Consider the following 57,671-nt stretch of genomic DNA (forward strand, 5'->3'; position numbering starts at 1 on the left):
ACAAGTCGAATCGGGCGATGTCGAAAAATGTGAGGTTCGCGACATCGAACGAGATGACTGGTCGGGATGGGAAGTCATCGCCGGCGATGGCACCGTGCTGCGACGCTTCGCCGACACCAACGGCGACAAAAAGGTCGATCTGTGGTGCTATTTCCAGTTCGGCGTCGAGGTCTATCGCGATGTCGATGCGAATTTCAACGGCAAGGCGGACCAATACCGCTGGATGGGAACCGGAGGGACTCGCTGGGGCATCGACGAAAACGAAGATGGCCAAATCGATCGCTGGAAGATGATCTCAGCCGAGGAAACCACCCGAGAGTTGGTGGAATCATTGGCCAATTCCGATGGCAACCGCTTTGTCACACTGCTGGCGTCCCCCAAAGAACTGCAATCCGCCGGCCTGACCGGCGAACGCCTGGAAAGCTTGGTCAAAAAGGCCTCGCGAGCCGCTTCCAACTTCAAAAAGTTCGCTGCCACCCAACGTGCCATTGGCCCAAAATCGCAATGGATCCAGTTCGCCGCGGCGACTCCCGGGATCGTTCCCGCAGATGACATCGGGGTCAAAAAAGACGTGATGGCATACGAAAACGCCGTGGCCATGTACGAGTCCAATGGCCAATCGGGCCAAATGCTGGTCGGCACCGTGATCCGCATCGATGACACATGGAAATTGGTCGACCTGCCCGTCCTGGCCGAAACAGGCGAGCCAATTGCCCAGTCCAACGGCAATTTCTTCACCCCCGGTGGCATGGCCAACACAGGCGCTGGCATCTCATCGGCCGGGAACTCGAAGACACAAGAATTGGTCGGTGCGCTCGAAGCGGTTGACTCGCAAATGGTTGGCGAAGGCGATCCCAAAGCCCTCGCAACGCTGAACGAACGCCGTGCCGACATCGTTGAAAAACTGATCGCTGCCGCGGAAACTCCCGCCGAACGCGAAACCTGGACGCGACAATTGGTCGACACCGTCAGCGTGGCGACCCAGAGCGGAACCTACCCAGGTGGCCTGAAACGACTGAAAACGTTGGCCGCTTCGTTCCGCGATTCCAAGGGCGCCCAGTCCGACGCCATGCGGGCGTACACCGAGTATCAATTGATCGGAACCGAGTACATCGCTCGCCAAACCGGGGACGCCGACTTCGCGGAAAACCAGGTTTGGTGGTTGGAACAACTGACCGAATTTGCCGATCAGTACCCCCAAGCACCGGAAACGGCCGCCGCGAAACTGCAATTGGCACTCAGCAAAGAATTTGAGGACAAAGAAGCCGAAGCCCTTCGGTTTTACAAAGAGGTCGCCAAAGATTTCCGCGGCACCGAAGCCGCCGAGCGCGCCGCTGGTGCGGTTCGTCGACTGGAATCCGAAGGCAAAGAAGTCGACCTCGAAGGCCGCACGGTCCAAGGCAAAGCCTTTCGCTTGAGTGCTCTTCGCGGCCGCCCGGTCGTGCTTCATTACTGGGCGACTTGGTGCGAACCCTGCAAGAACGACATGAAATTGCTGCGTGGCCTGCAAGCTCGCTATCAACGCGCCGGCCTGCAAATCGTGGGCGTCAACATCGACAACCAACTGGGACAAGCGTCCGAATTCCTGAAGACCAACGCCTTGCCGTGGGTTCACCTGCACGAAGATGGTGGACTGGAAAGCAGCCCCTTGGCCAAGCAATTTGGAGTGCAAACGCTACCAACCACGATGCTGATCGATTCCAAAGGACGCGTGGTCGACCACAACATCGGTGCCGCCGAACTGGATGACGCCATCGAGAAATTGCTGAAGTAGACGTCGCTGTCACAGTCGAATTTCAATCGGTGAGCAACCTTGGTTGCTCGCCGATTTTTTTTGCGCAGGCAGGCATTTCCAACCCAAGAAACCCTCGGTTCAGGCCGCCAACGACGCTCAGGCGGCGTCGCCAACCACCAAACCGGCTTCGGTGATTCGGTACGGAACGATCGATTCCTCGCAGAAACTGCCACGATGTTTCGCGACACAGAGCGCCCGCCCCATCTTGTTTCCGTCGCGCGTTTTGCCCATCAGGATGATCGTGTTGGCATTGGACAACACATCCCCGCTCTGGATCGGCCGAGAGATCAAATCATCCAACATCACCTCGTGCGAGGTCGCTAGCAGCAGACTGCCAAGCTCCTGATGGTCGTATCCATGAGCCTGGATCGACTCCGCGTTCTCTCGAAAATGAACGCGAAACAGATCTCGGGCCAGCCAATCGTGCTCTTTGCGAAGGATCTGATTCTGAATGTATTCGATCAACTCGAACTGAATCGATTCAGCTGCCCGATCGACCGGCTCCACCCCATCGATCACCACTCGCCGGACCCCATGGGCAAAGTTGCCATAGAAAAACGCGATCGCGCGGTCCAGTTTTTTGGCCCGCTCGGACGACCAGCGACGCCAATCGTCGGCGTCCATGTCCGTGGAAGTCACTCGGCGGCCGGAATCGCGAAACAGATGCATGCTGTCGCGACGCATTTTTTCGCGGTTCCACACTTCACTCAACGCAACCGGTTCGTCTGCCGAAGCCTCGGACAATTGCCACTCGACCAAACGCTTGGCGTACTCGGAGTGGTTTTGCGAATCCCCTCTTGAGGTCAAGTCAAACACGATGCCGCGTTCGCCTTCCTGGGTTTGCCCTTGCTTGGCGAACTGAATCCCGAGCTGCGTTTTACCGATTCCAGTTGCTCCCAGCACGACCGTCATCGTTCCGGGCAACAGGCCTCCTCCCAGCATCTCATCCAAAGCGGGAATACCTGTATGCAATCTCTGACTCATGGTGCGTCCATTCTCGCGGGGTTTTACGGATTCAAAAGCAGATGCTCGGCAGCGATTCGTCCGCTGTCCATGGCCCCCTGAATGCTGGGCGTCTGACAGTGATCGCCCGCGATCCACACCCCTGCCCTACCCTGCCCTGCCCCGCTGTCGTCTGCGGAAGGAGCTGCACCCGATGACATTTCGGGTAGAGACACATTGCCGTCTCCTAAGTTCGCCCGCCGCCAATCTTCCCACGCAGGTGATTTCACCACCGTGTCCAGTGACATTTTCGGTAGCGAATAGGGAACTCGAAAAACACGCAGCAGTCTCCACCGCATCGCCTCTTCCCCGAACCAATCCTTCAATTGCGATCTCACTCGAGCATCCAGGGCCTCGTCGTCCAGACCGTCCGCTGGCTCATGATCGCTGTCGACGCTGATCGAAACCAACGCCTTGCCAGGCGGCGCGTACGACGGCGCCACATCGCTCAACACCACGGCACTCTGAATCGGCCCCGACTCATCGCCTCGCAACATCAGCAACCGATGCGAATCCGGTGATTGTTCGGCCGAGTAATACAAATTGGTCGTTCCGAACCAGGGCGTCGCGATGGACTCCATCCCCAACAATCTCGCCGCCGCACTCGCAGGCGTCGCGATCACCAGGTGCCGGCACATCACCGCCGTCCCATCGGACAACACCACTCGGTGCCTGGCATGACCTGGCAACTCACTCCCAACCGCGGCCCGCTCCGATTCCGAAAGCGACTCGATGGATTTCACGGTCGTACGAAATTGCACCGATCCTCGCGGCAACGATTCTGCCAACTGCCGGGGAATCGCCGCCATTCCATCCGCGGGAACGGCAATCTCGCCACGGGCAAACATCCGAAACACAAACTCCAACATCCGGCTGGACACCGAAAGCGACTCATCCAAGAACACCCCGCCCAAAAACGGACGGAAGAACTGGTCAATGATTCGTTCACTGAAACCCTCCGCTTGCAAGCGATCCATGGTCGATGACGCTGGTCGCTCGTACAAATCCGACAAGGAACCACGCAAGCTGTCCCGACGCAATTTCGCGATCCGCAGCTTGTCCGCCAAGGAACCAACGGGATTCATCGCCGACGGGATCGCTTGCCCCGGTCTTCGCCAGGGATCTCCCAAAACCCGAAACTGACCGTTTTGGCGGATCAAGGCCCCAGGTTCGAAGGGACGCAACCGCAGCCCGTCATAATCCAGAAAACGCCGGCAGGCGGGATACGCCGTGAGCAGAACTTGAAAGCCATGGTCCAGCGTGAACCCGTCGACCACGTCACTGCGAACGCGACCACCCACCCGATCGGTCGCTTCCAAAATCCGAAATTCGCGGCCCGCCTCTGCCAACACGCGACCGCACGTCAGCCCAGCCAATCCTCCACCGATGATCAACGTTTCCGTGAATGATTTGTCGGTGAATGATTCCGAATCACTCATATCAGGTGGTAACCCTTGGCGGTCAGTTTTTGAGTCAACGCTCGCTTGGCGGCGTAGTCGCCGTGCACCAATCGAATCTCCTTGGGTGCATCGGCCATCCCGTCGACCAACGCGATCAAATCTTGCTGATCGCCGTGCGCTGAATAACCGGTCAACTGATGCGTTTTGGCTCGCACATCGTATCGGCGACCATCCAAACGCACCCAGTCGCTCCCGCGAGAGATGTGATTTCCCGGCGTGCCTCCCGCTTGATAGCCCGCAAACACGATGTCGGTCTCTTCTTGGCCAATGAACTCTTTGAGGTAATTGACCACCCGCCCTCCCGTGCACATGCCACTTCCGGCAATCACCACCGCGGGCAGTTTGTGCTGGGACAAGTACCGAACTGTTTCTTTGTGTTCGGTGTGGCTGCCGACCGTCGTCAGGTTTTCGAACACCAGCGGTTGATCGTCGGTTTCCAGTGTCACCTGAGCCTCTTCGCCCCAGTGCGATTTCATTTCCTTGTACAGCGCGGTGAAACGCGAGGCGAGTGGCGAATCGACGATCACATCGACTCGTTTCATCAGCGTTCGATGTTCCGTCTCTTGAATGCGTTCAAAGATGGCGTTGAGCTCATACAACAACGCCTGGGTACGCCCCAGCGAAAAGGCCGGCACGATGGTCACGCCCGAATCATCCAGTGTTCGCCGAATGACTGCCTCCAGTTCCGCTTGCCGATCGGCCTTGGGTGGATGCAACCGATCCCCGTAAGTGCTTTCGAGCACCAACAAATCCGCTCGCTCTGGACTGACCGGCGGATTCAAAAGCGGGTTGGTTCCCGCTCCCACATCACCACTGAAAACAGCCCGCCGACCGTCCGCCAATTCGATCTCGAACATGGTCGACCCCAGCACGTGACCGGCCGGCAACAACCGGACCTTCACCCCGCCGGGACAGTCATGCCACTGATGGTAAGGGAGCGGCACCAACAGCTTTCGAATTTTCCCCAGAAACTGCTTGATCAGCCGCTTGGAACGCGTGAACCCAATCTTCAAGGCGTCTTCCATCACCAGCGGCAACAACTTCGCCGTCGGAACACTGCACAGGATGGGATGGCTGAATCCCGCCGCCAACAAATAGGGAATCCGGCCCGCGTGATCGATGTGCACGTGAGTCAGCAACAGTGCCTGGATCCCTCGGAGCGAAAACTCGATCTCAGGGTTGGGCCTCTTCCGAGCGTCCTCGCCTTGGAACAAGCCACAGTCAACCAACAAACTCTTGGAATCATCGACCCAAAGTTGGTGACAAGAACCAGTGACACCGTCGTGTGCACCGTGGTGAACCAATTTCATAAGCGACATCAGAAGCAAGACAAGGAGAAACAACGCGAGCGGTCCGTCACATCACCGCAGCAGTTTACCACGCGGGGAATGGGTCGAGGGCCCGCAGCGAGATCCCGCCCGATGACCAAACGTGTCACGCCTCCGTCCGATGTCTTGGGTGTCGCCGCTTCTCCCCCCTTCGAAACACCCCAGGACACCTCCCATGGCCAAGTTTTACGTGCAATCAGGTACTTTCCGCAGTGTTGTCGCCGCTGACTCGGCTCGCAAAGCCGCTTTGTGGGCGGTCCACCAAGTCATGCAGCAAGTCCTGCCGACGGACGAAGACAACGACTCACTGCCCGCATCCGGGACCAACAACAACCCCGCCAGCCAGTCGCCAGACTGCCAGTCCCCCGCCAGCCAGCCCGCTGGATCCACGCCGGTCGCGGTCCTGGACGGCCGAGTCCGAATCAGTGAACGCGGTTACGATCGCAACGACTGCGCCGAGATGCCGACCATGGAAGTCGTCGCGGAGTGGAACCAGATGGTGCTCACCCTCGATCGACTGCAACAAATGATGCGGCGTGCGTGATTTCCTCGAATTCCGCCGTGCGCGTTTTCGAAACAGATTTACGCAGCGGCGCAAGACTCGATCCAAGTCGGTTGCTAGCCTATTTCGAATCCCACACGGCTTCGACGATTGCCTTGGGTTGGGACAGTCTCTCTCAACAGACCTCCCCACCCCAAGACGGTTGTGGATCCGATCCCCCTTTTCACGAACTCGTGATCGATGGAGATCCAGTTGTTAACCCAGCATCGACGAATCGCTCTGCTCACCGATGGTGCCTCCACGCCGTTCCTGGCCAAGACCGCCATCAGCCTGTTGCGTTATCGCAGCCCTGACATGGTTGCGGTGATCGACCAAGAGCATGCGGGCAAAACCTCAGCGGAACTGTTCGGTGCAGGCGACGCCCCCATCGTCACTCAGTGGTCGCCCGAATTGGACTGCGATGCGATCTACATCGGCATCGCCCCTCCCGGAGGCAAACTCCCCCACGCCTGGCGTCCTCAACTGGAAGCCGCCATTCGTGCGGGCGTCGATGTGGTTTCAGGACTTCACGACTTCCTTTCCGAAGACAGCGAATGGTGTCACCTCGCGAAGCAGTCGGGGTCTCAAATCATCGATGTCCGCAAGAACCACTGGAAAGAAACTGCCACCGGGAAACCCTTCCGTGAAGAGTGCGTTCGCATCCATGCAGTCGGGCACGATTGCAGCATCGGCAAGATGGTCACGACAATCGAAATCGATCGAGGCCTTCAAGCCGCAGGCAAATCGTCCCGCTTCCTCGCAACTGGCCAAACCGGAATCATGATTTCCGGCCGCGGCGTTCCCGCGGACTGTGTCGTCTCCGACTTCGTCAACGGTGCCGTCGAATACCTGGTGCGTGACAACGACGACGCGGATTTCCTGATCGTGGAGGGACAAGGCAGCATTTCCCACCCGGCCTATTCCGCGGTCACCCTGGGCTTGCTGCATGGCTGTGCCCCACAGGGATTGGTGTTCTGCTACGAAGCCGGTCGCAGCGAAGTCAAAGGATTCGATGGTTGTGCCATCCCACCGCTCGAGCAACAGATGCAGGCAATCGAACAACTCGCGAATTTGCGTGGACCTTCCAAGTTCATCGGTGTTTCAATCAACACTCGAAACCTGTCGCTTGAAGATGCCAAACGCGAAGTGGAACGAGCCGAACATCGATTCGGTTTGCCGGCCTGCGACGTTTACCGCGACGGTGCTGACAAACTGGTTCAAGCCGCGTTGGAACTGCAAACCGCATGCGTTCCCAGCGCCCTGCAGGAGACCGACGCGTGACACTGACCATGTATCCAATTCGCTTGCCCCTGCGAGACCCGTTCACAATCTCGCGAGGAACCATCACGCACCAAGACAGCCTGGTCGTCGCGTTGGAACATGGCGGGATCACGGGCTACGGCGAAGTCACCGCCAACGACTACTACGGGCACACGCTTTCCGCGATGAGCGATGCTCTAAAAAGCCTGAGCGAGGACGATCTGGCGATGTGTTGTGAGCACCCGCCGGAGAACCATTGGCAGCGTCTATCAGAGCAACTCGGCGGTGACATGTTCTCGCTGTCAGCACTGGACATGGCCAGCCACGACTGGCACGCACGAAGTTCCGGATCGACGCTTTGGCATTACTGGGGACTGACATGGAACCCCGATCTGCAATCCAGCTTCACGATTGGCATCGATTCGATGGAAGAGATGCGGCGAAAGCTGGACGCCGACTCCGGCTGGGACCTCTACAAGATCAAACTGGGCACCGAATACGACCTGGAAATCATCCGCCAACTTCGTCAATGCACCACGGCGACTTTTCGCGTCGATGCGAATTGCGCCTGGTCGGCTCAACAGACAATCGACTACTCAAAAGAACTTCGGCACTTGGGCGTTCAATTCATCGAACAACCCCTGCCCCGCTCCGCCGATCCCGCTGACAAGCAACGCGTGTTCGAAGAATCATCGCTTCCAATCATCGCGGATGAAGACTGCCAAACCGAAGCCGACTTGAAAACTTGCTTCGAATTCTTCCACGGAATCAACGTCAAACTTTGCAAGTGCGGCGGGCTGACCCCGGCTCGCAAGATGCTGACCGAAGCCAAACGGCACGGCAAACTCACGATGGTGGGCTGCATGGTGGAATCGCCCATCGGCATCAGCGGAGCCGCCCAGCTCGCGCCGCTGCTCGATTTCGCCGATTTGGATGGGGCGAATCTGATCTCAGACAGCCCCGCCCATGGCGTTGAAGTCATGCGTGGGCACCTGAAGCTGCCAGTCCAATTGGGAACCGGTGCGGAATTGGTCCCCACCGCCCTGCCCCACTTCCTGATCCAGTGAACCACTCAGCAATCCTCTGCTTCCTGTGTTTCGTTTCACCCAGCCACAACGCACGATCATGAACCACGAACAGCTCTCCGGTCACATCGTTCCGAAACGATCCCCCGTCCCACCGACGCCCTTCGTTGGACGGAACAGCCGAGCAGCTTCAGCGAGCTGGCTGGCAGGAATTGCGTTGGTGTTCATGACTTCGACCTCCCTGCATGCCGACGAATCACCCGCGGCAAACGCCACGGAGCATGACTACCGCCAACTCATCGAGCAGCTGAACCAGTCGATTCGTTCCGAGATGGGACAGAAACAAATCCCAAGCTTCTCGATCGCCTTGGTGGCGGATGGGAAGGTTGTCTCCTCCGCAGGATTTGGATTCCAAGACACCAGCAAAACGGTCCCAGCATCCGGGCAAACGGTTTATCGAGTCGGCTCGATCTCCAAGCTGCTGACCGACGTCGCCTTGATGCAACTGGTCGAGAAAGGTGAACTTGATTTGGATCAACCCATCCAAAAGGTGTTGCCTGAATTCAAGATTGCCGATGCCGAACACACTTCGAAAATCACGCTTCGGCAACTGACGCAGCACCGCGCCGGCATCGTCCGTGAATCACCGGTGGGGAACTACTTCGACCCCACTGAACCAAGCCTCGAAGCAACTGTCGCCAGCCTTGCAAGCACGCCATCCGTTTATGCTCCGGGCAGTCGAACGAAGTACTCCAACGCGGGCGTGTCCGTCATCGGACAGGCGGTCGAGCGAGCCGCCGGGATGCCGCATCCCGACTACGTCCGAGAACAGGTGCTCAAACCACTTGGGATGAAACACACCAGCTTCGAAAAAGACAAAGCCCTGGCAAAGCACACCGCCGATGGTTGGATGTGGGGCTATGACCGCCCAGCGTTTGCCGCCCCTGAATTCCTGCTGGGCACCGGTCCCGCAGGGAACCTGTATTCCAGCGTCGAAGACCTGGCCCAGTTCAGCTTGTTCGTGATGGGGCAGCATCCCAAGAAAATTCTCGAGGACGCTTCGCTCACCGAAATGCTGCAACCCGGTGAGACCCCCGATGGGAAGCCATTGCCCTACGGAATCGGTTTTCGAATCAGCGACTTTCACGGCCATCGTCGTGTCGGTCATGGAGGGGCCGTGTATGGATTTTCAACTCAGCTCGAAATCTTGCCCGCTGAACAGATCGCTGTCATCGCTGCCAGCTCACTCGACGGAACGAACAACTGGATCACTCGCATTTGCGATCAAGCACTTGCGGGCATGCTCGCCGTCCGAAGCGGCAAAGAAATCCCACCCTCCGTCTCCACCGAGCCAGTGCCCCGCTCACGGGCTCGTAGCTTGGCCGGCGTCTACTCCTCCAGGCCCGGCGACGCCTCTCGAACGGTGACGGTGGACTGGATCGGCGACCGCCTGCTGCTGTGGAAGGGAACGTTCCAACGAGAAATCCGCAGCCGCTCGGACACGGGCGAACTGGTCCTGGACGATCGCTTTGGGTTCGGCACAACGATCCGACAAGACAAGTCATACCTGGTCATCGACGATGCGACCTACACGCGACTTTCCGATGCTCCCCCGCCAGAAATTCGCGACGAATGGCGAGACCTCATCGGGGAGCACGGCTGGGACCACAACACGCTTTACATCCTCGAACGCCACGGCCAACTCCACGCTTTGATCGAGTGGTTCTATTACTACCCGCTCACCCCGGTTGGTAAAGATCGCTTCGCATTCCCCGACCACGGCCTTTACCACGGCGAAGAGCTGGTTTTTCAACGTGACGAATCAGGCGAGATCACAGAAGTCATTGCCGCCCAGGTCGCCTTTCAAAAACGCGAGGTGGGAACCAAAGCTGGCGAGACCTTCAAAATCAAGCGGGAACTTCCGGTCGAAAAACTGCGTGAGCTCGCCGATGCCGCGAAACCTCCTCATGAAGAAGGCAACTTCCGCCCGTCGGATCTGACCGAACTGACTTCGCTTGACCCCAGCATCGAACTGGACATTCGGTACGCGACGACGAACAACTTCATGGACACGGTTTTCTACCAGCAACCGCGAGCGTTCGCTCAACGTCCCGCCGCCGAAGCCGCTGTGAAAGTGCACCAGGAACTCGCAAAGCAAAACTTGGGTCTGCTCATTTACGATGCCTACCGACCGTGGCGAGTCACCAAGATGTTCTGGGACGCAACTCCTAGCGAAATGAAGAACTTTGTCGCCAACCCGGCGCAGGGTTCACGGCACAATCGAGGCTGCGCGCTCGACCTAACCTTGTTCGACCGCTCCACTCGCGATCCCATCCCAATGGTTTCCGGGTACGACGAGTTCAGCAAACGTTCCTTCCCGCTGTATCCCGGTGGCACCCAGCGACAACGTTACTACCGCGGCCTGCTTCGACGAGCGATGGAGTCCGCCGGTTTTCAGGTGTATGAGTACGAATGGTGGCACTTCGATTTCGACGGCTGGCAGAAGTATCGAATCGGCAATCTTCCCTTCGAAGAAATTACCAACTGAAGCTCACTCTCACGTCATCTCGGTAGTGGGCGAGGACAGGAGTCCCTCGCTCAAGGATTCGTAGCCTCATCCACTACGTTACCCGTGTCCTTGTCCATTGCACCGACAACCTCTCATCGGTGAAGGTCACGTCCGACGGCCCATGGCAGAATCAAAACTCTCGCCAGCGGTATCACCAAAGCAATCACCATCGCGATCGGCAGCAACGTTGGTGTCCAAGTTCCCCACGATTCGCTTAAGACGATTTGTTGGGGCAACAAACCCAGCAAAACAGCGGAAAGCAACCCAACGGTGACACACCACACCGCGACTGATTTTGTGATCCAAGTTTTGGGTGTCCCCGGTTGCCGAATGGCCTGCACGAAAGCCACCAAGACCGTGGCCACCTTCGCCCATAGCAACCAAGTGACCCAAGTTGGAATTTGCAAAACGCCAAGTCGAAACTCCTGCAGCATGACCTCCCACTCACTTTGGCTGACGAACCAAGATCCCAAGCGATAAGATCCCCAAATCAACAGCCCACTGGCCAAGAACGTGACCGAGGCCGTGACTCGGCGATCGGCCATCAACGCCAACCACAACATGGCCACGCCTCGCCCAACCAAAATCACGGTTGAGAACATCGCAATCGCAAGTGAGACCCGAACTCCCATCGCAACAGAACTCACTCCGGTACCCGATGCCATCGACTCGGACCATTGATTCCACACCGGCTGATTGGCAGGAACCGAAAAGACCCCCAGCACGCCAAACGTGACCAACGACGCCAACAACACCAACCGTGTTGTTCGCCACACTTTGATTGCCGCTAAGACCTCTCGCGAAACCGGGCTGACCGCCAACAACAACGGCATCGCCCTGCCCTGCGGACCTCTTTTCACACCGCTGCTCTCTCCCCAACCGCCCGCCGTCGACACCGCGGTGTACGTCAACACGATCAAACCAGCGATCACAACGGAAGCAAAATTCAGCGGCAAACAAGCCAGCAAGACCAGTGTGGGCACACCGACCCACGCGATCATGGACCACCGCATGGCACGTGACTGACGACCGTCAAACCAGGCCAGCGTCGATGCTTGCCCACTCTTCCGAACCGACGCCCGCACACCGAGAATCCGCTCGCCAATCGAAGACGAAGACTCACGAATCCTCGCCGTGATCGAACCCGCATCATCCAATCCATACGAGTTGGCTCGGGCAAGCTCAAGTGATCGATACGTGCCCCAAAGAGTTCCACCCCAAAGCAAGAGCAACGGCCATGGCAAATACCCAAGCAGCATCCATTTCGGATGATCCGTATCCAAGGCGACGAACGGCCAACACATCACCATGTATCCGGTCGGAATCAGCACCAGCAAAGTGAGGACTCGATACCCGTTCCAAGAAAATGGTCGCCAACAAAACGCCAACACCGCCATGGATCCGGTGCCGAGTGAAATCCACAAGGCAGGATAGATCCAACGCTCATGTTCACTGCGGTCCACCATCGACAACTCAATCGCGGACGCGATCATCAACAACGAGATCGCAATCGCCGCATGCCGAGCCACAGCGGCGACCAACACCAATCGGCTCGATGGAACCGGACTGCGCAGCAGGAATGCGTCGAATCCAGAGGCTTTCCGCTCCACGTCCGGTCCCGACCAATCAATTGCGAAAATTGACCACAACAGCAACGGGGCTTGCGTCACCGCCATGACCCCCGCGATCGCATTGGACGCCAACAAAACATCCGTCCCAAACAATCGGTGTATCCACGCGGCCAGGGCGACACCAACCAAGGACAGCAACCAAAGCTTTCTCCACGTCCCGCCCCAGCGAGCCCAAAGCAACCGCGCGGCAGCAAGACAGTCCTTTTGCCAATCGTTCCGACGGTCGCTGTCGAACGTGTCATTCGCGGGCAAACTAGCCCCCGTCGATGGCTGAATGGTCGATGCGTTCATGACACGGACTCCATCGAGGCATCTTCGCGGCCTGACATTTTGTCCGAATGATCCCCAGCCGTCGCTGACTGCCGCGGGGCTCGCACATGAGCTTCGAACAATCGCTTCAGCGTCACATGACGACTTTCGATCCATTGCCACTCGGGCGGCAGTGTTGCGGGCGACAAATCGGATTGCCGGGGCACCAACAGCGACCATTCACCGTCTTCCTGATGCCAGCCCAAACCTGCTTCCACCGGACAATCTCTCCGAGCGTGCTGCGTCGTGATCGTCTCGTCACGTGATCGCAAGATCCATTCTTCGTAGCGTTCGTCGACCGCCATCATCGGCATGGATTCAATCAGTTTGCCCTGATGCATGATCGCGACTTGATCACACACTCGGCTGACTTCGTCGAGCAAGTGACTGCTGAAAATCACAGTCCGGCCTTCCAAGCTGACTGTCCGAATGATCGCTTGCAAAATGTCATCGCGAGCGATCGGGTCCAGCCCGCTGCCGGGTTCATCCAAAACCAACAAGTCCGGCTTGTGAGCGATCGCGGCAATCAAACCCGCTCTTGCTCGACCGCCCTTGGAGAGCGAACGAAGTTTGGTGTCCGGTGACAACTCGAACCATTCACATAGTTCCGACGCGTACGCTCGATCCCACCTCGGATAGATCGCTTCGCAAAATCCCGTCAGATCACGGACTCGCATCCAAGTCGGCAAGCTGTCTTCTTCAGAAAGGTACCCAATTCGCCGCATCACTTTTTCCCGATCGGTGATCGGGTTGCATCCCAGCACGCGGACCCTGCCGACTCGCGGTTGATGCAAACCCAACAAGTGACGCAGCAAAGTTGTCTTGCCGGCACCGTTGAGTCCCAGCAACCCAAACACGGTTCCCTGCGGGATCTTCAGCGAAACATCGTCCAGTGCTTCCGTCCGGCCGAATCGTTGACTTAGGTTTTCGACCACCACGGCGTCCGGCACCGACGACTCTTGAACATCGTTCATGACGATTCCCCCCGTTTGCGTTGCAACTCTTCATCGCGACGGAGAATCCATTGCGACAATTCTTTCGCATCCACGCCCAGCCCTTGCGAGAGCACGAGCAATTGATCGATCGCGGGCTCAATCGCTTCCCGCTTTCCTTTCGCGGACATCGACGTTGGCGATGATGAGACAAACGTGCCTCGGGTGCGACGTTTCTCGACCAAGCCCGCTTGTTCGAGTTCGCGATAGGCTCGCGCGATGGTGTTCGGATTGACCCGCAATCGCTCCGCCAACGTTCGGATGGCGGGCATCTCGTCTCCGCCGGAAAGCTGGCCCGACAGAATTCGATGTCGAATCTGCTGGACCACTTGCTGGTAGAGCGGCACGCCGTCGTCGGATAAATGAATCTGCACAACTGACCCCTTGTGTTAACTCATTAATACAACTGTCATGGCGGCGAGTCAACTGTTTTCTTGAATTTCAAATCGTGCTCCAGGTCGAAGACCTGGCACTCGCAACCAAACTCGTGCTCAGGTCGAAGACCGGTGCTCGTGCTCGTAATCGAAACCACGAGCAATCGAGCAATCGAGCAATCGAGCAATCGAGCAATCGAGCAATCGAGCAATCGAGCACGAGCACGAGGGCGAGGGCGAGGGCGAGGGCGAGGGCGAGGGCGAGGCAGCCAACATTTTTTCAAATTGTTTAGACAAATGACTCGCCGGGGCGCATCCTGTTGTTTGATGAGCCATTCCATCCCCTTTTCGAAACGCGTTTTTCAGAGCCTCGACCACATGGTGGTTCACGGCGGAGACGCGGTCGCTGGCCTGATCGACCTGACGTCGAGCCGGATGGTGCGGTTTGCCACGACGATCACGCGGAACCAGCACGACGCGGAAGACGCAGTGCAAACGGTGCTGGTGAAAGTCGCTGAGCGGCCACGGTTGGTCCGCGATGCCGACCAGCCCTGGAATTACTTGCTGCGAATGGTCCGCAACGAATCATTGCTGATCGCGCGACGAAAACCTCGTTGGAGCCTGATCGACAACCTGGCGGACCTGCTGACCGTCCGGCGAGTCGACGAACTGGAACAAGAAGAAACGATTCGAGAGGTTTGGCGAGCCCTTCGAAAACTTCCCACCGAACAAAGCGAAGTGATCGTGCTCAAGATCTGGGAACAAATGACGTTCCTTGAAATCGCCGACGTCCTGGAGATCACTCCTGGCACATCGGCCAGTCGCTATCGCTATGGGATGCAGAAGATGACCCAGCTTCTGCGCGGCGACGTCGACTCGGAGGTCCCCACGCATGGCTGATCGCAACTCGTTCCTCAACACTGCAAAGCACCTGGTAGCGAAACTCGTCAAGAGTTTCCGGGATTTGGTAGCGAAACTCGTCAAGAGTTTCGACGACGATCGCCGGAAACCGAAAGTCTTGACGACTTTCGCGACGCAAAGAACGCACGACGCCGACCGAAAGCGACGCTGCACGGCATTGCCCGACCCACCTCTCAGCAACCACGGCTACGAATTGGACAATTGGCAACTTCAAAACGGTGAATCCATCGAAGACTTGATCCGCGATGCGGGTCGCTACGTGCGACCATCATCCGAGCTTCGTCCACGGGTTCTCGAATCCGTTCGCCAACAAAAGCAAACGCGAAAACAAACCGGCGGCGCATTGGGAATGATTGGTCTGGGCATGGCCGCCATGCTTTCTTTCGTTTGGGTGGGACAGTCAATGCAATCCATCCCACCGCTGCCGCGGATGAGCAGCGAGGAAGTGGAGCAAAAAGCCGTGCTGCGATCATCGCTGACGAACCAATCGTTGGACTGGGCGTTGATGGAAGTGATGGATGACCAACGTCCAACGAAACAGGGCTCACACGACGTCCAATCCAATCAAGCAGCGGGACGCCGACCATGAGCGAACCTCGCTTCTCTTCAGGACCTGCGACCACCGCTGCTCAGGCCGATGCCTTTCACGATGGACTCGCGGCCGCGGTGATGGCTCGCGTCCCCATTCACTTGGGAACCGGCGGGTCCGTGAGTGGAAAGCTGACGCTGGAAAAAGTCGGCTTGTTGAAGCGGCAACCAGCGGCGGAATGGCCGACCCGATACCGGGCGGCACGAGAAGTGTTCGACCGCACTGGAAACATGCAGATCGTCTTGGATGGACTGACCCACAACACGCGTTCCGAACGAACGCTGTCTCGCTTGCTGTGGGGATCGTGCATCTACTTGCTGACCTTGGCGGTGGTTGGTTACTTGGGACTGGCATTCTTCACCCACTTCATTGGGCCCAGCATCAATGCCCTGCGTGCCGACATGGAACTGGTTCCTTCCACACCAATGGTCCCTCGCTCGGATCCGATCATTGATTTCCTGCCGACAGTGCTCGTCGTCGCGCCTTTCATCTTGGTCGGCACCTGTCTGTTGATTTGGATCACCGGCGGCGTCTCCCGATGGGCCACCCGACTCGGTGGCTCCGCGTACATCCGTGACAACGCCTCGGCCGTTGCCATGCGATCGATCGCCGCGATGGCCAAAACCGGTGTCCCGGCTGAAGAAGCGGTGAACTTGAGCTGCGATCTGCTCGGCAGCAGTCCGGCGGCACGCAACCAAGTGCAAACCACGCTTCGCGGCCGAACGCTCAACGCAGCGTCCGAGGTGACGCTGCTGAGACTGGGAACTCACTTCCGAACCAGCGCCAACAACCGGATGAGCGTGTTGAAAGTCGCGTTGCCGATCGCGCTGACGTGCTTGATCGGCGGAACCGGTGCGCTCGCATACAGCCTGGCGTTGTTCAACCCGCTGGTGTCGCTCATCCATGACCTGTCGAAACCCACTCGCGAGCTTCCCACTGGCAACCTGCCAACGAACTGGGCTCCGAAACCACCGATTGCTCCTCCACCCATCGCGGAAGGACGCGTTGATCCCACACCAACCCGAGGCGCAAACGAGGGATTCACGCCAGGAGTGACATCATGACAGCCACTCCTGACGACGAATTGATCCCAGAACTGGTTGCACCGGGAGCACCTGGATTGCAATGCGTTCAACAGCAGATCGAACAGTTGCTACTGCGACGATCCATGATCGCATTGCAATTGCACCAAGCCGCTCAGCAATCGGTCGGCCCCGTGGCCCAGCAAATGGAATGGATGAGCCGGTGGTTCGACCAACCAATCACCGCGGACGACGTGCTGCATCACCCTGACGCCCTGGCGATCTGCCAACCGTTGCTGGTGGCTTCGAAGGAGCACTCGTCCGCCGAAGTTGCCCATGAGAAAACCCGACTCGAAGACGCTGTCAGACATTGGGAAAGCACGCTATCGAGCCGACCGACTCGAAACCGCCTGTGGATCATTCTCGTCTACCCGTTGGTTCTCGCCTTCGCAAGCATCGCAATCTTGATGGTCATCTGCGTGCTGCTGGTGCCATCCTTTGAAGAGATGATGGATGAGTTTGGCCTAGCCCTGCCCTACTCCACTCAAACTGTGTTCGCCGTTTCCCATTTCACTCGCGACTATGGCTTGTGGCTCCTCGCCGCCTTGGTTGCCATCGTGCTGGTCTCGCAACTGGTTCGCTATCAGGCGCACCGCGTCGGCCAACATCCACCGTGGGTCCGCTTGGGCCGTCGACTGTTCATGCCCGCCAGATTGGTTTGGGCCTCCTGGGCCGAGCATGTCGCGATGATGCTGGACGTCGGCCTGACCCGAAGAGAGGCCTACCAAATCGCAGGTGAAAGCAGCCCATCTGGTTGGATGTCCACGCTCAGCAAGGGATGTGTTCAGTCAATCGACGACGGCAGGGTTCCACTTTCTGGCCCCACACACATCCATGGCAAACCATGCCACCTGATGATCCATGCCGTGCAAACCCAAACGGTTCCCCAGCAAGCGGATTGCATGCGAGATGTCGCCGCAATCTATCGTGATCGTGAACGGCACCAACGCCGTGACATTCTGACTTGGGTGTCGCCACTGATCGTTTGCATGCTGGGGATGACCATCGGCTGGGTCATGGTTGCGCTCTTCATGCCCCTCGTCCAACTCATCAGTGGTTTGACATGAGCACGCCATCCGCCCCAACGCACAACACACCCGATGGCTTGCTGGCTCTTTCGTCGATCCCGCAACGAGCCTTGATTCGGACTCTGTTGGTCGCTCATCAAGAACGCACGAACCCAGCCAAATGGGTGCATCTTCTCGCGGCCGAATTCGGCGGCCCGATTGGAATGCGAATGAATCACCTGGCCATGCTCTTGAAAGAGGGCACCCCCGTCGCGGATGCCTTGGAACAAACCCCAGGCATCCTGGCCCCTTCCGGCCTGATGGCGATTCGATTGGCAAGCGAAACCGGAACGCTGAATGAAACCTACGAAGCCCTGATCTCCGACCAAGGACTGGAATCCGAGTCCACTGATTCCAGTTGGCGGAATCCTCGCTCGGAATTCACACGGGTGACCCTCGGCTTTGTCTTCGCTTGGTTCATCCTTTCGTTCTTGATGATCTTCATCATGCCGACCTTTGAGAAAATGTTCGAGGAGTTTGGCCTGGAACTCCCTGCGATCACTCGTTCGCTGATCTCGGTCAGCCATCGCGGTGGCGAGTTTTTCTTTTTCGGGATCGCCATTTTCATGATGCTCCTCCTGGGGCGTCTGCTGTTCTTCGGCGAGAAACGCCCCCAGCGATTCAACCCGTTTCGTTGGCACGAACGCTTCGTTCCACCGTCCGTGAACCTGCTGTCACTCCTGGCAATTGTGGTCGGCTCCGGCCGTCCCATCGCCTCGGGACTGGAAACACTCTCCAAGTGTCACCACGTTCCCCAAACAAGACATCGACTCGCCGCATCCTGCGAACGAGTGGAACGAGGCGAAGATCCTTGGACCACGCTGGCCAACGAAAGGATCCTGACCAAACGAGAATCCCAGGCTTTGTCGGTAGCCGGCTCGAGCGACGTCCAAGCCTGGTTGCTGCAATGGCTGGCAGAATCGCGATTTGACAAGCGTTCGATTCACCGCCACTTGCTGACGCGAGCGGTCTCCTTGGCCAGTCTGCTTCTGCTAGCCGGGGTCGTGGCCTGGGTTTGCATCGCGGTCTTCCTTGTCCTCACAAGCCTGATCGGAGCCCTCGCGTGATGAACCATTGCTCCACAAGCCGAACGTCGCCATCTCGCAATGCCTTCACGATGATCGAATTGGTGGTCGCCGCCTCGATCATGATCGCGCTGATGTCCGTGGTCACCTCATTGACGTTTCGCATTCACGGGGTTTGGCAAGACACCAACCAACAACGCCTCGCAACCTGGGCGGTGTCCAGCGAACTGGAACGCATCACGTCGCTTCCAACTGATGAAATCGCGACCGCTCTCGACCAACTCCAAGCCTCCGCGGAACTCCAAAACATGTTGCCTGAACCCGAATGGTCAGGTGAGTTTCTCGATGACGAACTCGGCCCGCGTGTCGCCCTGCGTCTGAACTGGAAACGCCGCCATCCAGGCATCCCGCTCGAATTGGTCGGTTGGGTTTTGAGCACGGACACCGAGGAGGAAACATCGCCATGAATCGCTCCCCCAAACGCCACGCGCACTCCTTGGTGGAACTGATGATCGTGCTTTCAGTGCTTTCATCACTGATCACGGTTTCCGTCGGCTGGATCCACCAATCCATGAAACTCTCCAAACAAATGCACTCCCGGCAAGCTCACCAAACCAACTTGACCCGTCTAACACGGATGATTCGTGACGACGCTCGCGCCGCCAGCGAAGCCTCCGTCGATGGGTCAAAACTGACTCTGGCTTCTTTGAACGTCGTGTACCAAGTCAACGGCCCGATCATTCAGCGGACCGAACAAATCGACGCCAGCACCACGCGAACGGATGTCTTTGAATTGCAACCGGGTTCACGTGTCATTTGGAACGACACCGAACTGCCCCAAGCGATCACGCTGCAGATCAAACGTTCCAGCGGAACTCCCATCCCAAGTCGACTGCCGCAAACAAACGAATCCAATTCGCCCAACTCGGACACGACCAATCGCAACGACTTGCATCTGCGGATGGAACTGAATCGGTACGCACGATTTGGAGTGAAGCCATGAGACAAACACCCGCACTTCACGCTCCCTTCGAAAGGATCGAGCGAATCACCTCCGCTCTCCCCCCTCCCTCTGGGAGGGTCGAGCGAAGCGAGGGGAGGGCCAAGCAGAAACTCAGCACACAATCCCCCAGGCCGCCACATCAAGGAGCCGCCCTGATCTACGTGCTGGTGTGCCTGGGCATTTCGGTTTCGCTGGTCATGACCTCTCTGAAAAGCAGCCTGACTCACCGCCGACAAACCAGCCACCTCCTTCGCGTGGAACAAACCGATTGGTTGCTGGAAGCCGGATTGGTCCGAGCTCACCGACAACTCCGCGACGACAGCACCTACACGGGAGAAATCTGGTCGGTCAGCGATGCGATTCGCGGTGACGAACCCGCTGAAATCGAAATCGAAGTGACGCGAGACGATGCCTCGGAGGATTCCCTGATCGTTCGCGTGTCCGCTCGTTTGGGCCAGCAAGAACCCGAAAACCCCCGTCGCATCCAGCGTTCCCACACGTGGCAAATCGCCGCCGCGTTTTAACGTGCCCCCACATCGCCCCACCCTGCCCTTTCCAACCAGCCACACCTTGAAACCAGGAATTTACCATGGCCACGACATTCTCCTCCTCGCCACGGCGCGCGTTCACGCTGGTCGAACTCTTGGTGGTGATCGCCATCATCGGCGTCTTGGTCGGCCTGCTGTTGCCGGCGGTCCAAGCCGCACGGGAAGCGGCGCGGCGGATGAGTTGCGCCAACAACATCGCTCAGATCACCCTGGCCACTCACAACTACGAATTCGCGATGGAGCACTTGCCGCCAGGAACCACCAACCCGACCGGTCCCATCGTCAACACACCCAACGGCGAACACATCGGATTCCTGGTTCGCTTGCTGCCTTACATCGAACAACAAGGTGCTGCCGACGACTTTGATTTGACCGCCAGCGTCTACGCTCCGGTCAACGCCAAGGTCCGTTCCTACCAAATTCCCGCGTTCCTCTGCCCTTCGTTTCCATTTGGCATCAACGATGAGAAGACGGCTGGCCTGTCCAACTACGCCGGCTGCCATCATGACGTCGAAGCCCCAATCGAGGAAGACAACAACGGGCTGCTGTTTCTCAACAGTGAGGTTCGCTACAGCGACATTTACGACGGCAGCAGCCACACGATCCTGATTGGCGAAATGATCCCCACCGTCGAATCACTTGGCTGGGCGTCCGGGACACGAAGCTCGCTACGAAACACCGGTTCGCAAATTGGCGGCGGGATTCGAGCGTTGGGTGCCGCGGGCATGAACGAAAATCCCCCCGAGTTTGTCGGCGGCTTTGCCAGCGAACATCCCGGCGGCGGCAACTTTGGCTTCGCCGATGGCTCCGTCCGATTCCTGTCTCAGAACACCGACCCACAGATTTTCACCTACCTGGGTCACCGAGCCGACGGAGAATTTGTCGACGGGGAGATGTAGCGGGCGTTTCCACTCCCGCGTCCTCCCAATGCTTCCGCGTCCACTCAATGAACGATGTCGACCAAAGGAGCATCACCCTCCCCAACCAAATCAACGAACTTTCCCCCTGATTCGCCCCAAAAAAGTACGACTTGCCAAAATCGCATCGGGCTAGTCATACTCTGGGGCTCGAAAATCTCATTTCCTCGACAAACCACGCCGGCACGTCTGATGTCCAAGAGCAAGAAAAAAGCAGAAACCATCTTCCTGGTCTGCGAAGAAACCGGACAGTACAACTACACCCTCCGCAAAAAGCCTGGTGGGGAAAAACTTCGTTTGAAGAAGTACAACCCCAACCTGCGCAAGCACACCTGGCACGCTGAAAAGAAAAAGTAAGCTTCTCAGCGCAGCACCCATTCAAGGACGACGGTCGATTTGAGTACCGATTCCAGCTCGATTTCCGATTCCAACCAGCTTGTTGATTCCGGGACGAAGCGGGAATGGCGGATCACTCCGCACGATGCTCCGTTGGTCGAACAACTGATTCGCACCACGGGACTGCCTCCGGTCGTCGCTCAGTTGCTCGTCAGTCGCGGCGTTTATTCGCAAGAAGATGCGGCCACGTTCTTGGACACCAAACTGACCAGCCTGCGTGATCCGCAGTTGCTGCCCGGTGTGCCTGCCGCCACCGAAAAAATTCTGGCGGCCGCGGAAGCCAAAACCCCGATCGTCATCTACGGCGATTACGACGCCGACGGCATGACCGGATCCGCGATCCTGGTCAATTGCCTGCGATTGCTCGGGGCCGAGGTCAGCTACCACGTGCCCAATCGACTCGAGGAAGGCTACGGCCTGAACGAGGACTCGATTCGCAAACTGGTTGCTCGCGGCAAGCAAATGATCGTTTCGGTCGATTGCGGCATCGCCAGCCTGGAGTGCGCGAAACTCTGCCGCGAACTCGGCGTGACGCTGATCATCACCGATCACCACCAAATCGGCGACGAACTGCCCGACGCTGACATCATTGTCCACCCACGATTGCCCGGAACGGCTTACCCGTTTGGCGAACTTTGCGGGGCTGGCGTGGCCTTCAAACTTGCCTGGTCGCTGTGCCAAGCCAAATGCGGGCAGAAGAAAGTCACGCCCCCGATGAAGCGATTCTTGATGCAATCGCTGTCGCTGGCCGCCATCGGAACCATCGCCGACGTGGTCCCACTGCTCGACGAAAATCGCGTGCTGGTCAATCACGGCCTGCGAGTGATGCAGACCGAACCGCTGCCGGGTTTGTGGGAGCTGATGAAGCTGACCAAACTCGATCAAGCCAGCGAACTGACAACCGAGAACATCTCCTTCGGCTTGGCCCCGCGACTCAATGCCGCTGGAAGACTCGGCCAAGCCCAACTGGGCATCGAGCTGCTGACGATCGAAGCCGGCGACCGCGCCGTCGCGTTGGCCCAGTACATCGATCAGCTCAACGGAACCCGCGACACGCTGCAACGAAGCGTTCAACTGGCCGCACAAAAACAAGCCAACGCCGACTTCGATCCCGAAAAAGATCCCGCGCTGGTCCTGGCCGGAGTCGGCTGGCACACCGGAGTCATTGGAGTCGTCGCGGGTCGCTTGGCAGAGAAATACGCCAAACCCGTGATCATTCTCTCGCTCGACACCGCGGGCAAAGTCGACGCGACCGGATCGGGACGCGTCGGCGGCACCGGCATCAACCTCTACGAAGCCCTGCGAGAATGCGACGACCGGCTGATTCGCTACGGCGGTCACCCAGCCGCAGGCGGCCTGACGATTCGCGAATCTGACATCGAAGCCTTCCGTGGCGACTTCTGCGAAGCGGTTTCGAAGCAGTGGTCCGAGCAAGAGTTGGCGCCGGCCATTCAAATCGATGCGGAAGCGCCGCTTGGCCAATTGAATCTGCAAACGATGAAGCAGATCGAAACGATGGCTCCGTTTGGCGCCGGCAACCCGCGACCGGTGTTGATGGGCCGCGACATCCAGCTCAGCGAACCGGCCAAAAAGATGGGCAAGGGTGAAAACCACCTGTCCGTGCGTCTGAAACAAGGCGAACGCGTGATTCGCGGCGTCGCCTTTGGTGCCGCCGATTGGTGCGAACCGCTGAACCAGCACAACGGCCCGATCGAGATCGCTTACCGGCCCGTCATCAACGAGTTCAACGGCTACCGCAGTGTCGAAGTCCACCTGGTGGACTGGCGAAAACAAACCTGAGACGGGCGAGAATCAGAGCCCGCCCTCCATAGACCCTGCGTCGTTCGATGGGCAAAACTTCCCTGTTTCGCGTGCTGTTCTCTGCGTCGCGTTGCGAGTAAAGTACCGCCACTATGAATACTCTTTTTGAATTGAACGATGATGTCGCGGTCGTGATCGGCGGCACAGGCGAGCTCGGCGGCCACATGGCCCAGGCACTCGGATCGGCCGGGGCTCGCACCGCCGTCTTGGGACGCAACGCGGAACGCGGCGAAGCGAAAGTCAAAGCGATCACCGCGGGCGGTGGCGAAGCCAAATTCTTCGCCGTTGACGGGATGCAAGCGGACTCCTTGGCCGAAGCTCGCGATGCGATCACGGCTTGGGCCGGAACGCCCACGATCCTGGTCAACGCCGCGGGCGGGAACCATCCCGACGCGACGATTCCACCCGGCGGCGATGTCTGCGGCTTGCCTCGCGAAGCGTGGCAACACGTGTTCGACCTGAACCTGGTCGGCGGAGCTTTGTTGCCGAGCCAAGTGTTCGCGCCCGCGATGATCGAAGCCGGCGTCGGCAGCATCATCAACATCGCGTCGATGTCGGGCATCATCCCACTGTCTCGCGTCGTGGCTTACTCGGCCGCCAAAGCCGCGGTGATCAACCTGACCTTGTGGCTGGCTCGCGAATGGGCAACCACCGGCGTTCGAGTCAACGCGATCAGCCCCGGTTTCTTCCCCGCCGAACAAAACCGCAAACTGCTCTACAACGACGACGGCTCTTACACCGAACGTGGTGGCCAAATCATCGGCCACACCCCGATGGCTCGCTTTGGAAAACCGGACGAACTCGCCGGCGCTGCCATCTGGCTGGCTTCGCGAAAAGCGTCCTCGTTTGTCACCGGTCAGAACATTGCCATCGACGGCGGATTCGCATCCGTCACGATCTAAACACCCATGCAGAAGTAAACATGTGAACCAAGACTTGTTCCCAGGCTCCTGCCTGGGAACACGCTGCTCTGGAGGCTCCGCCTCCTGTTCCGATCCCGGCAGGCCCAGCCTGCGGTGCAGTGCATTCCCAGGCCAGAGCCTGAGAACCAGTGGTTCAAGCCCATTCCCGATTCCCCCTTCCACATCCGCACTGTCCCATGATTGAACTACGTAGCGACGCCAAATACGCCATGGTCATCCCCACCAGCATGGGAATTCGCCTCACGCCAGTGGACCACCAACCGTTCCACTGCAGCGACACGTTCAAGATGCAGGCCACCAGCGCTGAATCCAACGTCGGCAGCATCTCTTCGTTCCTGGGATTGCCCGTCAAAGTCTTGACCGCGTTTGTCAAAGACAGCCCCGTCGCCCGGTTCATCAAAGATGACTTGGCCGGCCGTCACATGGACTACGAAGGTCCTGAATTCGTTCAAGACAACCCTTGGGGCGTGCGTCACCAAATCAACATGGCCGACAGCGGCTGGGGTTCGCGTGGACCTCGCGTGCAAAACGACCGTGCCGGTGAAGTTGGCCGACAACTGAACGTCAAAGACTTCGACCTCGATCGCATCTTCGGAACTGAAGGCGCCAAGATCGTTCACCTGTCCGGCTTGATCGCTGCACTCTCGGAAGAGACCAGCGAATTCTGCCTGGAGATCGCTCGTGCGGCCAAGAAACATGGCTCGCGAATTTCATTCGACCTGAACCACCGTGCTTCGTTCTGGAAAGGTCGCGAAGAAAAACTGGCGGCTCAGTTCAAAGAGATCGCCAGCCTGTCCGACATCCTGATCGGCAACGAAGAAGACTTCCAACTTTGCTTGGGTGTCGAAGGCCCTGAAGCCGGCGGCAGTGACATCACCGCGAAGATCGATGGCTTCAAAGAAATGATCAATCGCGTCAAAAAGGAATACGCCGACACAACGCTGTTCGCAACCACGCTGCGTGAAGTCGAGAGCGCCAACCTGCATCACTGGGGCGCGATCGTTTCACACGGCACCGAGTTCGCTGTCATCGAGCCTCGCGAAATCGGCGTGATCGATCGCATCGGCGGCGGCGACGGATTCGTCGGCGGCCTGCTCTACGGCGTGCTCCAAGGCTGGGACGCCGAGAAGAGCTCGCAGTTCGGCTGGGCCACCGGTGCTTTGACCGCAACGCTCTACACCGACTACGGCCAACCTGCCGACGAAGACCAAGTCTGGAGCATCTGGAAGGGCAACGCCCGCGTCCAACGCTGATCGTCGCAGGGTGCATCGACAACCTCTTCCTCAGAGGTTGTGCAGTTTTGAAGTGCAGTGCTTGCAATGCCTTAAGACCCCCGCCCGTTGCAGAGGTCGTGCAGTTTTGAAGTGCTGTGCCAGGAACGCCTTGAGAACCCCGCCCGCGCAGCGGGAGGGGTCGGAAAGCGAGCGTTCAGCGAGATTTCCGGGGGAGGGCATTCCGAGCCACTTCCCATGCTCGGCCCTCACCCTCGCGTACGCCTGAACGGCGTCGCTCGACCACTCCCCAAACTTCGTCTCGGGAGAGGTGCGCCGCGTGAAAACCCGCCAAAATGCAGCACCAGAAAACTGCACGACCTCCGGGAGGGTCGAGCGAAGCGAGGAGAGGGTCCAGCATCGAATCCAGTCGCGTAACTCGCCCCGGCAGGGGCCGGCATTGTTAGCTCGGGGTGGAAGCCCCGAGAACGAGGATGAAGATCAGGATGCCGCCCCGGCAGGGGCCGTCGTCGATGATGCGGCGGGAAGTGAAGTGACCTGGTGAGTCCTTGCCGGATCAACACCTGGAAGCTGGACGGACGGGCCCAACGAAGCGTTCAGCCACATTCGGGTGATGGGGCTCAACAGACAGCCTTTCAAACGCTGGTCACTCTTTCTCGGCAGTCGCCTCTTCGAAGGTCGTGTACTTCCACACGATCTTGGTCGGCGGATTCAGTTCCATCGTGCCGATCCCCTTCGTCGCGAACTCACCGTCAACGGTGTAGGTCCATCCCCGCGTTGCGTTGGTGGCGATTCCTTCGATGGAGTTGACGAAGGCGGTCGTGCCTTCGCCACCGATTTCCATCTTGGGAGAACTCAGATTGCGCATCAGAGTCTCCAAGGTCGATCCTGCCGCGACGTTGTCCACGACGTAAGACTTGGTCGTTTCATCGTCGATCACAAAGTCGAACGTGACCTCTCCCGTCGGAGCGTAATCTTCGATCACGGGGGGCTCGACCGTGGCGGTCGAGCCGCCGCACCCAGCGACGCTCAACAAAACGGCCCCCCAGAGAACGCCGAACAGCGAACCGAAACGCCTGCGACTTGGGGTCGCAAACAAGTGTCCTGGTGCGTTGAGAGACTTCCGTGCCGGTTTTGAAAACACGATGTTTGCCTGTGAAACGTGGTGGCGAGCGAACCTCGCGAAATGGTTTTTCACAACTTACCGTGAAAACACGCCTTCAGTGAGCCAAACTGGGTGGCGTTTCACGGGATTCTCGCGGTTTGATGAACTCAACCCCAGTAGTCGCAAATTGAGATTGCGACTATGGTAAGCGGAACAAAGAGGCTCGTCTCAAAACAGGATTTGCAACGAAATGACCATGTGCCGGGGAGTTCGCGGGGCCACCACCGTCGAGCAGGATGACCGCAAAGAGATTCTCAAAGCAACGACTCAGTTGCTGGCGCTCATGATTCGCCGCAATGAGATTGATTCCACCGACTTGGCCAGCGCGACGTTCACGGTCACCAAGGATTTGCACAGCGAATTCCCTGCTCTCGCGGCTCGCCAACTCGGGTGGCTCGAAGTTCCGTTGCTGTGCGGGTACGAAGTCTCCGTGGAAGGCTCTCTGCCACGTTGCATTCGCGTTCTGCTCCATTGGAACACGACCAAGTCCCAGTCCGAGATCCAGCACGTCTACATTCGTGACGCGGTGAAGCTGCGGCCGGACCTGTCGAAGGTTCCTGCAGTCGACGTCGAGGAATTGGAGCGATGGATCGCGGAACACCTCAAAGAGGACTGACCCCGTGAAATTGCAGTGGATCCCGTCCACCACCCTCAGCCTCTTGCGAATGGTCCAGTGGGTCAGTCGACAACGCGAACTGAAAGATGCATCGCTACAGAAAGCGATCCAGCCCGCGGTCCAGTCCGTCTCGACTCGGTTGATCAACGCATCAATCGACCCTGCGGTGATCTGGGAATACCTGATCGATGAAGTCATCGCCCAGGACAGCGATGTGGATCTGTCGCCCGCTCTGTGCGAGATCGCACTGATTCGCGGCGGGCACTCCGACCTGCAATCCGACCAAACGGCGATCGCGATCCACCGTAGCCTGGAAACATGCCGGCGAGCCATCACGACACGTTCACCTCGCTTGGCGGATCAACTGCGCCTTCGCTACGCTCCCCTCAAACAGGCCTACGAATCCTACGGCCCCGGATTGATTCGCTCGGTCGGCAAAGCCATTTGGAACGGCAACCCTCCAACCGATTGGTGGCCTTCTCGGGTCAGCGTTCATGCTGTGCAACCGATCGCCAACGGTGCCGCGGGCGCCAGCACTCAACAAGCCAGTGTGTGGATCGAAGCCGTTCTGACCGACATGGATCCGGATGTCCCCGAGTGGCTGCGATTGGTTTACCAGCTCAGTTGCATGGCGATCAGCTCGCACACACGAACACACAACAGCAGCAGCGGCACACGATCCAGCAGTGACACCGCCACCGGCGACACCAGCGGATCATCGGAATTGCCATGGACGACCGCCATCACGCCGTTGATTTTATCCAAGGCCGCCGATGCGGGAATGATTCCAAGCAATGGCTTTGCACTGACCAAAGCGTTGTCGATGTGGCATCCCGACCTTCCCTCGTCCAAGGCCCCTGTGGTCGAGCGATGGTGGAACGAGGTGGGGCTGACCAATCAACCGACGCCCATTGCCTTGAAACAACTTGCGGCCGCATTGTCCGCACACGACTCTTCCGATCCATCCACCAACTTTCATACGGCTTGAATTGATGGTCGCTTACCTCGCCATCCAAGGCGGCAACGAAAAGGGAACCCAATTCCCTTTGGATCCGGAACGCCCCATGCACATCGGCCGTGCTGCGGGTTGCGAAATCATGTTGACCGATCCCAACAGCAGTCGCTTTCACGCAGTCATCTATTTCGAAGATCACAACTGGCAACTTCGGGACACCGAGAGCCGCAACGGAACACTCGTCAACGGAAAAAAAGTCAGCACCGCTCGACTGAACAATGACACGCAAGTCGTCATCGGAAAAACGGTCATGCAAATGATCAATCTGGACGAAGACTCGCTCAACGAAGATGCACTGTCGCAAACCGTTTACGAAGAACTCGAGTCCTACCGAACCCGGCAACCCGATCGCGTTCGAGAACCAGGGCAACTGGTCGATCATCCGGACGACCTGCTGGACCTGTATCAGCTCAGCCTTTCGTTGCTGGGTGGCAAACGCGCCGACGAAGTCATCAACACGACGCTTGAATTGTTACTCGATCGCACCGCGTCCGAAACGGTGACGTTCGTCGCCGACCAGGGCGATGGACGCTGGAAGATCCGCCGGCAATTCCCTAAAGATTCGCAACCGATCAAACTGGACCGCGGTCGCCTGCGTCATGTCAGCAAGGAGCAAAAACCCTACGTCAGCGACCATCCCAAGGACAACGGGAAATCGGGCCAAGACGCTTGCATGATGGTCCCCATTCTGGATGGCGAAACCGCACTCGGTGTGCTGGTCCTGCATCGCAGCGGCGCGGTTTACGACGAACGCTTGTTCGATCTGACCGTGGGCGCCGGCAGCCTGCTGACCAAAGGAATCGCCCAGTCAACGCTGACGGAAAACCTGCGTCTGGAAAACCAACGCATCGCCGATCGCAACGCCGACCAAGGCGAACTGATCGGCAGCAGCAAATCCATGTTGCGACTCAAAGAAAGAATCTCACGGGTCGGTGCCGCCAACGGTTCCGTGTTGATCCGAGGTGAAAGTGGCTCGGGCAAAGAACTGGTCGCTCGCGCCGTTCATCGATCTTCGACGCGAACCGATCGTCCCATGCTGACCGTCAACTGCGCCGCGATTCCGCGCGACCTACTGGAGAGCCAACTGTTCGGTCATAAAAAGGGATCGTTCACAGGCGCCGACAACGATCACGACGGTCTGTTTCAACAAGCCAACGAGGGCACGCTGTTCCTGGACGAAATTGGCGAATTGAGTTTGGAAGGACAAGCCAAACTGCTGCGGATCTTGGAAGGTCACCCGTTCCTTCCCGTCGGAGCCACCAAGCAAGTCAGCGTCGATGTTCGCGTGATCGCCGCCACCAACCGAGACCTCACCGAGTTCGTTCGCGACGGCCGTTTTCGCGAAGACCTTTACTATCGTCTCAGCGTGTTCGAATTGGCGGTGCCACCGCTTCGAGAACGAGGCGAAGACATCGACATTCTGATCGATCACTTCCTGGATCATTTCCTTCGTCAACATGGACGGCCCAAGTTGTCGCTCGGCGATGCCGCTCGCCAACGCATGCGAAGCTACGCCTGGCCGGGCAACGTTCGCCAACTCCGCAATGTGATCGACAGTGCGGTGGTGATGGCCGACGAACCCATGATCCAAGAAGACGATCTCGGCCTTCGGGACGCAGGCCTGACGCAGATCGATACCCTGCGAATCGATGTCTGGGAAAAACGCTTGATCGAAAAAGCACTCAATCGTTGCGATGGCAGTGTCCCCGAAGCGGCCAAATTGCTCGGCATCAGCCGCGCAACCGCTTACCGCAAGATCACGGAATACGAGATCGAACGATGAGCGAACCATCGCCTTCCCAGGACCCCATGAAATCGAAATCCGCGGAGGAGGTGGTCTCCGACCACGAGCGGATTTCTGCTCAACGCAAACAACACCTGCACAACCTGGTGGTGATGGCGTTTGCCGACGGATCGCTCAGCCACCGCGAAGTTCACTTGGTTGCCACGCGTTGCGAAGAACTTGGCTTGCATGAATCCGAGCTCGAAGCCGCTTTGGCGTTTGGCATCAGCGACAGCGCCAAACTGCAACTGCCCACCGAGCCCGAGGTGTGTGAATCCACGTTGAAAGACTTGATCCGCATGATGGCCGCCGATGGCCAATTTGTCGAAGCCGAAAAGAGATTGTTCGCCTTGGCAGCCGCCAAGATGGGGCTGACCGGGCAACGACTGCAAACCTTGATTCAATCCGTTCAGCTCGAATTGGGCCGCCCTACGTGACAGACGCTTTCACCTCCCCCCGTCGTCGCATCTTGATCACATCTGGACCGACTCGGCAGTACCTCGATCCGGTTCGCTATCTCACCAACGCGTCGAGCGGACGCATGGGTGCGGCGCTCGCTGGTGCCGCGCTGGCCCTCGGGCACGAAGTGGTCATGGTCTCGGGACCGGTGTTGGTCAACTATCCCGAGGGTGTCGAACTGATCAACGTGCTGACCACACAAGAAATGCTTCAAGCCGCCGGCGAAGCCTTCCAAAACTGCGACGGTGCCATCGGTGCGGCCGCCCCCTGTGACTACATGCCCCGCCACGTCTCGACGCAAAAGCTCTCCAAAACGGGAGAGCCCCTGCAGTTGGAATTGATCGAAACCCCCGACGTGATCGCCACCCTCGGCCAAAGCAAACGCGCGGACCAATGGGTGGTCGGTTTCGCGTTGGAAACCGATGACCGCCGCTTTCGTGCCACCGTCAAACTGGAACGCAAACTTTGCGATCTGATGGTCAGCAATGGACCGGAAGCGATCAACTCCAGCGAAAATCAAGTCGAACTGCTGGATCCGTCCGGCGTCGTGATCGAACACATTCGCGGCACCAAAGAACACGTCGCCGAGCGACTCCTTCACCAAATTCATCACCGTCTGCTTTCTTCCTGATCCCTCATGACCACCACGCAAACTGACCTGCAAACCACCCTCGGTCGCCTGACGCTTCCCAATCCAATCTTGGTGGCCTCCGGAACGTTTGGCTACGCGCGAGAAATGGAAGGCATCGTTGACCTGACTCGTCTCGGTGGGATCCTGCCCAAAACCATCACCGCTGAACCACGCGTCGGAAACGCACCGTGGCGGACCGTGGAAACGTCGGCCGGTTTGCTCAACGCGATCGGGCTCGACAACGACGGTGTGGACGCCTTCCTCGAACACCATCTTCCGTACTTGGCTGGCCTCGGAACGCCTATCATCGTCAGCGTTGCCGGGCGAACGGTCGAGGACTTCACCGAACTCGCTCGCCGTGTCAGCCAGTGCAATGGCGTGTCGGCGATTGAACTGAATTTGTCCTGCCCCAACGTCAGCGGCGGGATCGACTTCGGCACCAATGCCGATTCTTGCCGCGAAGTCGTCGCCTCTGCCCGCAATGCCTGCGACGTTCCGATCCTGGCCAAGCTCACACCCAATGTGACTCGCATCGCCGACATCGCTCAAGGCGCAGCCGATGGAGGCGCCGATGCCGTTTGCTTGATCAACACCGTCCTCGGCATGGTCGTCGACTGGAAAAAACGTCGCCCCATCCTTGGCAACGGCATGGGCGGGCTCAGCGGTCCCGCCATCAAACCCATCGCGTTGCGGTGCGTGCATCAAGTCCGCCAAGCCGTCGACATTCCGATCATCGGAATCGGTGGCGTCGCCAACATCGACGACGTGATGCAGTTCCTTGTCACGGGCGCCTCCGCCGTGCAAATCGGCACCGCCAACTACTACGACCCCACGGTCTCCATGCGGCTGATCGACCAACTCCCCGCCGCCCTCACCGAACTCAACGCCACCACCCTCGCCGAAGTCATCGGCACTCTCTAAAAGGTGTCAGGTACCTTTTTGGCAAAGTAGGTAAAACACTTGCCACCGCAAGAACCAGGCTAAAAACCGACTTTCATTCGATCAGGGCGAAGGAAACAACGGGACAAATCGATCTGGCTGGACTCGATTGAGACGAAACCGCCCCCGGCCAAACTACCCATTCTTCCAAAAAGGTACCTGACACCTTTTTAATCGGCACGTTGAAGGGTGAGCAAAATGTGCCCGTCGTTCTCGAGCGTTTCCAACTTCTCCGGTGCGGGGGTGCCCGGTGGCAGTGACAGGCACAGGATCAGTTGGTCATCGTCAATCGAATAGTTGCCGTTGACCGGTTCTTTGGCCCCCACGGTCAGAGACGACATCGTGAAACCTTTCGGTTCGGAATCGACGTTCAACGAATAGTCGACTTCGGTGAGTTCACTCTGGATCACAAACGAGACGTTGCCGCCATCAAAGTTGAACTCCGTGATCGGACCTTCGGCCAAATCTTCGCCATTCACTTTTGTTGACACCACATCCCATGCACCGGCAAGCTCCAGGCGTTGCAGATAGACGGGGTCCTGTCGTTCGTCAGGTGTCAATTCACGAATTTGAAAGAAGTCGAACTGAGCCTCGATTTCACCGGCTTCCATGGGACCGTTGCACGCAACGAGTCCCACCTGCTGCGGGCTGCCGTCGCCCCACACCGCTTCGCCCAAGACCTCAAACTCTTTGCCGTCTGTGCTGTAGGCTCGCTCGTAGACATTCCCGCGTTTGATCAAACGGAACCAAATGCGATCCTCGCGTTTGATCTTCGGATCCGTGTCGACCAAGCGAAAAGTGTCCTTCTCTCGCATGTGTTTGAATCCGGGCTCGCTGCCATTCGATTCCAAATCGAACTTGAGATAGTTGTCGTCATCGTCGTAGATCAACAATCCTGCTTGCTGGTACCTCATCGTCGGATGAAATGATTCCACGCAAGTCGTGACGACAAAATCGCCGTCACCTTGAGTCGGATTAGCAATCAAGAAAAGGTTCTTCGTCAGCGGAGTGCGACGTCTCCGAACATCGCCACCGATCGCACCAAGCTGAGTGGTCAACGTGAGCTTGCCTGGATGGCTGGAGAACGACACAAGATCCGGATCAGGCCGAACCGGATTCCACTCGGGTCTCGCTTTGCCATCGAATTCATCGATGAACAACGCCTTGGGCTCTTCAGCGAACAAGCGAGTACTCGCGGCCCCCAAATTCAAAGCCAGAGCGACAACAACAGCGACACCAAAACGAAAACGCTCGGACGACATTCGGACCACCCCGCCTACAAGGAAACAAAATCATTTCCTTCAGTGTACCGAACCCACCCTGGCGTTGTTCGCCGAGTGAAATCACGATGCGATCACGGCAACGACCGGGGCAACTCACCGGGCGGGCGAGCATCAGTTCGATGTGTTTTGCAGCCCAGGCTCCTCCGAGTCCGCCATCGACTTCACTGGATCGAGGAACTCCTTCAATTGATCCATCGTCGACAACTTTTCCGGATCGAAAAATGGCGTCTCAGAAAGCGGCTTCTCGGTCTCCACCGCAAACCACGTGATCCAGCAATCGGTGTATTCCATGAGGTGGACCGGAGTCCCATGATCAGAGATCGTCGAAGTCACTTGGGCACGACTTACATAGCTAGGTAGCCAAATGCCCTCCTTTTCGATCCATCGAAAATTCGACGCCACTTTTCTCAAGTCCTCCCCATTTTGCATGTGAAGGATTGCGGAGCGGCTTGACGGCATTTCGTGAACTTCGCTGCAACCGAGTCCTGCGAGTCAAACTTGAAATCGCACCGCCAGCCAATTCGTTTGACTGCTTCATGTAGATGCCAACATCGAACTCTTGGATCGCTTCGTTATTGACGATGAGTGCTTCCAAAAAGCTAGCTCCCTGCATCGAAGAACTCTCGGGCTGTTCAACTCGATCTTCGGCAAGAAGCGAAGCGAAATAATCAACCCCACGATCCGAACGGATCACCCAATTGATTTCCCGTTCCGCTTCAGCGATGTCTTCCAGTTTCTCTTCAGGAAACTTGAGCGAAATCCTCGCCGCATGTTTCCCAATTGATTTCATTGATAACTCAACTGGCCAATCGCCAATTGCGGCATCAACGATTGCTAGATTGTCACTCTCGTCCGAGCGATCTGAGAAAAGGATCATCGCACTCGCTCTTGCGAACCCTTCTCCGTCGGGAACAAACTGAATCGCATGCGGCACAACCTTCACTGCCGCATCCTTCACGATATTGATGTAGGCATTTACCTTCTGTTTTGTAACAGCGTCCGTGACGAAGACGGCACCGCCAATTCCTTCATCTGGAACGTTTCCAGGTGGAATCGCAAACTCAAGTTCGATCCCCTTGTCTTCCACCGGCTTGATCGTTGCCAGAACGCCTGACATGGATTCACTCATGGAAACCGTCAGATTCTCCGGGCGGACCGGATCACTGATCACCAACGGCATCGAAAACGTTCCTTCCTCTTCCCCCGCTTCTCGCAGCGACACGAAGTGCCTTGATTGCGGAAGAGCCAATACGCCGGTCAGTTCGCAACTCAGCGTGATCTGCAACAACTGCTTACCGTTGGAACGGTCTCCAAACCGTATGAATTGAGAGTACGACGTTGACTTCGGAGAGGACGGTGTCTCAAAGGTTACCTCCATTTCCATATCCGCCCCCATCTCTACCGTTGAGTCGGTTGCAACAACCTTAAGGCGACCGGAAGAAGACTCTGCTTCACCGAGACGCAATTGGTACCCGAGAGTATTCGGGATCTTGATGTTGAAGGTTCGCTTTTCCCCGACTTTCAGCTTGCCGAAATGCACCATCGCTCGAACATTGTCCTCTTGCACCTCGAACATATCGCCGCGCACTTGAACCGGGTCCTCAGCCGCATTCGTGTCGGCGATCATGAAGATGCTCAATGCAGCAAAAATCAAAAGGCCGGCATGTTGCAACGGCATAGACTTGGCTTTTGTCGTTCGTGGAACGACCAATTGGATAGCGGGAAGCATCTGTACTCTGCTGGCAAAAGTCGCTGGGTGATTTTCCTTCCATTCAAAACTAGCGGTACACACAACTCATACAAGGTTCAGCAAAATCCGATCGCATCAAAATGCAGTCAATGTCATCCAATGCACCTGCAACCATTCTCTTGCGGCATCCCCCCCCCTTTAAAAGGTGGAACATTAACGAAGAGCTTGGGGGCGTGGCTTGCGATCGCTTGAACAGCCCAAGTGTCCAGCTCAATTCATGGGCTCGCGATAGGGAAACGGCACTTTTCTCAAATCAAATCGGACAAGCCATTGATGACTCTTTGTGAAAGCGCAACGATGCAAGTTCATCGAAAGAGGCCGGCCTCTTTGACCGTCCCCGAACCACAACCCTCTCACGTGCTCTCAACGGTGTCCGCAGGAACCCAGCCTGTCGCGGACGGGGTGCGAACGAGGACCCAATCGCCTCGTGATTGAGCGATCTCGACGGCCCGACCATCCGCCTCGCTCCACTCCACGAGAGCTGGGAAAGACTCCGCATCACCAGTCCGAACGGTGACCTGATCGACGACTATGTAACCAGTGGATTCTTTCGAAACCCCGGTGATTGCCAGCCACCACATGACGCCGCCGAACACAGCCATCACTGCGAAAAAGGACGCAGCCGAACGTGCCACACGACGTGTTTCGGGTGCCAATATTCGGAGCCGAAGCAAGATCAAAATGGCCCAGAAGACCAACGCGAAACCGACAACGCTCCACCGCAGATGACTCGACCCCCAATGGCGGAACAGCAACGGTGCAATCGCTCGCTGTGCTTCCTGCTTCCATGACTCATCGAGATCGCTTGACTCGTTGACCTGACCTCGAGCCAACCACAAACGGGTGCGAATCGAATCGTTTTCCGGATCCCACTTCAGCGCTCGTTCGTAGGCCACAATCGCTCTTCCAATTTGGCCGGACTGCAGACAAGCGTTGCCCAAGTTCGCATACAACTGCGGGTTCTCAACTCCGGCATCAACCAGCGTTTGATAGCGAGTGGCCGCCAGTGAAAATTCCTCCTTGGCAGCCGCCTGCCCCGAATCACCCTTGCTGGCCGAGTCCTTCTTGGGTGCGGCATCGGATTCAGACTGTTCGAGCCTCTGCATCCCGCGTTCGTAAGCCTGGTTGGCCTCTTGGAACAGCACCGACATGGATGCCTGATCCAGTGTCATGCCTTCCACCGATTCGCTTGCCAAGGCGCTGCCCGCCAACGCGAAAGACCATCCCGCCAGCACCCACGCCAAAATCCTTGCAACACTTTGCGACTGCAAAGCGGAAATTGTTTTCGCCTGGAACTGTCGCGACGGACGCTGTTGCTGCCGAAAGCTTTCCAACTGCTCGATCAATGCCACACCACGCGAACGCACTTCCCCGATCGTGGTTGTCAACTCCGAAGGGATGGCGGTCTCTTCCCGCTGGCAACGATCCAAGAAGGATTCCACTTCCGCGGCCAATCCATACTCACCCGCTGCTCGCACTCCACCGACCCCAGACAACCAACTCGAGGATTCGTCATCGCTTCCAAACTGTCGGTGCAAATACATCGCCATGGCCTGCCCAATCGCGAATTCGTCATCCGCTTGTTCCATTGCGAGCACAGCTTTTTGGGCGGGTGACTTCCACTCAGGCAACCAAGTCATCCAGCGGCCGCAACTCTGCCAAACAACCAAACCAAGCCAAACCAAACCCGGCCACACGGTCAGCAACCACCAAGTCGAAAGTGCTTTCCGGACCGGAACATTCTCAAGAGCATCCGAGGACGTGTGAATTTCCCAGAGCGAATCCGCCCAGGAATCCTTCGCGTCCTGACCGCCCTGCCCTGCCCCGTTCGAGGAGTCTTGATCATCCGAACGATCACCATTGGAAACGATGGAATTCAACTGGAGCGTTTCCGAAGCTCGCACTCTCAGCGGAATCGGATTGCTTCGGACAACTTCGAACGATTCCGTTTCCGGGTTGAAGAAATGAAACTCGATCGGCGGAATCTCAGTCACACCTTCGTGCTTGGGACGAATCGTCGGAGCAAACACCTTCATGTTGTCTTGAACAAATCCAGGCAACGGTTGGTCGGAGACTTTGAAATCAGCCGTCAACTCTGGCAGCGTCGACAACTTGGGACATCGCACCAAATCCATGGGGCCATCGCCGGTGATGCCAATCTTGAGTTTGACGGGGTCGCCGGCTTCGACCAACTGCGGTGTGGCCTGAGTGACAATCGTGTACTTGCCGACCGCGCCGTTGTACCCAACGGGCCGCCCTTCGCTCGGGATGGGGCGAACTTCGATCGAATCAATCTCCGCCTCGGCTCGAATCGGACGCGACTTCCGAACCGCCAGTCGCTCTCGTCCCACCGTAGAGCGAAAAAAATCATCATCAAACATTTGCGAGAAACGAGATCCCATGCCAAACGGATCTCGCCGGGCCACCGGCCCGATTTCAGTGGGATAGTTGACGACAACTTCGACGCCGCCAGCGTCCACTTCCCCTGGTTTCTTGGGATAGATCTCCGCGTCGATCTCATACAAGTAGTACTCCCGTGACTCACCACTTTCATCCTCTCGCAAAACCGATCGGCCACCGGGGCGTTGATTTCTCGCTGCCATTTCCTCCATCGCTTTGGTGAATTCCCCCCATTCCGTTTGGGAAGAAATCATCGACCACATGTCACCTTCGGAGAGCGTCGCCTCTTGCTCGACGAGGCGGTAAGGGCGCAGCCAAATTTTCAACGTCAACGGAATCGGTTCGCCGACATACACGTGTGACTTGTCACCCTCGACTTCAACGAACAACAGGTCACCGGTATCGCTCACCGTCGCCACGAACGTCATGGGTTCCGTTTGAAACACCTCCCCGTCCGCTCGAATACCCAAGGATGGGATCTCGAACGATCCCGCTACCTTCGGCGTCACCCGGTACAGAAACGTCACGCTCTGCTTTTGAATCATCTGTCCATTGATGACGGTGACCTGCCGACTTTGTTGAGGCACACCCTCGCGAACGATCTCCACGCCATCGATCTGCGGCAGTTCCGGAAGTTCATACTTCTCCGCATTTTCAATCCGAACCTGCAACGTCAACGCGGCCCCAACATAAGCCTCCTTGGACGACAGCTTTGCAGAAACATTGGCCGCCTGGGTTTCGCCGACACAGACGAACACCCCGCAGAAAACCAATGCGACCAGCAGTTGGCATTTCAGATTCACCAAACGCCCCTTCAAGTTCGCCGTTGTTTTGGATGGCATGATCGACCTCACCAATCTCTTTCCACTGGAATCTGACGCGATCGTTCTCGCTGTTCTTTTCCGAATCGCCGCAACATGTCACGGTCACGAACGGCTTGCAGCATTTTCAATGCCTCCTCACGCGTCATCGATTGCGGCATGGCCTGCTGAGCCATTGCCCCCGCCTGCCCGTCTTGGCCCTCGGTCTCGCCCGAGTCCTGTGACTGAGATTGCAACTGGCCCTCCGGAGCCTCCCCGCTGGACTCATCCGCAGGCTGTTCCCCCTCGTCCGAACCGTCTGATGGATCCGAACCGTTTTGCTGTGTCCCCTCTTCCGATCCTTCCTTTGCGTCCTCGCCGCCCTGTTGTTCGCCATCCTGCTGTTCGCCGTCAGAAGAAGACTGCGAATCATCTCCCTGCGATTCGCCACCGTCGTTCTCGGATTCACTTTCGTTCTGGTCCCCCGAGGCCGATTGGTCTTCTCCGTTTTGATCCTGCTGTTCTTCGGAGGAATCACCTTCCGAAGGCTTGGATTCATCCTCCGAAGACTGGTCTTCGGACTGCGCGGACTGATCTTCCTGCTGCTGTTCCATTTCCTGCTTCAGCCGAAGTGCCAACTCCAGATTGGTACGAGCCCGCCGGACCACGTCACGGGTTGATTCATTGCTTGACGCATTGCCATCCGCATCCGACCGCGCCACCTGGATCGCCGATCGAAAGCTCTCAATCGCTACGAGCAGTGACTCTTTCGCACCGGCCGGTTCCGTTTGCATTCCCGCGATGGCACGTGCGTACTGACAATTGCCGAGGTTGTACCGTGCCCGCAGCGCCAGTGATGTGTCCGGCGAAGTCGCCGTTTCAACAAAGTGCTCCTCCGCGGCCTCAAGTTCGCCCGTTTCGTACAGCGACACACCTGCGTTGAATTGTTCACGGCCAGCTCGATCGACGACCGATGTCCATTCAGCGGATGAACCCAGGCCATCCTGAGCATGAACCGAACCCACGCCGCTCAGCGTCCAAAGCAAAAAAACCAAGACCGCATTCGAAGCGTGACGCGACACGGGCACCGACCGCGTGGAAGGCCACCCGCGAAGCAACACATCCAATCCAAACAACACCATGGCAGGAATCAAGAACCACTGAAAACGAGGGATGTAAGTGTTGATCTTCGCCGTTTGCAAATCCGTTTCATCCACGTTCTCGATGTACCCATGCACGACGTCGGACATATCCACACGCTTGGTTCCCGCGGGGATGTAAGCCCCATCGGATTGCGTGGCGACCTCCTTCAAAATGGCTCCGTTCATTTTCGAAATCACCGTTTGCCCTTTGTGCTTCACATAGCGACCGCTCTGCCGGTTCGGCAACTCAGGGTCCACGTCAGGAATCCGCGAGCCTTCGGTCATGTCGCCCAAGCCGATCGTGAAAATGCGAATGCCCTGCTCTTCGTAGGCCCGTTTCGCTTCCGCCACTGGATCGCTTTCCTGATCCTCGCCATCTGTCAAAATCACCATCGCTTTGTGGTCGGTGGTTTTATCCAAGAACGCGTCCGAAGCGACTCGAATGGCGTCACCCAAACGCGAACCGCCACGACGCACGGAGTGCATGCCAACGGATTCCAACGTCTGCTTGAAATCCTCCACATGACGAGTCAACGGCAAGGTCTGCCGAGTCTCGCCAGCAAACACGACCAACCCCACTCGGTCGCCGGGCATCTCATCGACCATGTCTTTGATCTGCTGCTTCGCTCTTTCCAACCGATTCGGTGAAACATCTTCCGCCAACATGCTGCGAGAGACATCCAGCACGAACACCGCTTCGATGCCGCGTTGGGGGATTTCTTCCCAAGCCTTGCCCCATCGCAAATCGGACATCGCGACGACAAGCATCGCCAACGAACCGAACACGCAGACCGCGCGCAATGGCCGGTTCCACCTCGATGGATTGACCGACGAGTTCACCAGACTCGTCCCCAGGAACCGTCGCCAAGCGATCCGCCGCATGACGCCGGCGTAGACCATCACCAACGCGACGCCGAGAACGACCATCAACCACGCAAGTGCCTCTGGGTTGCCCCATTGAATTTCCGACGTGTTCACACCAACTCCTTGAGCCACAGGTGTTCCAGCAATGACCGAACGATCAAGACCACCAACGCCATCGCGATCACCGGTGGAATCGTGACCGTTCCCCAATGCCAAGATTGAACCGCCAGTTCCCGATAGCTAACGTACTGATGTGTTTCAACCTCAGTCTTTTCCAACTGATCAATCTCACGATAAATCGCATCGAGCGAGTCCGTGTCGGTGGCTCGAAAGTACTTGCCCTCGGTGAGTTCTGCCACCTTTCGCAACGTCTCCTCATCGATATTCACTTCCATGTAATGCAGCCTCTGGCGACCGGTGAACGGATCGCGAACGGGCACCGGGGCCTTGCCCTTCGTCCCCACACCAATCGCGTAGATCTTGATGCCCATCGTCTCGGCAAGCTCCGCGGCTTGGACCGGATCGAGTTGCCCCGCCGTGTTCTCGCCATCGGTCAACAAGATCAAGATCTTGCTCTTCACCTTGCGTTTTTGACGGGCGTCCAACGCATTCAACTTTTCAACGGACAGGGCAATCGCATCCCCGATTGCGGTCCCGTCCTCGTCTCTGCGATTGACGATTTGAGTTTGGTTCAGCCGTGACACGACGAACGAATGATCCAGCGTCGGCGGTGTCTCCGCGTCGGCATAAGCCGCGAACGTGATCAGGCCAACCAAGTCACTGAAGCGACCCTCGAGGTCCTCGCCACCGGTGATAAACTTGCTAGCCACGTTCTTCACCGCGGTCAAACGATCCACGGGCTCACCGTCGATCTCAAAGTCCATCGCTTGCATGCTGCCACTGCGGTCGATCACCATTTCGATCGCGATCCCTTCGGTTTCCGAAACCGTTTGCTCACGGCCCTCACGAGGGCGTGCCACAGCAACGACCAGCAACGCAGAAGCAATCAACGTGAGCGCCTTGGGCAACCACATCCAACGCTGGCGCAAACTTGGCGGAAGCTCATCCACCGCGGCAAGCGAACTGAACGGGACAGCGGCAACACCTCGACGACGCCACATCCACCACGCCATCAGCGGAAGCAACGCCAGCAACCAAAATGCATGAGGCCATGCAAAGTTCATGCATTCGCCTCCTGAGAGAATCGGGCTTGCAACGTTTCCAACTGGTCCATCCAGTCATTCGCCCGATCCAACCAAGCCTCCACTTCCGCGGAGTTCGTTGAGATCCCGGCGAAAGCAACTTCGTCTGCTCGGGTGAGCATCGCCTGCAAGTTCTCTGAGATCGCTGGTTCTGTTTCCTGCAACCACCCCAAGGCGTCTTCTGATGTGACCGCCGATTCGCGTCCCATCATCGAACCAATCCAGTCGCGAAAAATGCTTGACAGCTGACGGCTGCAATCGTCCGCGGAGAGCTTTTGTTTTTGCCACTGCGTCCGCAGGTCCGTCAAGCGTCGCCGAGCCCAAACCGCGTCCGAGATCCCCCGGCGAGTTCGCATTCGAAGCAGCACAACTGCTCCCGCGATCAACAGCCCGACCAACCCAACCACCGCGGTGGGCACCCACGAACCCGAAGGAGTCGTCTCGGCCGGCAACGAGATGGCTTCGGCGATCGGTTCCGGTTTCATTGGGTCCGCGGATTCGGTGAGCACGCTTCGCACGTCGATCACAATGGGCTGCGTTGCGAGCGAGCCAGCCTGCTCCCAGTCGATGCCGATTTGCTCCGATTGATTTTCGGATTGTCGCGGCAGGGTTTGAACCTCGACGCTGGGGATTTCGACCTCACCTGCTTGCAGACTTTCCAGCGTCAACCGCACCCACCATCGACGTGAATCGCTGCCCGCTGCACTCGCGTGGGGCAAATCCTCTCGGATCTCTTTGGCAATGATCTCCCAGTCGCCCAGTGTTTCATTGAACTCAGGCAGCACGACTTGCAAATCGCCTGGCACGACGACTTCCAATTCCACTTCCAACGGTTCCGCGACCAACGTTTCTGAGTCGGAGACGCGAAAACGGATTTCAATCGGGCCATCCGATTGACGCTGAACGATCGCATCCGCCTTCCCAGACGACGCAATGACAACGCTGAACAGAATGGCGGCCCAGGCTCCGAAAGTTCGTTTCACGTTCATCGTCGATTCTCCCGTCCGTGGAAGTAACGACGCAGGGGTTCACCGAGGTCTTCTCCCGTTCGCAAATGCAGAGGTTCCATCCGGTAACGCCGGAACAGAGCATCGCGTCGTTCGGCTTGCAACTGAACCATCTGTTCGTAGCGTTGCCGGTGCGTGCGACTGGACGTGTCGACCCAACGAACGCTTCCGGTTTCATTGTCACGCAAAGGAACCAATCCAACGGCGGGCAATTTCATTTCACGCTCATCGGTGACGACCACTGGAATGATGTCATGCTTGCGAGCCGCCACCCGGAGGGACTTCGTATAGTCTTGGGATTGAAAATCACTGATCAGAAACACCACGGTTCGTCGCTTTGCCGTCCGTTGCAGGTGTTCCAGCGCCGCACCAACATCGGTCCCGGTTCCGCTGGATGGATGAGTCAACAATTCGCGAATCAATCGCAACACATGACGCGATCCCTGACGAGGCGGCAAGCTCATCTCCACCTGATCGCTGAACAGTGTCAAACCAACCCGGTCGTTGTTTTTGATCGCTGACATCGCCAGCGTCGCCCCCAATTCCGTCACCAATTCGCGTTTGGTTTGGGCCTGCGTTCCGAAATCCAAGGACGCCGAACAATCCACGATCAGCATCACTGCCAATTCACGTTCCTCACGGAACAGTTTGACGAAGGGAGCGTCTTGCCGTGCCGTCACATTCCAATCGATCGTGCGAACATCGTCGCCGACTTGGTAGGGACGAACCTCTTCAAATTCGATGCCTCGTCCTTTGAAGGCCGAATGCCAGGTCCCCGCCAACATCTCGTCGACACGGTGGCTGGTTCGAATTTGAATTCGACGAATCTTGCGAAGGATCTCGCTGGGAGTCATCGTTTACGGAGCCGGAATGTGGTCGAGGATTTGCTGCACAATGGATTCACTGGTCAGGTCTTCCGCTTCGGCTTCGTAGGTGATCATCACACGATGCCGCAGGACATCCAACGCGATCGAACGCACATCGGCCGGAAGCACATAGGCGCGGCCGGCCAAGAACGCCGCCGCTCTGGCCGCGAGCGTCAAATTGATGGTGGCGCGAGGCGAACCGCCAAACTGAATCAGCCCATCCATCTGCAGCCCGTAGGCTTCGGGGCGGCGGGTCGCCATCACCAGATCAACGATGTATCCCTCCACCTTTTCGTCCAAGTGAATTTCATCGATCAGCTCACGCGCCGCCAAGATGTCCTCCGGCGAAGCGACCGCTGAGACCTCCAGCTTCGTTCCCGTTTTGCCCATCCGCCGAAGAATCTGCAGCTCTTCCTCGCGATTGGGGTAATCGACGATAACCTTCAACATGAAACGGTCCGTCTGAGCTTCTGGCAACGCGTACGTGCCCTCTTGCTCCACCGGGTTCTGCGTCGCCATCACCAAGAACGGTTCAGGCAGCGGAAAGGTTTCGCTGCCAATCGTGACCTGGTGTTCTTGCATCGCCTCCAACAACGCACTCTGCACCTTCGCAGGCGCCCGGTTGATCTCATCGGCGAGAACCAGGTTCGAAAAGATTGGCCCTTTCTGAACCACAAACGTTTGATCTTGAGGGCGGTACACCTGGGTCCCGATCAAGTCAGCGGGCAACAGGTCCGGTGTGAACTGCAAACGCTGGAACCCGGTGTTGATCGCTTTCGCCAAACTGGCCACCGCGGTGGTTTTCGCCAGCCCGGGAACCCCCTCGATCAACAAGTGACCACCGGTGAGCAAACCGATCAGCATCCGATCGACAAGATGACTCTGCCCCACCAACACATGATTGATCTGCAACACAATCTCCCGGAACGGGCTGCTGGCGTGAGCGATCCGTTCGGTCAGTTGCTGTTGTTGTTTCGCCGATTCTGATTGCATCAGATCAGACGGAATTTCAGTGGGTGCATTCGGTTCGATCATCGAAACTAACGTGATAGGACGACTGGAAGAAAGGGTTCGAGCAGCAACGCCAAGCAACCAACCTTGGCATCCGATGCAGTCGAAGATACCCATCTGCCTCGGTCAGTCCACAGCACTACGCTGCCAGGCGTTGGAGAGTGCGGAGGAGGCGGCGAAAAGTGGGAACGGAAGAAATTCGAGTCGGCTCACCGAATGTCCGATTTCCTCCCCAAACCAGCGGTTCTTGCCCCCAGATCGTGGTCGCGAGGTGAAACTCACTTGACACGGGCTCAGTTCAGCCTATAGTTCGTTCGAAAGATGGGTGGAACAGGCATCGAAACGCTGATGTCGCCAATGTTCCCCTTTCCTCAGGCCCCCCAATGACTTGATGTGGTGCGAGGCCGGTTTTTCCCGTGCTGTGGTGTTTTCACTGTGGTTCAGGTAACCCCTCGTGCAACTGAGTTTCGACCATTGGGTCGCCATCCGCAGACGGGCATGAAGTGGACTTAACTGCGTGTTAGGTTCATTTTGAATCGCCTTGGTCGGTATTGTTTCACGGCGGGTCATGGACTCGTCCAACGGGAATCTCCCCACGGCAAGGAATTGCCTGTCGCGATGAGTTTGGCTCAAACGCAGTTTGATCTTCAAGCAGTTTGACTCACAAGCAATGTCCAACGGTCGCGTTGTTGGTGTTACCGCAACCTTCGACGCATCAGACCTCGTATTTCAAACGCGGTTACTCTTGATTGGTTGCCAAAGCGAGTTGGTGCTTGGATGCCACCATGGACTTCCGTCTCATGGTCTCGATCGATTTCGATCTTTCCAAGCGTGACAAACCAAGTTGATCCTCCGGGATTCTGGTGAATGGCAACAGGAATAACAGATGGCGAAGAAAAAACGTGCCCCGCGTGGTCGAGGTGGTTTTGGTTCCCAAAATGGCGGTCAGGGCCAAGGCCAAGGCGGCCAGGGCGGGGGCGCCAATGCTGGCGGTGGTGGAAAATCACGTTCGCGACGTCGACGCCGCGGTAGTGGCGGCGGTGGAGGCGGAAACGGTGGTGGTGGCAACAATGGCGAACCAGCCGATTTCGTAAGCGACGCACCGCTCGAAGAATGGGATGGCATCCTGGAGTTGCACCCCAATGGCTACGGCTTTCTTCGCAGCCCCAAGAACAATTATTCGCGGGAACGCACCGATCCATTTGTGCCCGGCACAATGATCGAAAAATTTGGGCTCCGGCAAGGCCTGATGCTCAAAACCATGGTTCAGCAAGCCAAGCGACAACAAGGCCCCCGCGTTCGGGAAATCCTGGATGTCGATGGCATGTCGCCGGAGGCCTACCTCGATGTCGCCAAATTCGACGACCTGACGGCAATCAACCCCGAGCAGCCTCTCAAGCTCGAACACGGCAAAATGCCCCTGACCAACCGAGTCATCGACTTGTTGGCACCCCTGGGCAAAGGCCAACGTGCCTTGATCGTCGCACCGCCACGCAGCGGGAAAACGATCATGCTGCAACACATCGCCGAAGGCATTTCGACCAACCACCCCGAATTGACGATGATGGTGCTGTTGATCGACGAACGCCCTGAGGAAGTCACCGACATGCGTCGGAGCATCCGAGGCGGTGAAGTCATCGCCAGCAGCTTGGACATGGACATTGAAAGCCACGTTCGACTCAGCCAATTGGTCATCGATCGTGCGAAACGCTTGGCCGAAATGGGACAAGACGTCTTCTTGATGCTCGACTCGATCACCCGCTTGGCCCGCGCTTTCAACAAATGGGTTGGCAAGTCCGGTCGCGGCGGCGCCACCGGCACGGGCGGCCTGGACATCCGAGCCATGGACATCCCGAAAAAACTGTTCGCAACCGCACGTGCGTTCCAAGAAGGTGGGTCCCTCACCATCGTGGGCACCTGCCTGGTCGACACGAACTCTCGAATGGATGACGCGATCTTCCAGGAGTTCAAAGGAACCGGGAACATGGAAGTCATCCTGGATCGACGCTTGGCCGACCGCCGCGTCTATCCGGCGATTGACATTTCACAGTCCGGCACCCGCCGCGAAGAATTGCTGCTGGACGAAGAAACCTACGAAACGGTTTCCATGCTGCGACGAACGCTCAGCGAAATGCACCCGGTCGATGCGATGGAACAACTGACCAAGCAATTGGGCCGGTTCGACGACAACGAAGGCTTCCTCAAACTGATTTCAGGTGCGAAACTCGCCTGATCAGGCACGGTTGCCAAAAACAAGCGGATCAACCAAACTATTGAACCGCTACGGAGGATAAGCGAATTGGCGAGCGGCCTCACTGGAACTGAGGTACCCCGTAAGGGGCTGCGGGTTCGAATCCCGTGTCCTCCGCTACACCGAAATGGCCCCGTCAGAACCTGGTTCTGACGGGGCTTTTTTCATGCCCGCTTCGCCTGATTTCCCTGCATTCGTGCGATCCGACCGCAATCTTCGAACAGGAAACGCTGCCTCGTGAGCCACCGCACCCAGCCCCAAGAAACCTTGACCCCGTACTTTGGTGTCTTCGATCTTTTCAAAATCGGGATTGGACCGTCCAGCTCTCACTCGGTGGGCCCGATGCGAGCCGCCGAAGCGTTCCTGAAAGAACTGCAAGAAACCAGCCTGCTGCGACGCGTCTCGCGGGTCCAAATCGACCTCTACGGCTCGCTGGCCCTGACCGGACTGGGACACCAAACCGACATCGCCTTGCTGATGGGACTTCAAGGCGAAACCCCTGACCAGATCGATACCAACACGGTGGCATCGAAACTCGCCTCCATTCGCGAATCCAAGCGACTCGCACTCAATGGTGACCACCCCATTCCGTTCTCCGAAGCCACCGATCTGGTCATGCACCGACGAGCGGTCAAAGGCATGCATCCCAACACGATGCGTTTCACAGCCTTCACGGACGACGATCCCAACACGCCAGCCCTCGACGCCACGTTCCTCTCGATTGGCGGCGGCTTCATCCATCGCGAAGGACAAACTGGCACCGCACACCAAAAGTGCTCGTCCAAAGTGCCCTACCCTTTCACGTCCGCAAACGAAGTGCTGCAACTCTGCGAACAGCACCAAATTTCAATCAACGAACTCGCCCTGAGAAATGAACTGACGTTCCGGTCCCGAGAAGAAATTCGAACTGGCCTTCAGCGGATCTGGACCGTGATGCAGGAGTGCGTCGAAAAAGGCTGCCAAACCGAAGGCATCCTGCCCGGCGGCCTGGAGGTGGAACGACGCGCCCCGGCTCTCTACCAATCACTGACCCAGCGGAGCGCCCCAATGGACCGAGATGCATTGTGCGTCCTGGACTGGGTCGACCTGTATGCATTGGCGGTCAATGAAGAGAACGCAGCGGGCGGACGCGTCGTCACCGCACCGACCAATGGGGCCGCGGGAATCATCCCCGCGGTGCTGCATTACCTCCAGCGTTTCTGCCCGGATGTCACCGACGAAACCATCGAACGCTTCCTGCTGACCGCCGCCGTGATTGGATCGCTTTACAAACGCAACGCTTCGATCTCGGGAGCTGAGGTTGGCTGCCAAGGCGAAGTGGGCGTGGCGTGCTCGATGGCCGCGGGAGCCCTCACCGACGCACTCGGTGGGACGCCACACCAAGTCGAAGAAGCCGCCGAGATTGGCATGGAACACAACCTTGGACTGACCTGCGATCCGATCAAAGGACTCGTCCAAGTCCCCTGCATCGAACGCAACGCAATGGGAGCGGTGAAGGCGATCAACGCCAGCCGACTCGCCCTTCGCGGTGACGGCAAACACTTCGTTTCCCTGGATCGTGTGATCCGCGTCATGAAGCGAACCGGCGCGGACATGTCCGCTCGCTACAAAGAAACTTCCCGCGGGGGCTTGGCCGTCAACATCAGCGAATGCTAATCGCCCCCACCCTTCCCCCAGCCAAAAGCGCTTTCCAAGCAGGCACGCAGGAGTCTTTCGGGCAGGTGAGCCGCCTGGCGTTCGCCACGGCTCCCACACACAACCAAGGTCAAGCAGGTCGGCAGGAGCCTTTCGGCATTTGGACTGTTTCGGTAAGCGTCGTTGCTCCCACGTACAACCGGGGCCAACGCCCAAACGGCTCACATGATTTCGCCCGATCATTCCTGCCACACTGCTGAACGTTCAAACGGCCTCCCATGCTCCTCCCCAATCATTCCCGCCAACCGACCTGAAACGTCAAATATCACAACTGCGTTTCGCCATTTCACATCTGCCCCCAGGGACATCCCTTTATACTGAGCGTCGAATTCAACCTCCCTTGATAAATTCGATGGCAAAGGACACCCCATTCGATGAGTGATGGCAAAGTGAAGATGGCAATGGTCGGCTTGGGCTTCGGGTCGGAGTTCATTTCGATCTATCAAGCTCATCCGGACGCTGACGTCGTGGCAATTTGCCGACGCAACGAAACCGAGCTGAACAAGACAGGCGATCAATTTGGCATCGATCGCCGCTACACCGACTACGACGCGGTGTTGGCCGATCCAGAAGTCCAGTGCGTTCATATCAACAGCCCGATCGCGGATCACGCCTGGATGTCCCTGAAGGCTCTCGATGCCGGCAAGCACGTGATGTGCACGGTCCCGATGGCAACGACCATCGAAGAGTGCCAACAAATTTGCGAGAAGGTCAAAGAGACCGGTTTGAAATACATGATGGCCGAGACGGTCGTCTACAGCCGGGAATTCCTGTTCATCAAAGACATGTACGAGAAAGGCGAACTGGGAAAGATCCAGCACCTCGCTGCTTCTCACCCGCAAGACATGGACGGATGGCCAAGCTACTGGGAAGAGATGATCCCGATGCATTATGCCACCCACGTCGTCAGCCCTTGCTTAGGTTTGACGAACGCGATCGCAGAATCGGTCAGTTGCTTCGGCTCCGGCACCGTCCGTGAAGACATCGCCAAGAAGTCAGGCAGCCCATTCGCAGTGGAAAGCTGTCACATCAAACTCAAGGACAGCGACATCACCGCTCACATCTGGCGGTTCCTCTACGACGTTGCTCGGCAATACCGTGAAAGCTTCGATGTTTACGGAACCAAACGCAGCTTCGAGTGGACGCTGATCGAAAACGAACCACACGTTCTTCACACCGCGAAGAAACCCGAAAACGAGATCCCGGAAAAGATCGAGATCCCTGACTTCGCGCACCTGTTGCCTGAGCCAATCCAACGCTTCACGCTGCCTGCTGAAATCCACGACGCCGACCATCTGTCGTTCGTGCAAGGCGGCGGCCACGGCGGATCGCACCCACACATGGTGCACGAATTCATTTCCGCCGTGAAAGAGGATCGCGATCCGTGGCCCAACGCACCGACCGCGGCCAATTGGACGTGCACCGGTTTGTGCGCCCATCAATCGGCCATGAAGGGTGGCGAATTGGTTCGCCTCCCCGACTTCAGCTGAACCGACTCGTTGAACGATCAACGCCCCAGCCCCAGCAATCTCGGGGCTTCCACCCCGAGCTAAGAACGCCGGCCCCATCCGGGGCGAGGATTGCCGTCGAACGCTCCTCCGGTTCGCGTCCCGTCACCGGCCCAACCGCCCGGATTTGTCAATTTACAATTTTACTTTTTCAATCTCCCCCATCTCATCGCTCGTCACCTGTCGCCGCCCCGCGGTTGTCCGAGTCAGGGGTGATGCTCGAGACCTCGGGTTGAAAACCCGAGGCTGACAACTGCCACCACTCCGCGGTTGTTCAATCCCCCGGACACGCACCACCAGTCGCGGAGCGACAGCAGCCGAAAACCTTGGGTTTTCAACCCAAGGCCAGCCTTTCCTGCCAGAGGAAACCGCCCAGGCCCGCTCTACTTCAGCTCAACGCGAATCACAATCGGCAAGTGATCACTCGCGAAACGACCAGCTTCGGTTCGCGGGTCCAGCGTCTTGTATTCCTGCACCGTGACACGGTCACTGACCAGCACGTGATCAATCCGGCGATCCGGCTGAATGGCCTTGAATCCATTCCAGGTTCCAGTCGGACCGGTGGGTTTTCCTTCGACCATGTCGCGAGCGTCCAGCAACGACACGCGCTTCCCAGCTTGCAACGCCTTCAACGGCGCGGACTCGGACGTCGCATTGAAATCGCCCATCACGATCACCGGCAAATTCACTGCACGCTGATCGACCTCCTCAGCAACCTGGCGTCCAGATTCTTCGCGTGCCTGCGATCCTCGATGATCAAAATGGGAATTGATCACCAAGAATTCAGCTCGATCCACTTTGTGTCGCAGCACCATCCAAGTCATCGTGCGAGGCAACGCTGCGTCCCAGCCTTTCGATCCCACCACGGTGGGCGTGTCCGACAACCACAACGTCCCATGGTCCACCGCTTCGAATCGATCATGGCGATATCCGATGGGAGCAAACTCGCCACCTTCTTCTCCGTCATCGCGCCCCACCCCATACCAAGTCCACTCGGGCGTGCCTGCCTGGACGTCACGCAGTTGCTTCACCGTGACTTCTTGCAACCCGACAACATCCGAAGACGCAATGGTTTCAATCACCTTCGAACGCCGCATCGACCAAAGGTCGAGTCGATCGTGAGAATTCAAATAGCGAATGTTGTAGGTCATCGCGGTGAACGATTCATCTGCAACGACCGCCCCCGACCCAACACCACCGAACAAGAGCATGCCACAAACAAGGGCAAGCCATGCAGCGGATTTCGTAGTGAAAGCTGATTGTCTCAATGTCATTTCATTTCTCCGGGAACCAAGGAAACCCCTTGGAATGGTGTAATCGAATGGAACCAATTGCTGTGTGCTTGACTCAGGGAGCGTCCGGACGCACGCCGCAATAGCTGACAATCATGCCCAACTGATCCGCGACCGAGGCCTTCGTTTTCATCGCCAAGTCCGCTTCTTCCGCCGAGTTTGCATAGGCAACTTGAATGTGATTGGCTTTGTGGCGTGCCATCATCTCATCCCGAGAAACCCCATGCAGAACCGCGTGCATGATCGGCCACTGAGGCGTCGTTGAATCCCAGCGTCGCTGCGTTTCTTCCGCTGGCAATTCGATCGCTGTTGCTCGCCCTAAATCCATGTGCAGCCGATCGTCAGCAACAAAAATCCGCGACCAAACCACTTCGCCGGGTTTCGAGACACCTCGAACGGTGCTCCCACCTGATGGAAAGTACATCGGTGGCTGACGGAACCCTTCGGCGTCCGCCCAACCGTTTTGAAAGTGCGAGGCAGGTACGGCGCCACTGATTTCCAGCACCCAAACCTCTTCCTCCGTCGTGCCGCTGGCATCGCGATCGGACCATCGCAAATCGTGCAGCGTGTTCTCGACCGGCTGCCCCAACGCTTTGTGAACCCGGTTGGTGATCAGCCCATCCAGTCCCGCACACTCATCGACCTCATTGAAGTGAGTCAAGGGACCGCCGGCATACAGTTCCCGAGATCCATCGCGTGAGAAGACGGGCGGGCGAACGGAATCATTGAGCATGCCTTCCACCAAGTCACTGGCGGGCAACAAGTCCTTCAGCCCCTGCTGGTACTGAATCCCGATGGCATCGCAACCGAAGTCATCCGCAATGCGCATCGCCGCGATGTAGACACGACACTGACCAAGAATCTGTGCGTCGGTGAGATCGGTTTCGTGATTGGGCCCAGTATGGAATTTCATTCCCGCCTGATTCAACCAATCGCGAACGGCCTGAGCCTCTTCGTCACTGACCTGTTGCGACTCATGATAAAGCGCCGATTGGCTCAGCCGCTCTTTGAAAACTCCCGTCGCATGAAGCAAGTGGTCGGGAATGATCGCGTTGAACATTCCCATGCAGCCTTCATCGAACACACCCAAAATCGCTTTTTCGCGTTGAATCGTGTCTGCGATTTCCAACGCCTTCGCCCGTGCGTTTGCATCGCAACTGGTGATCTCGAATGGCGTCACATGGTCCATTTCATGTGAGACAGACCCCGTGTCCAACCAACTCTTCAGTTTGCCCAGGAACAAGGCGTCCGAGAACTCCTCGCTCCACAGCGAGCTGTACTGAACCCCTGCTTTGGTGAGCGACCCATTGAGGTTCAGCAACCCGACCAACCCCGGCCACTGCCCTGACCAGTTCGCCACCGTCAAGATCGGCCCGCGATGCGTCATCAAACCAGCCAGAACATGATGCGAGTACTGCCAGACCGCTTCTGCAACAATCAATGGAGCGTTGGGATCAATGGTCCGGAACACATCCATTCCCTGCCGCTGCGACCGAATGAACCCATGCCCGCGAGCTTCATCGAACTCGTGCCCGCGACTGACCTGGTGGCCAAAAGATTCAATCGCAGCGATCAACCGCGACTCCATTTCTTTCTGGGCCTCCCAGCAAACCTGGTTCGCGGAATCTCGTAAGTCGCCGGAGGCAATCAGTGTGATCGTTTGAGGCATCGTCTCGTCAGCCATTGAAGAGTAGGAAGAGGATTTCAAATTCGTCGTTGAGCGACCGCGTGGGCCAATTGCCTGTAGCGACCGTACAGTTGTTCGTAAGCTTGCGTTCGTTCCAAGCGAGGCAGAATCAAATCTCGCTGATTCTCGGGAACAGAAGCCATCGCGGTCGCAGCCTCAGCGATGCTGGAAAACGGTGTCTTCTCGGGACCAGCCGCAACCATCCCCAGAACCGCCGCACCAACCGCTGGCCCCTGCGAGGAAGGATGAATTTCAATTGGCATCCCCAGCACGTCCGCATACACCTCCACGAAGGCTCGGTTGTGGTGTGGCAAACCGCCGGTGGCGATGATGCGATCGATCGGCACGCCCTTGTTGCTTGAGCTCGTCGGTTCAGCCTGATTCGCCTCAGGCAGATCGGCACTCCCATGACGAAGCATCTCCACGATCCAGCGGACACCAAAGGCGGACGCTTCCATCAAGGCCAAATAAAGGTGAGCCGGGCCATGCTGCATTCCCAACCCGGTGAAGGCCCCGCGAACCGAACCATCCATCAGCGGCGTTCGGCAACCATTCATCCAATCCAAACACGAGACGCCCTCGGCACCGGGAGGCAAGCTCATCGCTTCCTCGGCCAAGTCATCGAACGAATCGCGATTCAGTAGTTTCCGCAACCAAGCGAACGCATCTCCGACCGCCGCCTGCCCCGTTTCATAGCCGAACAATCCAGGCAAAATGCCGCCCTCCACCACGCCAGCCACACCGGGCATGTCCACCATCTTGGTCGCGTTGAGCATGTGGCAACTGCTGGTCCCCAGCACCATCACCAAGGTGCCTGGCTCGGCCGCACCAACTCCTGGCACACCGGCGTGAGCATCAATGATTGCGGCCGACACGGGAACCCCAACGGGCAACCCAAACTGGGTTGCCATCGCTTGTGTCAGCTGCCCAGCCACTTGGCCCGGTGACCGCATCTGCTCCGCCGATTGACCGGGCATCCGATTGGCAACCGCCTCGGCAAGCTTCGGATGAACGGCCTGAAAATAGTCTTGCGACGGATAACCGTCGCCGGCCGACCACATTGCTTTGTAACCAGCCTGACAGGTCGAACGGACCAACGAATCGCTGTCACCACCGACCAGTCGCCACACGAACCAATCGCCTGCCTCCAACCACACGTCCGCAGACTCAGCGATCTCAGGAGCTTGTTCAATCGTCTCCAGCATTTTGGGAAAGAACCATTCCAACCCGATCACACCGCCATACCGCCTCAAAAACGACTCGTCGCGTTCCCTTGCGATCGAAGTCATGCGTTCGGCTTGCTCCAGCGCTCCATGGTGCTTCCACAGCTTTGGCCAAGCCAGGGGACGTGACTGCAGCGACTCCAACTCACAAAGCGGCGTCCCGTCGTGCTTGGCCGGCAACATCGTGCAACTGGTGAAGTCGACGCCAATGCCCACGATCTCCTCGCCCGTCAAACCAGCCTTGGCCACGGCTTCTTTCGTTGCCGCCGCGGCGGACTGAATCCAGTCCGCTGGGCACTGCAAAGCGTATCGCTCTGGCAACGGCTCATCGCTGCCCGGCAATGAATCCACGATCTGCCCATGCTCAAACGGACTGACCGCGGAACCCACTTCGCGGCCCTCGGAATCCACCAAGATGGCACGCACGGACTCCGTTCCAAAATCGAGACCGAGAGCAATGACAGGCATAAGATGTCGGATCGTGTGAATAAAAAGCAGAAACAAAAACTCGCCCTCGATGGGTTCAGACCCTCTGAACCCATCGTGAACAATCAGTCATCCAAGAATTCGCGTGCAAAGATCACTTGGAATCGCGGAACGAACGCCCCCGATCGTAGCTGATCTTCGACACGGTTTGCGTTGCATCGCCAACCTGAGCGTCAAACTTCAGCACGATTCGGCCGTCTTCGCTGCTGGGATCAAAACGCAACTTCGTGCATTCGACCTTTCCGGAATCGGGCTGATCCCAAAGCACCGTCATCGGACCGGACCATTTGATTCCATCATGATAACGGTACCGAACCAGGTCGGACTTCGCCTCCTCCTTGTTCGATTCGATCCAAGCGGCAATCCGGCCCCGCGTGGAATCAAATGAGATCGCGTCTTCGCGATCCACCTTGGGATCAACCGACTGGGCTGGCAACGCTTTTTCGAACTGCACATCCCCGGCGACCTCTGCTCCCGAAAACGAAATGCAATCGTCATGGAAAATGTGGTAAATCCGACCGTTTTCACTTCCAACGATCAGATCCCACTTCCCATCTCGGTTGAAGTCAGAGACCGCGGGACTGGCCGTGTGACCCGCGACATTGCGGCGAGCCAAATTCCCAACTCGTTTCAACACGACCTTGCCGTCTTGATCAGCCACATTGCGATACCAGGTCACATTCTCAGAGTTGATCAACACATCCAAACGCCCATCGGAATCCCAATCGGCAACGGCGATCTTGACGCGACCAGATCGACCAGCGGTGCCAACTGCCAAACGAATCGGGCGACCTGATTCATCAACAAACAATCGCTCCGCTTCCCCCGCCGAACGACGAAGCGTCAGATACCCTTCCTGATCCATCAACACCAAATCCAGTTCCTCATCGCCGTCGAAATCCAGAGCAACCGGTGTTGTCCGCCACTGCGTCAGGGACCTCTTCGTAGCTGGTTTCCAAGGGTACCAGGCTGGTGGACTTTCGACGGGAGCGGATTCCAAATCCTGTTCCACCAAGATGCCAGATTCATTGAGCAACACACCGACCTCCGACAAGATCGAGTTGTAAATGATGTCATCGTCGCCATCACCATCCCAGTCAGCGAGTGACAACGTGGTGTAGCCCCACTTGGCTTCGCAGGGACCTTGGATCGATCCGTTCTCGCCTGCCAAAATCCGAAACGGTTCTTCCGCTCCATCCTCCCCCCGAACGTTCAGCAACACGGGTTCCGCCCACTTCGGCAAACCACCTTCGCCTTCACCAAGGTTTTCGAACCATCCGATGTTGCCGGCTGTGTTTCCGCAGATGATGTCATCGTCACCGTCTTGATCCCAATCAGACACATAGGGCGTTGCCAGGGCACCAAATTTCAGCGTGTCGGCTTTTTGGCGGAAGTAAACGGGATTCTCAAACACAGGTTGGCCGTCGCGAAGTTCGCCGGTGTTTTCAATGAACGCAACGCGACCGTCTTCGTCCCCCACGATCAAATCGGCGTCACCATCGCGGTCCCAGTCGATCGCGGTTGGCGTGATCATTTGCAAGTGCATCGTCAGCCGTTCGCCATCGACATTCTGGAGCTCTTTCCCAGTTTGATAACGAGGCTTTTCACGAGTCCCCACGTTCTCAAAGTAAGTGAAGTAGTCCAGGAAATTCCCGACGATCATGTCCAGGTCATCATCCCCATCGAAGTCCACCAAGCTTGCACACGGCCACCCAAAAACATCGATGGGTTGATCGCCCGCGAAAATCATCTCGGGCTTTTTGTAATCCGGTTTGGCATCGTCCCCGGCGTTGGACATCAAGAACACATAACCGTGCAGCGGCCCGTTGTGCCAATCGCCCTTCTCATCGTAAGCATGGTCCCAAACCAAATCGGACCAATCGCCGACACCTGCGATCAAGTCGTGATCGCCGTCACCGTCGTAGTCGACGTAACGCCACATGTTGCCGCGAATTTTGGCTCCCGGAATGGCCAGCGGTTTCGCCGGCGCGGAGATACCGGTGGGTTTGTCAAAATCAAATTTCCCCGTGGACGGGTCCTGTGCAAAGTACTTGCCTGGAATCAAAACCCGCGATTCACCGTTGACTTCGCTCGCCAACATGTTGTGAAACGCCCGCCCGAGTCGCACCGGTGCTTCGAAGACCGGCATTTTGACACTTGGGTCCTGACTTGTATTCTCAAAGTAAAAGGTCCCATTGGAAGGCTTGTCGGGACAGCCAACCAACAAATCCAAATCACCATCACCGTCGTAATCCATCGGCAGCGGATAAGCCCACAGCCCCACGCCCAAGTCAACTTCCAACCCAGGGTTGTTGTACTTCAGCGGCATCAACTTCACGTTCTCCTCCGCACTCAACAGTTGCCCGCCTTGGACCAACAGCATCCATCCCAATCCCATTGCCAACGCCAATGGTTGCAACGACCGTCTGTAAACACTCATGGTTGCTCTCGCTTTCTCAGGTTGCTCGCCGCTTCCAGACACATTGCCCAGAGTGGCGGGTAGGTTTGATTCTCACAGTCCAACAGGTTTCATCCACCGCGGTACTCAATCCGCTGTTGAGTCGACCACAAAGACTTGGTTGCATGATTTGTCGCCACTCGAAACAGCGCCGCCAAAGGCAACGCGACTTCCATCAGGCGAGTACACAACCGCAAAAGGCAAACAGCGAAACTGCTCTCCACCTTCCGCCAATGTCACCACACGTCCATCACTCAAGTCGACTTCGCACACCGAGTTCCCCATCACACATGCCGCATGGTTGCCGCCGGGATGAATGGTGAATGCG

At 57.5% G+C, this 57,671-nt stretch carries 48 protein-coding genes and 1 tRNA gene (2 of these 49 running past the window's edge); 28 read left to right on the plus strand and 21 right to left on the minus strand.

What is annotated here, in order from left to right; genetic code table 11:
- Window positions 1–1,774, plus strand: partial view of a TlpA disulfide reductase family protein gene (locus RISK_RS18835; protein WP_047815855.1) — the 3' portion only. It extends 167 nt beyond the left edge of the window; 1,774 of the gene's 1,941 nt are visible here — the last part of the coding sequence; the start codon falls outside the window, past its left edge; its stop codon occupies window positions 1,772–1,774.
- Window positions 1,775–1,891: 117 nt separating this feature from the next.
- Here RISK_RS18835 and RISK_RS18840 read toward each other — a convergent pair whose 3' ends face one another.
- Genes RISK_RS18840 through RISK_RS18850 form a run of 3 tightly spaced genes read right to left on the minus strand, consistent with a single transcriptional unit; the run spans window position 1,892 to window position 5,567 of the window.
- The gene (locus RISK_RS18840; RefSeq protein WP_047815856.1) at window positions 1,892–2,779 is read right to left on the minus strand and encodes an RAD55 family ATPase; all 888 of its coding nucleotides are present in this window, start codon (window positions 2,777–2,779) and stop codon (window positions 1,892–1,894) included.
- Between the two features lie 23 nt (window positions 2,780–2,802).
- The gene (locus RISK_RS18845) at window positions 2,803–4,236 is read right to left on the minus strand and encodes an NAD(P)/FAD-dependent oxidoreductase (RefSeq protein WP_047815857.1); all 1,434 of its coding nucleotides are present in this window, start codon (window positions 4,234–4,236) and stop codon (window positions 2,803–2,805) included.
- Window positions 4,233–5,567 (minus strand): MBL fold metallo-hydrolase RNA specificity domain-containing protein, encoded by a 1,335-nt coding sequence (locus RISK_RS18850; protein ID WP_236696439.1) that lies wholly within the window; start codon window positions 5,565–5,567, stop codon window positions 4,233–4,235. The genes RISK_RS18845 and RISK_RS18850 overlap by 4 nt, the downstream gene beginning before the upstream one ends.
- A 193-nt stretch (window positions 5,568–5,760) precedes the next feature.
- Between RISK_RS18850 and RISK_RS18855 the strand changes: the two genes are divergently transcribed.
- The 4 genes from RISK_RS18855 to RISK_RS18870 all read left to right on the plus strand — a co-directional run bounded on the left by RISK_RS18855 (window position 5,761) and on the right by RISK_RS18870 (window position 10,959).
- On the plus strand, window positions 5,761–6,129 hold the full coding sequence (locus RISK_RS18855) for a hypothetical protein (protein ID WP_047815859.1): 369 nt from the start codon (window positions 5,761–5,763) through the stop codon (window positions 6,127–6,129).
- Window positions 6,130–6,339: 210 nt separating this feature from the next.
- Window positions 6,340–7,407 carry a DUF1611 domain-containing protein gene (locus RISK_RS18860; protein WP_236696440.1) on the plus strand — a complete coding sequence of 356 codons (1,068 nt, stop codon included), beginning with the start codon at window positions 6,340–6,342 and terminating at the stop codon, window positions 7,405–7,407.
- A complete protein-coding gene (locus RISK_RS18865; protein WP_236696441.1) occupies window positions 7,371–8,453 on the plus strand; it encodes a dipeptide epimerase in 1,083 nt (360 codons plus the stop codon). Before RISK_RS18860 ends, RISK_RS18865 begins: the two co-directional genes overlap by 37 nt.
- Window positions 8,454–8,511: 58 nt before the next feature.
- Window positions 8,512–10,959 (plus strand): serine hydrolase, encoded by a 2,448-nt coding sequence (locus RISK_RS18870; protein ID WP_083435053.1) that lies wholly within the window; start codon window positions 8,512–8,514, stop codon window positions 10,957–10,959.
- Between the two features lie 113 nt (window positions 10,960–11,072).
- On the opposite strand, the gene RISK_RS18875 is transcribed toward RISK_RS18870, so the two are convergent.
- The 3 genes from RISK_RS18875 to RISK_RS18885 are packed head-to-tail and all read right to left on the minus strand — an operon-like array spanning window position 11,073 to window position 14,286.
- A complete protein-coding gene (locus RISK_RS18875) occupies window positions 11,073–12,902 on the minus strand; it encodes a hypothetical protein (protein ID WP_047815862.1) in 1,830 nt (609 codons plus the stop codon).
- Window positions 12,899–13,894 carry an ABC transporter ATP-binding protein gene (locus RISK_RS18880; RefSeq protein ID WP_047815863.1) on the minus strand — a complete coding sequence of 332 codons (996 nt, stop codon included), beginning with the start codon at window positions 13,892–13,894 and terminating at the stop codon, window positions 12,899–12,901. The genes RISK_RS18875 and RISK_RS18880 overlap by 4 nt, the downstream gene beginning before the upstream one ends.
- A complete protein-coding gene (locus RISK_RS18885) occupies window positions 13,891–14,286 on the minus strand; it encodes a GntR family transcriptional regulator (protein WP_008671697.1) in 396 nt (131 codons plus the stop codon). The genes RISK_RS18880 and RISK_RS18885 overlap by 4 nt, the downstream gene beginning before the upstream one ends.
- A gap of 327 nt (window positions 14,287–14,613) precedes the next feature.
- Between RISK_RS18885 and RISK_RS18895 the strand changes: the two genes are divergently transcribed.
- The 13 genes from RISK_RS18895 to RISK_RS18955 all read left to right on the plus strand — a co-directional run bounded on the left by RISK_RS18895 (window position 14,614) and on the right by RISK_RS18955 (window position 25,831).
- The gene (locus tag RISK_RS18895) at window positions 14,614–15,186 is read left to right on the plus strand and encodes an RNA polymerase sigma factor (protein WP_236696442.1); all 573 of its coding nucleotides are present in this window, start codon (window positions 14,614–14,616) and stop codon (window positions 15,184–15,186) included.
- Complete coding sequence (locus RISK_RS18900; protein ID WP_236696443.1) at window positions 15,179–15,796, plus strand: hypothetical protein; 618 nt, start codon at window positions 15,179–15,181, stop codon at window positions 15,794–15,796. Before RISK_RS18895 ends, RISK_RS18900 begins: the two co-directional genes overlap by 8 nt.
- Window positions 15,793–16,860 carry a hypothetical protein gene (locus tag RISK_RS18905; protein ID WP_236696444.1) on the plus strand — a complete coding sequence of 356 codons (1,068 nt, stop codon included), beginning with the start codon at window positions 15,793–15,795 and terminating at the stop codon, window positions 16,858–16,860. The genes RISK_RS18900 and RISK_RS18905 overlap by 4 nt, the downstream gene beginning before the upstream one ends.
- Window positions 16,857–17,945, plus strand: coding sequence for a type II secretion system F family protein (locus RISK_RS18910; protein WP_047815866.1), 1,089 nt, complete (start codon window positions 16,857–16,859; stop codon window positions 17,943–17,945). The genes RISK_RS18905 and RISK_RS18910 overlap by 4 nt, the downstream gene beginning before the upstream one ends.
- Window positions 17,942–19,012, plus strand: coding sequence for a type II secretion system F family protein (locus RISK_RS18915; RefSeq protein ID WP_047815867.1), 1,071 nt, complete (start codon window positions 17,942–17,944; stop codon window positions 19,010–19,012). The genes RISK_RS18910 and RISK_RS18915 overlap by 4 nt, the downstream gene beginning before the upstream one ends.
- Entirely contained in the window at window positions 19,012–19,437 is a 426-nt protein-coding gene (locus RISK_RS18920) for a type IV pilus modification PilV family protein (RefSeq protein ID WP_047815868.1), read from the plus strand. Before RISK_RS18915 ends, RISK_RS18920 begins: the two co-directional genes overlap by 1 nt.
- Complete coding sequence (locus tag RISK_RS18925; RefSeq protein WP_047815869.1) at window positions 19,434–19,973, plus strand: hypothetical protein; 540 nt, start codon at window positions 19,434–19,436, stop codon at window positions 19,971–19,973. Before RISK_RS18920 ends, RISK_RS18925 begins: the two co-directional genes overlap by 4 nt.
- A gap of 197 nt (window positions 19,974–20,170) precedes the next feature.
- Window positions 20,171–20,497, plus strand: coding sequence for a hypothetical protein (locus tag RISK_RS18930; protein ID WP_236696445.1), 327 nt, complete (start codon window positions 20,171–20,173; stop codon window positions 20,495–20,497).
- A 65-nt stretch (window positions 20,498–20,562) separates the two neighbouring features.
- Window positions 20,563–21,420 carry a DUF1559 domain-containing protein gene (locus tag RISK_RS18935; RefSeq protein ID WP_047815870.1) on the plus strand — a complete coding sequence of 286 codons (858 nt, stop codon included), beginning with the start codon at window positions 20,563–20,565 and terminating at the stop codon, window positions 21,418–21,420.
- A gap of 210 nt (window positions 21,421–21,630) precedes the next feature.
- On the plus strand, window positions 21,631–21,795 hold the full coding sequence (gene rpmG, locus RISK_RS18940) for a 50S ribosomal protein L33 (RefSeq protein ID WP_007324504.1): 165 nt from the start codon (window positions 21,631–21,633) through the stop codon (window positions 21,793–21,795).
- 39 nt (window positions 21,796–21,834) lie between these two features.
- Entirely contained in the window at window positions 21,835–23,634 is a 1,800-nt protein-coding gene (gene recJ, locus RISK_RS18945) for a single-stranded-DNA-specific exonuclease RecJ (RefSeq protein WP_047815871.1), read from the plus strand.
- 113 nt (window positions 23,635–23,747) lie between these two features.
- Window positions 23,748–24,557, plus strand: coding sequence for a D-mannonate oxidoreductase (locus RISK_RS18950; protein WP_047815872.1), 810 nt, complete (start codon window positions 23,748–23,750; stop codon window positions 24,555–24,557).
- Window positions 24,558–24,754: 197 nt separating this feature from the next.
- The gene (locus RISK_RS18955; protein WP_047815873.1) at window positions 24,755–25,831 is read left to right on the plus strand and encodes a sugar kinase; all 1,077 of its coding nucleotides are present in this window, start codon (window positions 24,755–24,757) and stop codon (window positions 25,829–25,831) included.
- A 625-nt stretch (window positions 25,832–26,456) separates the two neighbouring features.
- Here RISK_RS18955 and RISK_RS33130 read toward each other — a convergent pair.
- The gene (locus RISK_RS33130) at window positions 26,457–26,795 is read right to left on the minus strand and encodes a DUF4430 domain-containing protein (RefSeq protein WP_236696446.1); all 339 of its coding nucleotides are present in this window, start codon (window positions 26,793–26,795) and stop codon (window positions 26,457–26,459) included.
- A 370-nt stretch (window positions 26,796–27,165) separates the two neighbouring features.
- On the opposite strand from RISK_RS33130, the gene aroH reads away from it, so the two are divergent.
- From aroH to RISK_RS18990, 6 genes are read left to right on the plus strand one after another with little or no spacing between them, the layout of a single operon-like run.
- Window positions 27,166–27,591, plus strand: a complete 426-nt coding sequence (aroH, locus tag RISK_RS18965; protein WP_047815875.1) for a chorismate mutase — start codon at window positions 27,166–27,168, stop codon at window positions 27,589–27,591.
- A gap of 4 nt (window positions 27,592–27,595) precedes the next feature.
- Window positions 27,596–28,579, plus strand: coding sequence for a hypothetical protein (locus tag RISK_RS18970; RefSeq protein ID WP_173442701.1), 984 nt, complete (start codon window positions 27,596–27,598; stop codon window positions 28,577–28,579).
- Between the two features lie 4 nt (window positions 28,580–28,583).
- Window positions 28,584–30,389, plus strand: a complete 1,806-nt coding sequence (locus RISK_RS18975) for a sigma-54-dependent Fis family transcriptional regulator (RefSeq protein ID WP_047815876.1) — start codon at window positions 28,584–28,586, stop codon at window positions 30,387–30,389.
- The gene (locus RISK_RS18980) at window positions 30,386–30,826 is read left to right on the plus strand and encodes a tellurite resistance TerB family protein (RefSeq protein WP_047815877.1); all 441 of its coding nucleotides are present in this window, start codon (window positions 30,386–30,388) and stop codon (window positions 30,824–30,826) included. Before RISK_RS18975 ends, RISK_RS18980 begins: the two co-directional genes overlap by 4 nt.
- Complete coding sequence (locus RISK_RS18985) at window positions 30,823–31,479, plus strand: phosphopantothenoylcysteine decarboxylase domain-containing protein (protein WP_047815878.1); 657 nt, start codon at window positions 30,823–30,825, stop codon at window positions 31,477–31,479. The genes RISK_RS18980 and RISK_RS18985 overlap by 4 nt, the downstream gene beginning before the upstream one ends.
- A gap of 6 nt (window positions 31,480–31,485) precedes the next feature.
- Window positions 31,486–32,400: a dihydroorotate dehydrogenase gene (locus RISK_RS18990; protein ID WP_047815879.1), complete on the plus strand. Its 915-nt coding sequence runs from the start codon at window positions 31,486–31,488 to the stop codon at window positions 32,398–32,400.
- Between the two features lie 188 nt (window positions 32,401–32,588).
- Here RISK_RS18990 and RISK_RS18995 read toward each other — a convergent pair whose 3' ends face one another.
- From RISK_RS18995 to RISK_RS19030, 9 genes are all read right to left on the minus strand, one after another.
- Window positions 32,589–33,680 carry a DUF1349 domain-containing protein gene (locus tag RISK_RS18995; RefSeq protein WP_083435045.1) on the minus strand — a complete coding sequence of 364 codons (1,092 nt, stop codon included), beginning with the start codon at window positions 33,678–33,680 and terminating at the stop codon, window positions 32,589–32,591.
- A gap of 132 nt (window positions 33,681–33,812) precedes the next feature.
- Window positions 33,813–33,992 (minus strand): hypothetical protein, encoded by a 180-nt coding sequence (locus tag RISK_RS33135; RefSeq protein WP_236696448.1) that lies wholly within the window; start codon window positions 33,990–33,992, stop codon window positions 33,813–33,815.
- Between the two features lie 61 nt (window positions 33,993–34,053).
- Window positions 34,054–35,430, minus strand: coding sequence for a hypothetical protein (locus RISK_RS19000; protein WP_236696449.1), 1,377 nt, complete (start codon window positions 35,428–35,430; stop codon window positions 34,054–34,056).
- Window positions 35,431–35,804: 374 nt separating this feature from the next.
- Complete coding sequence (locus RISK_RS19005; RefSeq protein ID WP_047815880.1) at window positions 35,805–38,693, minus strand: BatD family protein; 2,889 nt, start codon at window positions 38,691–38,693, stop codon at window positions 35,805–35,807.
- Window positions 38,694–38,701: 8 nt separating this feature from the next.
- Window positions 38,702–40,771, minus strand: a complete 2,070-nt coding sequence (locus RISK_RS19010; RefSeq protein WP_236696450.1) for a VWA domain-containing protein — start codon at window positions 40,769–40,771, stop codon at window positions 38,702–38,704.
- Window positions 40,768–41,841 carry a vWA domain-containing protein gene (locus RISK_RS19015; RefSeq protein WP_047815881.1) on the minus strand — a complete coding sequence of 358 codons (1,074 nt, stop codon included), beginning with the start codon at window positions 41,839–41,841 and terminating at the stop codon, window positions 40,768–40,770. The genes RISK_RS19010 and RISK_RS19015 overlap by 4 nt, the downstream gene beginning before the upstream one ends.
- Window positions 41,838–42,842 carry a hypothetical protein gene (locus tag RISK_RS19020; RefSeq protein WP_236696451.1) on the minus strand — a complete coding sequence of 335 codons (1,005 nt, stop codon included), beginning with the start codon at window positions 42,840–42,842 and terminating at the stop codon, window positions 41,838–41,840. The genes RISK_RS19015 and RISK_RS19020 overlap by 4 nt, the downstream gene beginning before the upstream one ends.
- 2 nt (window positions 42,843–42,844) lie before the next feature.
- Complete coding sequence (locus tag RISK_RS19025; protein WP_047815883.1) at window positions 42,845–43,720, minus strand: DUF58 domain-containing protein; 876 nt, start codon at window positions 43,718–43,720, stop codon at window positions 42,845–42,847.
- Between the two features lie 3 nt (window positions 43,721–43,723).
- Window positions 43,724–44,767, minus strand: a complete 1,044-nt coding sequence (locus RISK_RS19030; RefSeq protein WP_047815884.1) for an AAA family ATPase — start codon at window positions 44,765–44,767, stop codon at window positions 43,724–43,726.
- Between the two features lie 862 nt (window positions 44,768–45,629).
- On the opposite strand from RISK_RS19030, the gene rho reads away from it, so the two are divergent.
- From rho to RISK_RS19050, 4 genes are all read left to right on the plus strand, one after another.
- Complete coding sequence (gene rho, locus RISK_RS19035; RefSeq protein ID WP_047815885.1) at window positions 45,630–46,976, plus strand: transcription termination factor Rho; 1,347 nt, start codon at window positions 45,630–45,632, stop codon at window positions 46,974–46,976.
- 52 nt (window positions 46,977–47,028) lie between these two features.
- A tRNA-Ser gene (locus RISK_RS19040) sits at window positions 47,029–47,111 on the plus strand.
- A gap of 120 nt (window positions 47,112–47,231) precedes the next feature.
- Entirely contained in the window at window positions 47,232–48,650 is a 1,419-nt protein-coding gene (locus tag RISK_RS19045) for an L-serine ammonia-lyase (protein WP_047815886.1), read from the plus strand.
- Window positions 48,651–49,063: 413 nt separating this feature from the next.
- Entirely contained in the window at window positions 49,064–50,179 is a 1,116-nt protein-coding gene (locus RISK_RS19050; protein WP_047815887.1) for a Gfo/Idh/MocA family protein, read from the plus strand.
- 401 nt (window positions 50,180–50,580) lie between these two features.
- Here the strand turns inward: RISK_RS19050 and RISK_RS19055 are convergent, their stop codons facing one another.
- The 5 genes from RISK_RS19055 to RISK_RS19075 all read right to left on the minus strand — a co-directional run.
- On the minus strand, window positions 50,581–51,408 hold the full coding sequence (locus RISK_RS19055; protein WP_047815888.1) for an endonuclease/exonuclease/phosphatase family protein: 828 nt from the start codon (window positions 51,406–51,408) through the stop codon (window positions 50,581–50,583).
- A 136-nt stretch (window positions 51,409–51,544) separates the two neighbouring features.
- The gene (locus RISK_RS19060) at window positions 51,545–53,173 is read right to left on the minus strand and encodes an L-fucose/L-arabinose isomerase family protein (protein WP_047815889.1); all 1,629 of its coding nucleotides are present in this window, start codon (window positions 53,171–53,173) and stop codon (window positions 51,545–51,547) included.
- Window positions 53,174–53,193: 20 nt separating this feature from the next.
- On the minus strand, window positions 53,194–54,867 hold the full coding sequence (locus tag RISK_RS19065; protein ID WP_047815890.1) for a ribulokinase: 1,674 nt from the start codon (window positions 54,865–54,867) through the stop codon (window positions 53,194–53,196).
- A gap of 112 nt (window positions 54,868–54,979) precedes the next feature.
- Window positions 54,980–57,325, minus strand: coding sequence for an FG-GAP repeat domain-containing protein (locus RISK_RS19070; RefSeq protein ID WP_236696454.1), 2,346 nt, complete (start codon window positions 57,323–57,325; stop codon window positions 54,980–54,982).
- Between the two features lie 105 nt (window positions 57,326–57,430).
- On the minus strand, window positions 57,431–57,671 hold the 3' end of the coding sequence (locus RISK_RS19075; protein WP_236696455.1) for a DUF3748 domain-containing protein. Its footprint extends 1,169 nt past the window's final position; the window shows 241 of its 1,410 coding nt (coding positions 1,170–1,410); the start codon falls outside the window, past its right edge — the gene reads right to left on this strand; it ends in the stop codon at window positions 57,431–57,433.

The organism is Rhodopirellula islandica (assembly GCF_001027925.1).
Taxonomy (GTDB): domain Bacteria; phylum Planctomycetota; class Planctomycetia; order Pirellulales; family Pirellulaceae; genus Rhodopirellula; species Rhodopirellula islandica.

Bases quoted from the DNA above. Each gene is read 5' to 3' on its own strand.
- RISK_RS18995 (WP_083435045.1), bottom strand. From the start codon at position 33,680: ATGTCGTCCGAGCGTTTTCGTTTTGGTGTCGCTGTTGTTGTCGCTCTG.
- RISK_RS18875 (WP_047815862.1), bottom strand. From the start codon at position 12,902: ATGAACGCATCGACCATTCAGCCATCGACGGGGGCTAGTTTGCCCGCG.
- RISK_RS19025 (WP_047815883.1), bottom strand. From the start codon at position 43,720: ATGACTCCCAGCGAGATCCTTCGCAAGATTCGTCGAATTCAAATTCGA.
- RISK_RS18880 (WP_047815863.1), bottom strand. From the start codon at position 13,894: ATGAACGATGTTCAAGAGTCGTCGGTGCCGGACGCCGTGGTGGTCGAA.
- RISK_RS18920 (WP_047815868.1), top strand. From the start codon at position 19,012: ATGAACCATTGCTCCACAAGCCGAACGTCGCCATCTCGCAATGCCTTC.
- RISK_RS18935 (WP_047815870.1), top strand. From the start codon at position 20,563: ATGGCCACGACATTCTCCTCCTCGCCACGGCGCGCGTTCACGCTGGTC.
- RISK_RS18845 (WP_047815857.1), bottom strand. From the start codon at position 4,236: ATGAGTGATTCGGAATCATTCACCGACAAATCATTCACGGAAACGTTG.
- RISK_RS18990 (WP_047815879.1), top strand. From the start codon at position 31,486: ATGACCACCACGCAAACTGACCTGCAAACCACCCTCGGTCGCCTGACG.
- RISK_RS19060 (WP_047815889.1), bottom strand. From the start codon at position 53,173: ATGGCTGACGAGACGATGCCTCAAACGATCACACTGATTGCCTCCGGC.
- RISK_RS18980 (WP_047815877.1), top strand. From the start codon at position 30,386: ATGAGCGAACCATCGCCTTCCCAGGACCCCATGAAATCGAAATCCGCG.
- RISK_RS18910 (WP_047815866.1), top strand. From the start codon at position 16,857: ATGACAGCCACTCCTGACGACGAATTGATCCCAGAACTGGTTGCACCG.
- RISK_RS19070 (WP_236696454.1), bottom strand. From the start codon at position 57,325: ATGAGTGTTTACAGACGGTCGTTGCAACCATTGGCGTTGGCAATGGGA.
- RISK_RS18915 (WP_047815867.1), top strand. From the start codon at position 17,942: ATGAGCACGCCATCCGCCCCAACGCACAACACACCCGATGGCTTGCTG.
- RISK_RS33135 (WP_236696448.1), bottom strand. From the start codon at position 33,992: ATGGAATACACCGATTGCTGGATCACGTGGTTTGCGGTGGAGACCGAG.
- RISK_RS18905 (WP_236696444.1), top strand. From the start codon at position 15,793: ATGAGCGAACCTCGCTTCTCTTCAGGACCTGCGACCACCGCTGCTCAG.
- RISK_RS18955 (WP_047815873.1), top strand. From the start codon at position 24,755: ATGATTGAACTACGTAGCGACGCCAAATACGCCATGGTCATCCCCACC.
- RISK_RS19030 (WP_047815884.1), bottom strand. From the start codon at position 44,767: ATGATCGAACCGAATGCACCCACTGAAATTCCGTCTGATCTGATGCAA.
- RISK_RS18865 (WP_236696441.1), top strand. From the start codon at position 7,371: ATGCGTTCCCAGCGCCCTGCAGGAGACCGACGCGTGACACTGACCATG.
- RISK_RS19005 (WP_047815880.1), bottom strand. From the start codon at position 38,693: ATGCCATCCAAAACAACGGCGAACTTGAAGGGGCGTTTGGTGAATCTG.
- RISK_RS18895 (WP_236696442.1), top strand. From the start codon at position 14,614: ATGAGCCATTCCATCCCCTTTTCGAAACGCGTTTTTCAGAGCCTCGAC.
- RISK_RS18975 (WP_047815876.1), top strand. From the start codon at position 28,584: ATGGTCGCTTACCTCGCCATCCAAGGCGGCAACGAAAAGGGAACCCAA.
- RISK_RS19015 (WP_047815881.1), bottom strand. From the start codon at position 41,841: ATGAACTTTGCATGGCCTCATGCATTTTGGTTGCTGGCGTTGCTTCCG.
- RISK_RS18950 (WP_047815872.1), top strand. From the start codon at position 23,748: ATGAATACTCTTTTTGAATTGAACGATGATGTCGCGGTCGTGATCGGC.
- RISK_RS19055 (WP_047815888.1), bottom strand. From the start codon at position 51,408: ATGCTCTTGTTCGGTGGTGTTGGGTCGGGGGCGGTCGTTGCAGATGAA.
- RISK_RS18925 (WP_047815869.1), top strand. From the start codon at position 19,434: ATGAATCGCTCCCCCAAACGCCACGCGCACTCCTTGGTGGAACTGATG.
- aroH (WP_047815875.1), top strand. From the start codon at position 27,166: ATGACCATGTGCCGGGGAGTTCGCGGGGCCACCACCGTCGAGCAGGAT.
- RISK_RS19050 (WP_047815887.1), top strand. From the start codon at position 49,064: ATGAGTGATGGCAAAGTGAAGATGGCAATGGTCGGCTTGGGCTTCGGG.
- RISK_RS19065 (WP_047815890.1), bottom strand. From the start codon at position 54,867: ATGCCTGTCATTGCTCTCGGTCTCGATTTTGGAACGGAGTCCGTGCGT.
- rho (WP_047815885.1), top strand. From the start codon at position 45,630: ATGGCGAAGAAAAAACGTGCCCCGCGTGGTCGAGGTGGTTTTGGTTCC.
- RISK_RS18850 (WP_236696439.1), bottom strand. From the start codon at position 5,567: ATGAAATTGGTTCACCACGGTGCACACGACGGTGTCACTGGTTCTTGT.
- RISK_RS18840 (WP_047815856.1), bottom strand. From the start codon at position 2,779: ATGAGTCAGAGATTGCATACAGGTATTCCCGCTTTGGATGAGATGCTG.
- RISK_RS18855 (WP_047815859.1), top strand. From the start codon at position 5,761: ATGGCCAAGTTTTACGTGCAATCAGGTACTTTCCGCAGTGTTGTCGCC.
- RISK_RS18900 (WP_236696443.1), top strand. From the start codon at position 15,179: ATGGCTGATCGCAACTCGTTCCTCAACACTGCAAAGCACCTGGTAGCG.
- RISK_RS18870 (WP_083435053.1), top strand. From the start codon at position 8,512: ATGAACCACGAACAGCTCTCCGGTCACATCGTTCCGAAACGATCCCCC.
- rpmG (WP_007324504.1), top strand. From the start codon at position 21,631: ATGTCCAAGAGCAAGAAAAAAGCAGAAACCATCTTCCTGGTCTGCGAA.
- RISK_RS19000 (WP_236696449.1), bottom strand. From the start codon at position 35,430: ATGCTTCCCGCTATCCAATTGGTCGTTCCACGAACGACAAAAGCCAAG.
- RISK_RS18930 (WP_236696445.1), top strand. From the start codon at position 20,171: ATGACCTCTCTGAAAAGCAGCCTGACTCACCGCCGACAAACCAGCCAC.